At 36.0% G+C, this 57,671-nt stretch carries 43 protein-coding genes, 1 pseudogene and 2 CRISPR repeat arrays (1 of these 46 running past the window's edge); of the genes and pseudogenes, 18 read left to right on the top strand and 26 right to left on the bottom strand.

The features are described 5' to 3' along the window. The 4 genes from J3U57_RS00220 to zipA all read right to left on the bottom strand — a co-directional run. A protein-coding gene (locus tag J3U57_RS00220; protein ID WP_065634899.1) for a 2-hydroxymuconate tautomerase crosses the window boundary here: on the bottom strand, positions 1-21 show its beginning. Its footprint begins 168 nt before the window's first position; 21 of the gene's 189 nt are visible here — the first part of the coding sequence; the start codon lies at positions 19-21; its stop codon lies off the left edge, out of view. Between the two features lie 9 nt (positions 22-30). After that, entirely contained in the window at positions 31-546 is a 516-nt protein-coding gene (luxS, locus tag J3U57_RS00215; protein ID WP_267343498.1) for an S-ribosylhomocysteine lyase, read from the bottom strand. 72 nt (positions 547-618) lie between these two features. Next, positions 619-2,697 carry an NAD-dependent DNA ligase LigA gene (ligA, locus tag J3U57_RS00210; RefSeq protein WP_267343497.1) on the bottom strand — a complete coding sequence of 693 codons (2,079 nt, stop codon included), beginning with the start codon at positions 2,695-2,697 and terminating at the stop codon, positions 619-621. A 188-nt stretch (positions 2,698-2,885) separates the two neighbouring features. Continuing rightward, the gene (zipA, locus tag J3U57_RS00205; protein WP_416379638.1) at positions 2,886-3,809 is read right to left on the bottom strand and encodes a cell division protein ZipA; all 924 of its coding nucleotides are present in this window, start codon (positions 3,807-3,809) and stop codon (positions 2,886-2,888) included. A gap of 418 nt (positions 3,810-4,227) precedes the next feature. On the opposite strand from zipA, the gene J3U57_RS00200 reads away from it, so the two are divergent. Both J3U57_RS00200 and J3U57_RS00195 read left to right on the top strand, forming a co-directional pair. Beyond that, positions 4,228-5,424: an efflux RND transporter periplasmic adaptor subunit gene (locus tag J3U57_RS00200; protein ID WP_267343495.1), complete on the top strand. Its 1,197-nt coding sequence runs from the start codon at positions 4,228-4,230 to the stop codon at positions 5,422-5,424. A gap of 19 nt (positions 5,425-5,443) precedes the next feature. Further along, on the top strand, positions 5,444-8,662 hold the full coding sequence (locus J3U57_RS00195) for an efflux RND transporter permease subunit (protein ID WP_267333425.1): 3,219 nt from the start codon (positions 5,444-5,446) through the stop codon (positions 8,660-8,662). 477 nt (positions 8,663-9,139) lie between these two features. On the opposite strand, the gene ruvC is transcribed toward J3U57_RS00195, so the two are convergent. Together ruvC and J3U57_RS00185 are read right to left on the bottom strand one after the other, a co-directional pair. Next, positions 9,140-9,628, bottom strand: coding sequence for a crossover junction endodeoxyribonuclease RuvC (gene ruvC / locus J3U57_RS00190; RefSeq protein ID WP_267343494.1), 489 nt, complete (start codon positions 9,626-9,628; stop codon positions 9,140-9,142). Continuing rightward, the gene (locus tag J3U57_RS00185; RefSeq protein WP_267333427.1) at positions 9,628-10,371 is read right to left on the bottom strand and encodes a YebC/PmpR family DNA-binding transcriptional regulator; all 744 of its coding nucleotides are present in this window, start codon (positions 10,369-10,371) and stop codon (positions 9,628-9,630) included. Before J3U57_RS00185 ends, ruvC begins: the two co-directional genes overlap by 1 nt. Positions 10,372-10,712: 341 nt before the next feature. Between J3U57_RS00185 and rbsD the strand changes: the two genes are divergently transcribed. From rbsD to rbsR, 6 genes are read left to right on the top strand one after another with little or no spacing between them, the layout of a single operon-like run. Beyond that, on the top strand, positions 10,713-11,132 hold the full coding sequence (gene rbsD / locus J3U57_RS00180; RefSeq protein WP_267333428.1) for a D-ribose pyranase: 420 nt from the start codon (positions 10,713-10,715) through the stop codon (positions 11,130-11,132). A gap of 32 nt (positions 11,133-11,164) precedes the next feature. Beyond that, a complete protein-coding gene (gene rbsA, locus J3U57_RS00175) occupies positions 11,165-12,679 on the top strand; it encodes a ribose ABC transporter ATP-binding protein RbsA (RefSeq protein WP_267343493.1) in 1,515 nt (504 codons plus the stop codon). Next, on the top strand, positions 12,666-13,616 hold the full coding sequence (gene rbsC, locus J3U57_RS00170) for a ribose ABC transporter permease (protein WP_267333430.1): 951 nt from the start codon (positions 12,666-12,668) through the stop codon (positions 13,614-13,616). The genes rbsA and rbsC overlap by 14 nt, the downstream gene beginning before the upstream one ends. A 36-nt stretch (positions 13,617-13,652) precedes the next feature. Then, positions 13,653-14,540 (top strand): ribose ABC transporter substrate-binding protein RbsB, encoded by an 888-nt coding sequence (gene rbsB / locus J3U57_RS00165; RefSeq protein WP_267333431.1) that lies wholly within the window; start codon positions 13,653-13,655, stop codon positions 14,538-14,540. 55 nt (positions 14,541-14,595) lie between these two features. Further along, positions 14,596-15,537, top strand: a complete 942-nt coding sequence (gene rbsK / locus J3U57_RS00160; RefSeq protein WP_267333432.1) for a ribokinase — start codon at positions 14,596-14,598, stop codon at positions 15,535-15,537. A 3-nt stretch (positions 15,538-15,540) separates the two neighbouring features. Further along, complete coding sequence (gene rbsR / locus J3U57_RS00155; protein ID WP_416379630.1) at positions 15,541-16,533, top strand: ribose operon transcriptional repressor RbsR; 993 nt, start codon at positions 15,541-15,543, stop codon at positions 16,531-16,533. Between the two features lie 125 nt (positions 16,534-16,658). On the opposite strand, the gene fis is transcribed toward rbsR, so the two are convergent. Genes fis through J3U57_RS00130 form a run of 5 tightly spaced genes read right to left on the bottom strand, consistent with a single transcriptional unit; the run spans position 16,659 to position 20,543 of the window. Further along, positions 16,659-16,955 (bottom strand): DNA-binding transcriptional regulator Fis, encoded by a 297-nt coding sequence (gene fis, locus J3U57_RS00150; RefSeq protein WP_034883623.1) that lies wholly within the window; start codon positions 16,953-16,955, stop codon positions 16,659-16,661. A 7-nt stretch (positions 16,956-16,962) separates the two neighbouring features. Continuing rightward, a complete protein-coding gene (gene dusB, locus J3U57_RS00145) occupies positions 16,963-17,970 on the bottom strand; it encodes a tRNA dihydrouridine synthase DusB (protein ID WP_267333434.1) in 1,008 nt (335 codons plus the stop codon). 35 nt (positions 17,971-18,005) lie between these two features. Then, complete coding sequence (gene prmA, locus J3U57_RS00140) at positions 18,006-18,872, bottom strand: 50S ribosomal protein L11 methyltransferase (protein WP_267333435.1); 867 nt, start codon at positions 18,870-18,872, stop codon at positions 18,006-18,008. Continuing rightward, on the bottom strand, positions 18,847-20,298 hold the full coding sequence (gene panF, locus J3U57_RS00135; protein ID WP_267343491.1) for a sodium/pantothenate symporter: 1,452 nt from the start codon (positions 20,296-20,298) through the stop codon (positions 18,847-18,849). Before panF ends, prmA begins: the two co-directional genes overlap by 26 nt. Before the next feature lie 8 nt (positions 20,299-20,306). Further along, positions 20,307-20,543 carry a YhdT family protein gene (locus tag J3U57_RS00130; RefSeq protein WP_065634883.1) on the bottom strand — a complete coding sequence of 79 codons (237 nt, stop codon included), beginning with the start codon at positions 20,541-20,543 and terminating at the stop codon, positions 20,307-20,309. Positions 20,544-20,721: 178 nt separating this feature from the next. Between J3U57_RS00130 and ilvC the strand changes: the two genes are divergently transcribed. Together ilvC and J3U57_RS00120 are read left to right on the top strand one after the other, a co-directional pair. Further along, positions 20,722-22,200: a ketol-acid reductoisomerase gene (gene ilvC / locus J3U57_RS00125; RefSeq protein WP_267343490.1), complete on the top strand. Its 1,479-nt coding sequence runs from the start codon at positions 20,722-20,724 to the stop codon at positions 22,198-22,200. A 1,121-nt stretch (positions 22,201-23,321) separates the two neighbouring features. Further along, a CRISPR array of direct repeats spans positions 23,322-23,590; the repeat unit is 29 nt; unit sequence AGTTCACTGCCGTGTAGGTAGTTTAGAAA. 385 nt (positions 23,591-23,975) lie between these two features. Continuing rightward, on the top strand, positions 23,976-24,548 hold the full coding sequence (locus tag J3U57_RS00120; RefSeq protein WP_267333439.1) for a cell division protein ZapC: 573 nt from the start codon (positions 23,976-23,978) through the stop codon (positions 24,546-24,548). Here the strand turns inward: J3U57_RS00120 and J3U57_RS00115 are convergent. Together J3U57_RS00115 and greB are read right to left on the bottom strand one after the other, a co-directional pair. Beyond that, on the bottom strand, positions 24,538-25,638 hold the full coding sequence (locus tag J3U57_RS00115) for a YcbX family protein (protein ID WP_267343718.1): 1,101 nt from the start codon (positions 25,636-25,638) through the stop codon (positions 24,538-24,540). The two genes, J3U57_RS00120 and J3U57_RS00115, sit on opposite strands and share 11 nt — an antisense overlap. Before the next feature lie 154 nt (positions 25,639-25,792). Beyond that, positions 25,793-26,278, bottom strand: a complete 486-nt coding sequence (greB, locus tag J3U57_RS00110; protein WP_267333441.1) for a transcription elongation factor GreB — start codon at positions 26,276-26,278, stop codon at positions 25,793-25,795. Positions 26,279-26,320: 42 nt separating this feature from the next. On the opposite strand from greB, the pseudogene J3U57_RS00105 reads away from it, so the two are divergent. From J3U57_RS00105 to J3U57_RS00095, 3 genes and pseudogenes are all read left to right on the top strand, one after another. After that, a pseudogene (locus tag J3U57_RS00105) lies at positions 26,321-28,486 on the top strand (Tex family protein); the annotation flags it as partial. Between the two features lie 676 nt (positions 28,487-29,162). After that, positions 29,163-30,608 carry a hypothetical protein gene (locus J3U57_RS00100; RefSeq protein ID WP_267343489.1) on the top strand — a complete coding sequence of 482 codons (1,446 nt, stop codon included), beginning with the start codon at positions 29,163-29,165 and terminating at the stop codon, positions 30,606-30,608. A 62-nt stretch (positions 30,609-30,670) separates the two neighbouring features. Beyond that, positions 30,671-31,162 (top strand): hypothetical protein, encoded by a 492-nt coding sequence (locus J3U57_RS00095; protein WP_267333444.1) that lies wholly within the window; start codon positions 30,671-30,673, stop codon positions 31,160-31,162. Between the two features lie 317 nt (positions 31,163-31,479). Here the strand turns inward: J3U57_RS00095 and J3U57_RS00090 are convergent, their stop codons facing one another. The 10 genes from J3U57_RS00090 to J3U57_RS00045 all read right to left on the bottom strand — a co-directional run bounded on the left by J3U57_RS00090 (position 31,480) and on the right by J3U57_RS00045 (position 44,628). Further along, the gene (locus tag J3U57_RS00090) at positions 31,480-32,346 is read right to left on the bottom strand and encodes a YjjW family glycine radical enzyme activase (protein ID WP_267343488.1); all 867 of its coding nucleotides are present in this window, start codon (positions 32,344-32,346) and stop codon (positions 31,480-31,482) included. Next, the gene (locus J3U57_RS00085) at positions 32,321-33,868 is read right to left on the bottom strand and encodes a YjjI family glycine radical enzyme (protein ID WP_416379629.1); all 1,548 of its coding nucleotides are present in this window, start codon (positions 33,866-33,868) and stop codon (positions 32,321-32,323) included. The genes J3U57_RS00090 and J3U57_RS00085 overlap by 26 nt, the downstream gene beginning before the upstream one ends. Before the next feature lie 144 nt (positions 33,869-34,012). Next, positions 34,013-35,698 carry a bifunctional UDP-sugar hydrolase/5'-nucleotidase UshA gene (ushA, locus tag J3U57_RS00080; RefSeq protein WP_267343486.1) on the bottom strand — a complete coding sequence of 562 codons (1,686 nt, stop codon included), beginning with the start codon at positions 35,696-35,698 and terminating at the stop codon, positions 34,013-34,015. 29 nt (positions 35,699-35,727) lie between these two features. Beyond that, the gene (locus J3U57_RS00075; RefSeq protein WP_267343485.1) at positions 35,728-37,029 is read right to left on the bottom strand and encodes a pyrimidine-nucleoside phosphorylase; all 1,302 of its coding nucleotides are present in this window, start codon (positions 37,027-37,029) and stop codon (positions 35,728-35,730) included. A 163-nt stretch (positions 37,030-37,192) separates the two neighbouring features. After that, positions 37,193-37,588: a cytidine deaminase gene (locus J3U57_RS00070; RefSeq protein ID WP_267343484.1), complete on the bottom strand. Its 396-nt coding sequence runs from the start codon at positions 37,586-37,588 to the stop codon at positions 37,193-37,195. A 4-nt stretch (positions 37,589-37,592) separates the two neighbouring features. Further along, the gene (locus J3U57_RS00065; protein WP_267343483.1) at positions 37,593-39,593 is read right to left on the bottom strand and encodes a bifunctional 2',3'-cyclic-nucleotide 2'-phosphodiesterase/3'-nucleotidase; all 2,001 of its coding nucleotides are present in this window, start codon (positions 39,591-39,593) and stop codon (positions 37,593-37,595) included. A 33-nt stretch (positions 39,594-39,626) separates the two neighbouring features. Next, entirely contained in the window at positions 39,627-40,790 is a 1,164-nt protein-coding gene (add, locus tag J3U57_RS00060) for an adenosine deaminase (RefSeq protein WP_267343482.1), read from the bottom strand. 359 nt (positions 40,791-41,149) lie between these two features. After that, positions 41,150-42,403, bottom strand: coding sequence for a nucleoside permease (locus J3U57_RS00055; protein ID WP_267333451.1), 1,254 nt, complete (start codon positions 42,401-42,403; stop codon positions 41,150-41,152). Between the two features lie 224 nt (positions 42,404-42,627). Continuing rightward, positions 42,628-43,344 (bottom strand): purine-nucleoside phosphorylase, encoded by a 717-nt coding sequence (gene deoD / locus J3U57_RS00050; protein WP_267343481.1) that lies wholly within the window; start codon positions 43,342-43,344, stop codon positions 42,628-42,630. Between the two features lie 54 nt (positions 43,345-43,398). After that, positions 43,399-44,628 carry a phosphopentomutase gene (locus tag J3U57_RS00045; protein WP_267333453.1) on the bottom strand — a complete coding sequence of 410 codons (1,230 nt, stop codon included), beginning with the start codon at positions 44,626-44,628 and terminating at the stop codon, positions 43,399-43,401. Between the two features lie 596 nt (positions 44,629-45,224). On the opposite strand from J3U57_RS00045, the gene murB reads away from it, so the two are divergent. From murB to birA, 3 genes are read left to right on the top strand one after another with little or no spacing between them, the layout of a single operon-like run. Beyond that, positions 45,225-46,235 carry a UDP-N-acetylmuramate dehydrogenase gene (gene murB, locus J3U57_RS00040; RefSeq protein WP_267333454.1) on the top strand — a complete coding sequence of 337 codons (1,011 nt, stop codon included), beginning with the start codon at positions 45,225-45,227 and terminating at the stop codon, positions 46,233-46,235. 10 nt (positions 46,236-46,245) lie between these two features. Next, entirely contained in the window at positions 46,246-47,370 is a 1,125-nt protein-coding gene (locus tag J3U57_RS00035) for an MFS transporter (protein WP_267343480.1), read from the top strand. After that, entirely contained in the window at positions 47,363-48,319 is a 957-nt protein-coding gene (gene birA / locus J3U57_RS00030; protein WP_267343479.1) for a bifunctional biotin--[acetyl-CoA-carboxylase] ligase/biotin operon repressor BirA, read from the top strand. Before J3U57_RS00035 ends, birA begins: the two co-directional genes overlap by 8 nt. Positions 48,320-48,391: 72 nt before the next feature. On the opposite strand, the gene J3U57_RS00025 is transcribed toward birA, so the two are convergent. Next, a complete protein-coding gene (locus J3U57_RS00025; RefSeq protein ID WP_267343478.1) occupies positions 48,392-50,710 on the bottom strand; it encodes a zinc/cadmium/mercury/lead-transporting ATPase in 2,319 nt (772 codons plus the stop codon). Between the two features lie 256 nt (positions 50,711-50,966). Here J3U57_RS00025 and J3U57_RS00020 point away from each other — a divergent pair, with 256 nt between their 5' ends. Next, on the top strand, positions 50,967-52,160 hold the full coding sequence (locus J3U57_RS00020) for an MFS transporter (RefSeq protein WP_267343477.1): 1,194 nt from the start codon (positions 50,967-50,969) through the stop codon (positions 52,158-52,160). 63 nt (positions 52,161-52,223) lie between these two features. Here J3U57_RS00020 and surE read toward each other — a convergent pair whose 3' ends face one another. Together surE and J3U57_RS00010 are read right to left on the bottom strand one after the other, a co-directional pair. Next, positions 52,224-53,009 (bottom strand): 5'/3'-nucleotidase SurE, encoded by a 786-nt coding sequence (gene surE / locus J3U57_RS00015; protein WP_267333459.1) that lies wholly within the window; start codon positions 53,007-53,009, stop codon positions 52,224-52,226. A 22-nt stretch (positions 53,010-53,031) separates the two neighbouring features. Beyond that, complete coding sequence (locus tag J3U57_RS00010; RefSeq protein WP_267343476.1) at positions 53,032-53,889, bottom strand: neutral zinc metallopeptidase; 858 nt, start codon at positions 53,887-53,889, stop codon at positions 53,032-53,034. Positions 53,890-54,738: 849 nt separating this feature from the next. Here J3U57_RS00010 and proP point away from each other — a divergent pair. Continuing rightward, entirely contained in the window at positions 54,739-56,244 is a 1,506-nt protein-coding gene (gene proP / locus J3U57_RS00005; RefSeq protein ID WP_267343475.1) for a glycine betaine/L-proline transporter ProP, read from the top strand. A gap of 499 nt (positions 56,245-56,743) precedes the next feature. Further along, positions 56,744-57,011: a CRISPR direct-repeat array (repeat unit 28 nt; unit sequence GATTAACGCCGTATAGGTGGTTTAGAAA). Positions 57,012-57,671 lie beyond the last annotated feature (660 nt).

Below are 57,671 nucleotides of genomic sequence, written 5' to 3'. Positions count from 1 at the left end.
GTCAATAACAACATTTGGCATATTATTTCCTTATTGATTGATTGTTACGAGTTGTTCTTCAGTTAATGCAATATCATGATTATTGCAAATTCCAATTCCTGACTGAATAATTTTATGTGCAATTGCTTTTGCTTCATCTAGTGAGTGCATTTTGTAAGTCCCACACTGATATTCATTCAATTCGGGAATCTGTTTTTGTGATTCAACATTTAATACATCTTGCATAGATTGTAGCCATGCATCTACCACTCGTGATTCTTCTGGTTTACCTATCAGGCTCATGTAAAATCCGGTTCGACATCCCATTGGCGAGATATCAATAATTTCGACTTTATCACTATTAAGATGATCGCGCATAAATCCTGCAAATAGATGTTCTAATGTATGAATGCCTTTTTCTGGCAATAACTCTTTATTGGGAACAGTAAAACGAAGATCAAATACACTAATATCATCACCTTTAGGGGTTTTCATTGTTTTAGCAATACGGACAAAAGGTGCGTTCATTTTAGTATGATCGACTTTAAAACTATCTAATAATGGCATGACATTCTCCTTAGTTTTCGCTATTTCACTATTTTCAATAAATAGTGAAATAGATGCCAGTATATTTGTTATTTATTCATTAAGTAAATGGATAAACTCTTGCTCATCAATGATTGTTATACCCAGCTGTTGGGCTTTGTCTAATTTTGAACCGGCAGATTCACCAGCAACAACCATATCGGTATTTTTAGAGACGCTACCCGCCACTTTAGCGCCTAATTGTTTTAATCTATCTTTTGCTTCATCACGGGTTAAACTCGATAATGTACCTGTTAGCACCACAGTTTTACCTAAAAACGGTGAATTGATGTTACTAATTGGAGATTGTGGGGAAACCGCAGGCCAATGAATACCGATTTCATCGCTCGTTAATTGCGTTATTACATCACGATTATGCGGTTCTTGAAAGAAATCAATAATACTTTCGGCAATCACTGCACCAATATCATTGACGGTTTGTAATTGTTCGAGTGAAGCACTTTCAATCGCTTTTAAATCACCTAATTGATTAACTAAATTTTCAGCTGTTACTTCACCCACATTAGGAATACCCAATGCAAAAATAAAACGGTTTAATGTCGTATTTTTAGATGTGGCTAATGCATTTAATAAGTTATTAGCCAATTTTTCGCCTACTTTATCTAAAGAGCATAACATTGGCAGTGTTAATTTATAGAGATCAACAGGTGTTTTAACATAATCTTTATCGACAAGCTGTTCAATGAGTCGATCGCCCATACCATCAACGTTCATCGCTCGACGTGAAACAAAATGTTTAAGCGCTTCTTTTCGTTGAGCTGGACAAATTAATCCACCCGCACAGCGTGATATCGCTTGTCCTTCATCTCGAACAATTAACGAGCCACAAATTGGGCAATGGGTTGGAAAGGTAATTGCTTTACTATCAGCTGGTCTACGATCAAGTATTACCGAGACAATTTTGGGAATAACATCTCCGGCTCTACGTACTGTAACATAATCGCCTTCACGAATGTCTAATCTGATTATTTCATCGTTGTTGTGAAGGGTAGCATTACTGACAATAACGCCGGCAACCGAGACTGGTTCAAGCCTTGCAACTGGCGTTATCGCACCAGTTCTTCCAACTTGGAAGTCAACTTTTTTTAATTGCGTCACTTCTTCTTGCGCCGGAAACTTAAATGCTGTTGCCCAACGCGGTGCTCTAGCTACAAAGCCAAGCTCATTTTGTAATGAAATACTATTAACCTTAATCACAACGCCATCGATGTCAAACCCAAGTGACATTCTTTCTTGACCAACTTGATTAAAATAATTTAGCGCGGCTTGTGCACCTTGGCGAATTTCAACTTTATTACTAACCGGTAATCCCCATGCTTTAAACTGCATCAAACGTTGATAATGGGTATCGGGTAAACTCGCGCCTTCAACAATACCAACTCCATAACAAAAAAAGGTTAAAGGTCTTTTAGCGGTAATTTTAGGATCTAATTGTCGCAGTGATCCAGCTGCGGCATTACGAGGATTTGCAAATAGTTTTTCATTATGTTTTTGCGAATCTGCATTGAGTTTTTCAAATCCTTTATGTGTCATAAACACTTCACCTCGAACTTCTAAACGTTCAGGGATATTGTCACCAATTAACACTAAAGGAATCGTTTTAATTGTTTTAACATTAGCTGTGATATCTTCGCCTGTAGTACCATCACCGCGTGTTGCCGCTTGTACAAATTTACCCTTTTCATAGAGTAAACTTACTGCTAATCCATCAAGTTTTAATTCACAGCAATATTCAACAGACTGATTTTCTGGTAAATTCAATCGATCTTTAATTCGTTTATTGAAGGCAAGAAAACTCGATTCATCAAATACATTATCTAATGATAACATTGGTATTTGATGCTTAATTGTTGAGAATTGTGCTAACGGACTACCGCCTACTCGCTGGGTAGGCGAGTCAGGCGTAATCAGTGAAGGATATTGCTGTTCCAATGACTGAAGTTGTTTGAATAATTTATCATACTCCACATCAGGGATTTCAGGAGTATCAAGAACATAGTAGCAGTATTCGTGATGTCTAATTAAAGCACGTAATGATACTATTTGTTGTTTGATGTCTTCATTCGGTATAGTTTGGTGTGCAGTATTTTCGGGTTTATTTGATAATGGCATAGTGTTCGACTCTTAAATTAATACATGAGCGTTAAAAGATTATCACATTCCTAGTACTCTGATTTTGTCAGACAAGATAATTATTATTTCCAAACAGCCAATTTTATAAGCTGTTCGAAGTTTTAATTACCACCATCAAATTACATTGACGGTGGTAGTGAAGAATGATTACTGAAAAGACGTTGGGGTTAAATTTCGTTACACGCTTTTTTGATGCGTTCTTTGTAACTATCAATTTTTTGTGGTGTCAGCATATGATGTTCATCATCTAACACAACACCATTAACATCATCAGCAATACGTTGGGCAGTTTGTAACATCAGTTTAAAGTTTTGTTGATTGTTACCTTGAGTCGGTGCAACCATAAAAATTGAAACGCCCGGCGTTGTAAATTCGTGCATGGTTTCAGGATCGAGATAGCCTGGATTAACCATATTTGCCAAACTAAAAAGTATTGGGCCATTACCGGCAGGGTCAACATGCCGATGGAAAATTCGCATATCACCAAATTGAAACCCTGATTGCATAATACTGCCTAATAATACATCGCCTTGTAATAACTTACCGTTGATGCCTTTAATGTTTAAGATAATAATTTCGGTTTTATCTTCATCATTTTTATTGATGTTAAGTTTTTCTGGTTTTGTTTTTTGGGTAGCCGGTTGAATTTTATCGCCACGTTTAGCATCAGCTTTTTCTATCGATACATTAGCTTCAGTTTTTAAGGGTTCATCGTCAAATAGATCATGGTTCATGCTTATGTTTGGCTCTTTTGGAGCTGGATCTTGTGTTGTTGGTTCTTGATGATGATTGTTAACAAATAGATCCTCTTGCTTAGGCATGGTTTCTTGAACGAGTTCATCCGGTGTGTTTTTATCTACACTTTCACTATTTTTTTTGTTTTTAGGTGTGATTAATATCACATCATCTTCTTCTATATCATCGATATAGCTATTTTCATACTGTTGAGCATTTTGCTGGTTTTTCTTCCTTTTATCAGAATTAAATAAAGAAGAGCGTTCCTTTTTATTGATCCAAAATCCATGAATCAATAATGCAATAATGACCAAGGACGCAACAACAATTAGAACAATACGTAAATTATCCATAATAACCATCTCAGAATTAAATTAAATATAGACTCAAATTATTCAAAACTATTTTTGAATAAAAATGATTACGGAGTATAACACCTGTAAATTTTTTAGTTATTCTTAGTAAATACAAATTAATATCACTTGAAAAGCTAGGTTTACCGTTTTACTTATTAGTATAACATTTTATCTAAACTATTTTATAGCACAAAAAATCAATTAACACATAGTACTTTATTTCTTTAAAAAAGCATAATAACCAATATCATTTTTTTACTATCATCACTTAGTTTGGCATTTTTTAGAACTCTGTGCTATTAAGCTGTAAAGATACTTACAATTTATGCATATTTTTTGTAAAATCCCCGGTTACTTTTGAATTACATTCAATGTTATTAAAAAAAATAATTATTAAGTTTACTGAGGTCATTTTGATATGAGATTTAACAAACTATTATTAACCGTACCAGTAGCATTAAGCAGTCTACTTTTATTAACTAGTTGTGATAATAGCAAATCACAGGGCGGTAATAATCAAATACCAAAAGTAACCGTTTTTAAAGTTGAACCTTTGGACTTCACCTTAAAAATCAGTTTACCTGGTCGCGTGGTTGCGTCTCAAATTGCTGAAATTAGACCTCAGGTTGGCGGTATTGTGCTAAAACGCGAATTTGAAGAAAGTTCGAATGTCAAAGCAGGCCAATCACTTTATCAAATCGATCCAGCAATTTATCAGGCTAATTATGATAGTGCCGTTGCTAGTGTTGCCAGTGCCAAAGCGAATGCCAATATTGCGCAACTGACTTTAAAACGTTATGCAGGATTATTGACAACCAAATCGATCAGCCAACAAGATTATGATAAGGCTGCCGCTGATGCAAAACAGGCGGAAGCAAGTGTATTAGTTGCTCAAGCAGCAGAACATACAGCCAAAGTTAATTTAGATTATACGAAAGTGTATTCGCCTATTGATGGTTACATTGGTAAATCAAGTGTAACCGAAGGCGCGTTAGTGTCAGCTGGACAAGCAAACCCGCTAGCATTAGTTCAACAGCTTGATCCGATTTATGTTGATATGACCGAAGCTGCAACCCGATATAATAAATATCTTCAAGAAGAAAACGTTATTTATGAACCAGCAAAAGGGGATAATGTAGAATTATACTTTAATGATGGGTCTAAATATGCGTTACCTGGCAATATCAAGTTTTCTGATATGACTGTTAATGAAACGACTGGAACGGTTACATTGCGATCTCAATTTGCCAATACTGAAGGCAAAATTTTACCTGGTATGTTTGTTAAACCGCAATTGACTCTTGGCTATATTAAAAATGCTGTACTTGTTCCACAACAAGGTATTACCAGTAATGTTAAAGGTGAATATACCGCTAAAATTCTAAAACCCGATAATTCAATTGAGTATCGTCAAGGTATCCAAATTTACACGGGTGTAAGTGGTTATTGGGTGGTAACTAAAGGCATTAATGTTGGAGAACAAGTTATTACAACAGGCTTACTTAACTTAACCGCTGTTGAAATGGGACAACCAATGAAAGGACAAATCGTGGGTGAGCCAGCTACTTTATCACAAGATCAGTTAGACAATATCATCAAAAACAGTATGAAATAAAACAGGGGTAGATTTAATTATGGCTAAGTTTTTTATTGATAGACCTGTTTTTGCATGGGTTATTGCTATCATGATGATGTTAGGCGGTGCTTTATGTATAAAGTTGCTAGCTGTCGAACAATATCCGGATATTGCCCCGCCTGCTGTTACCGTAACGGCAACTTATCCAGGTGCTGATGCGCAAACAATTGAAAATACAGTAACGCAGTTGATTGAACAAAATTTAACAGGTTTAGATAATTTGATTTATATGAAATCAACCAGTAGTGCACAAGGTGTGGTTCAAACTACATTAACCTTTGCACCTGGAACAAATCCTGATTTTGCGCAAGTACAAGTATTAAACAAAGTAGAAAGTATTAAATCACGCTTACCTGATAGTGTGCAAAAAAATGGGGTGTCGGTTGCTAAAAATAACACTAACTTTTTAAAGGTTATTGGTTTTTATTCGACAAACCCACAGAAAACACAAGCAGATATTGCTGACTTTGTTTATTCTACCGTACAAGATCCTATTCGTCGTGTTCAAGGGGTAGGAGATACACAGCTATTTGGTTCTGAATATGCTATGCGTATTTGGCTAGATCCAAATAAATTAAATTATTTTAATTTATCAATTGAAGAAGTTACTGCCGCAATTCAAGCACAAAATGCTCAGGTTACCGCAGGTCAATTAGGTGCTTTACCTTCGACTGAAGGCCAAGAACTTAACGCTACAATTACAGCACAATCTCGTTTAAAAACGCCTGAGCAATTTCAGAATATCTTGGTTCGCGTAAATACCGATGGTTCAAATGTCTTATTAAAAGATATTGCCAATGTTGAAATCGGTGCGGCCGATTATAATTTTATTTCTCGTTACAATGGTAATGCATCAGCAGGTCTGGGGATCTATTTAGCAACGGGTGCTAACCAATTAAATACTTCAGAACAAGTTGATAAAAAAATTCAGGAATTATCTAAAATTTTTCCCGAAGATATTAAATTTGCTTATCCTTACGATACAACACCATTTGTTAAATTGTCGATTAGTAATGTGGTTCATACATTAATTGAAGCAATTATCTTAGTTGTTATCGTAATGTATGTGTTTTTGCAAAACCTTCGTTCAACTCTAATTCCGACAATCACCGTACCGGTTGTATTATTGGGTACCTTTGCGGTGTTATATATATGTGGCTTTACTATCAATACTTTATCAATGTTCGCGATGGTATTGGCAATCGGTCTATTGGTCGACGATGCTATTGTGGTTATTGAAAATGTTGAGCGTATTATGCATGACGAAGGGTTGTCGCCTTATCAAGCAACAGTCAAGTCGATGGAACAAATAACCTCAGCATTAGTGGGGATTGCCGTAGTACTTTCGGCAGTATTTGTGCCAATGGCATTCTATGGTGGTGCTGCGGGTGGTATTTATCGTCAGTTCTCCATCACTATTGTTACGGCGATGTCACTCTCGGTTTTAATGGCGATCGTATTAACACCTGCTCTTTGTGCTCAAATTTTAAAAGCACCAGCCAAAGACGGTGTTGTAGTCAAACAAACAATCGCGGCAAAATTAGCCACTATTCCTCCATTTACTTGGTTAAGTGAATTCACTCAACGCTTTTTTGGTTGGTTTAACAACTTTTATAATAAAAGTTTACATCTATACGAAAAAGGCGTAATTAAATTTATTCGTTACCCTTTAATCAGCTTTGTTTGTTACATTCTGATTGTTATTGGCCTTATTTTTGGTTTCCAGCGCTTACCAACAGGGTTCTTGCCTAACGAAGACCAAGGTGTGCTTATTGTTATGGTAGAATTGCCACCCGGTGCGACATTAGAGCAAACCATGGCAGTATTAGATAAAACGACTAAATTTTATACGACAAAAAAAGCAGACTCTGTTAAAGAGGTATTTACCGTTGCCGGCTTTAGTATGATCGGTCGTGGTCAAAATATGGGGCTTGGTTTTATTCGATTAAAAGATTGGGACGAACGTAAACGTTCCGATCAAAAAGTCGATGCACTTGTTGCAAGTGGTTATGGATTTGCATCTACCGTTACTGATGGTCGAGTTATTATTACAAATTTACCAGCGGTACCTTCACTCGGTATGGCAAATGGTTTCTCTTATATGCTTAAAGATTCAGCTGGTCTAGGACATGAAGCATTAATGGCAACATTCTTCAAAGTGTTAGGTGCTGCTAGCCACAACCCTAGTTTGCAACAAGTTCGACCTGGTAGTATGTTAGATGTACCACAATACAAAATTAATGTTGATTTTGAAACAGCTCAAGCTTTAGGGGTATCAGTCAGTAGTGTAAATACCGTATTATCAACGGCTCTAGGTTCGGCTTATATTGATGACTTTGTCTACAATAACCGAGTTAAAAAAGTGTATTTGCAATCTGATGCACCATATCGAATGCTACCTGATGACTTTAGTTATTGGCATGTGAAAAATCAAAAAGGTGAAATGGTACCTTACGATGCTTTTGCCACCACTTCAAAAAGTTATGGTTCGCCATCGCTTGTTCGATACGATGGAGTTGCAGCAATGGGGATCAGTGGTTCTGCGGCGCCAGGTTTAAGTTCTGGTCAAGCAATGGCTATTATGGAGCAAATATCTAACGAGATATTACCTAATGGTTATACTTTTGACTGGACAGATATTTCTTATCAAGAACGCCAAACTGGTTCACAAACAACTACACTTTATATTATCTCAATAATTGTTGTGTTCTTATCATTGGCTGCACTATATGAAAGCTGGACAGTGCCAATATCCATCCTATTTGTTATACCGCTTGGTATATTAGGTACAGTTTATGCAACTATGTTTAGGGGGCTTGATAACGATATTTACTTTATCGTTGGTTTATTAACCACAATGGGCTTATCGGCTAAGAATGCTATTTTGATCGTAGAATTTGCCAAAGATGCACTTGAAAAAGAAGGTAAATCATTAATTGATGCAACACTTGAAGCATGTCGATTACGTTTACGTCCGATTTTAATGACATCATTTGCGTTCATTTTAGGTGTTTTACCACTAGCGCTCAATAGTGGTGCCGGTTCTGCAAGCCAAAATGCAGTAGGTACAGGGGTAATTGGTGGTATGTTAACCGCAACATTTTTAGCCATATTTTATGTGCCGTTATTCTTCTTGTTTGTGACAAAATTGTTTACAAAACATAAGAATAAACCTGTTTTATTAACTGAACACAATATGAGCAATGATAACAAATAGCTGTAATTAAATTGCCTATACCTAACTGTTGCTAGGTATAGGTTGAATAAAAAGATTTAAAAAGTTATTTGGTTTTTTACAACTATCTATTTTAAGTGAACAAAAATGCGCTACTTTAGTTAGCGCATTTTTTATATTTACCATATTGCATTTATTTGGCTTAATAAAAAGTTTGCTAACACATTAAATTTGCTAATTTCGCAATAGCATTTTTAGTAGATATACAAAAAATATAACCATAGGTCGAATCAACAATTTCAACAGTTATTAGATTATTTTTATAACCATTTTTTATATTCGCATGGTATGTATATTTTATTTGATAACGAAGCTTGCTTAAAAACTAATGAGTTAAGTTAATAATAATTAGAAGTAGAATTTTTAGAGAGGAAAAAGGGCAATCTTAATTTAGATGATTAAAACATTGATCATGTTTTTGGGGAATAAGTATTTGTTAAGCAGGATTGTGTAATCATTTTATTTACAGGTTTTTATCAGCTGTTGCCCAATGTGAGCATGCGTGATTGCAATAGCTAACGCATCGGCAGCATCAGCTTGCGGGCTGGCAGGTAACTTTAATAATAACTTCACCATATGTTGAACTTGTTTTTTGTCGGCTGCACCAGTCCCAACGACACTTTGTTTAACTAAACGCGCAGCGTATTCAAAAACGGGTAAATCATTATTAACAGCCGCAACAATAGCGGCACCTCTTGCTTGGCCTAATTTTAAAGCAGAATCGGCGTTACGAGCCATAAAAACCTGTTCTATTGCAAACATATCAGGTTGAAATTGCAGTATGATTTCACTCACGCCAGCATAAATACGTTTTAGACGAGTAGGTAAATCTTCAACTGCTGTTCGAATACAACCGCTACCAAGATAGGTTAATTGGCGTCCCGTTTGTTGGATTACGCCGTAACCCGTCAAACGAGAACCAGGATCGATGCCAAGAATGATGGCCATTAGAGTGTTGCTGCAACCTCGTCAGAAACTTCACCATTATGATAAACTTCTTGCACATCGTCGCAATCTTCAAGCATATCGATAAGGCGTAATAATTTAGGTGCAGATTCAATATCAAGATCAACTTTTGTCGCTGGAATCATTGAAACTTCAGCGGATTCGGCAACTAAGCCAGCCGCATCAAGTGCATCTTTAACTTCACCAAATGATTCAGGTGTTGTAAATACATCAATTGCACCATCATCATAAGTCACCACATCATCAGCACCCGCTTCAAGTGCGGCATCCATGACTTGATCTTCATCAGTTCCAGTCGGGTATGAAATTACGCCTTTTTTGGTAAATAAGTAAGAAACTGAACCATCAGTACCTAGGTTGCCGCCAGTTTTAGTAAAAGCGTGGCGAACTTCTGATACAGTACGGTTACGATTATCACTTAAGCATTCTACCATTACCGCAGTACCAGCAGGCCCATAACCTTCATAGATGATAGTTTCCATATTAGTATCATCTTCACCACCAACACCACGGGCAATTGCTCTGTTCATGGTATCACGTGTCATATTATTCGATAATGCTTTGTCCATAGCAGCACGTAGACGTGGGTTAGACGCTGGATCGCCACCACCAAGTTTTGCTGCTGTTACGAGTTCACGAATAATTTTGGTAAAGATTTTTCCGCGTTTCGCATCTTGCGCTGCTTTACGGTGTTTGGTATTGGCCCATTTACTATGACCTGCCATAAAATTCTCCAGATTAATAATTTAAAAATCGCACTATTCTAGCAAACTTTTATCAAAAATTCATTACCTATATATTGATAAGTTTTGTCCTGTGTTGGATTTATTATTGTAAGAGTGAAAAAGCTATTCGATGCAGTGCAAAACCCATTATTGTTAAAGTGGCCATATTCCCCCCTTTTTTATAACTATTTAAAAAACTATATTAAAAGCTGAATCATTTCACATTGATCAAGATCACAACTTTGCATTTTAGCTATTGCCAGCAGCATTTATTAAGTAGATGATGCATTATCGAAACGTTTCGATAGTCGTCATAATTAAACTAATACAGGGATTTAACTATGCGTAAAGGTCAATTATTTAATTCTGAAATTGTTAAAATTTTAGCTAGAATGGGGCATACCGATCAAATTGCAATAGGTGATGCAGGCTTGCCAATTGCTAATGAAACCCCACGCATTGATTTAGCATTGACTTATGGTGTGCCAACGTTTATGCAAGTTTTTCAAACCGTTTCACATGATATGCAAATCGAAAGGGTGATATTAGCGGAAGAAATCCTTGCTCATAATCCCCACATCCATCAACAAATCATCGAACAAATAAAAGAAATAGAGCAGGTTCAACATAACTGTATCGACATTTTATATGTCAGTCATGCGCAGTTAAAACAACAAACTCATCATTGTAAAGCTGTTATTCGAACAGGTGAATGTACACCTTTTGCCAATATCATTTTACAGTCAGGCGTGATTTTTTAACTTCGTTTGTAAAACAAACAAAAGAGTAATTTATGAATGAAAATCTTTTACAGCTTATCAACATCCATAAATCCTTCCCAGGCGTAAAAGCACTTGCTGGCGTTAATTTAAATGTGCGTGCAGGTCAAGTCATGGCATTGATTGGAGAAAATGGTGCGGGTAAATCTACTTTAATGAAAGTGTTGACGGGTATATACCAAAAAGATGAAGGCGAAATTATTTATTTAGGTAGCAAAGTAAACTTTCATGGACCAAAATCCTCACAAGAAGCGGGCATAGGAATTGTTCACCAAGAATTGAATTTAATACCACAACTGAGTATCGCCGAAAATATATTTTTAGGTCGTGAATTCACTAATAAATTGGGTTGCATAGATTGGCATAAAACGTATAGCGAAGCTGACAAGTTATTAGCCGAACTTCATCTTGATTATGATAGTCGACGGTTAATTAGTGATCTATCCATTGGTGAACAGCAAATGGTAGAGATTGCTAAAGTGCTAAGTTTTAATTCTAAAGTCATTATTATGGATGAACCAACCGATGCTTTAACCGATACCGAAACAACTTCTCTTTTTACCGTAATCAAAAAACTTAAGCAACAAAATTGTGGTGTTGTTTATATCTCACATCGTTTACAAGAAATTTTTGAAATTTGTGATGAAGTAACTGTTTTACGTGATGGTCAATTTGTTGGTGAAAAAAAAATAGATGAATTAAATGAAGATACACTCATTGAGATGATGGTCGGTCGTAAGCTTGAAGAGCAATATCCCAGAATCAATGTCGCTAAAGGTAATGTTACTTTAGAAGTAAAAAACTTGATTGGTCCAGGCGTTAATGATGTCAGCTTTGCTCTTCACGAAGGTGAAATACTGGGAATTTCAGGTTTAATGGGGGCGGGACGAACAGAATTAATGAAAATGATTTATGGTGCTAATCCGGCCGAATCAGGAAAAATACTATTACAAGGAAAATCGGTAAAAATTGCTTCCCCGCGTGATGGTTTGAATCAGGGAATTGTCTATATTTCGGAAGATCGCAAAAAAGATGGCCTGATTTTAGGCATGTCAGTTAAAGATAATATGTCACTGAACGCACTCAATTATTTTACCAATAAGTTCAGAAAGCTACAGTTAGCCGAAGAACAACAAGCCGTTGAGGATTTTGTCGGCTTGTTTAATATAAAAACCCCTTCTATCAATCAGATCATTGGTTTTTTATCGGGCGGTAATCAACAGAAAGTTGCTATAGCCAAAGGATTAATGACTAAACCGATGATATTAATTTTAGATGAACCCACTCGTGGCGTTGATGTTGGCGCTAAAAAAGAGATTTATCAACTTATTAATCAGTTTAAGCAACAGGGGTTAAGTGTCATTTTAGTCTCATCTGATATGCCAGAAGTACTCGGCATGAGTGATCGTATTTTAGTTATCTATGAAGGAAAAGTGACTGGGGATTTTGCAATTAACCAGGCAACACAAGAAAAACTTATGGCAGCAGCCGTTGGCAAAGCAGAGGAGAGCGCTGATGTTGCAAAATAAAAAACTTAAAAATTTATTAATTGAACAAAAATCCTTAATTACTTTATTGGTTTTAATCATTATTGTTTCTTGTTTAAGCGATAACTTTTTTACCTTAAACAACTTTTTTAACATCTTACAACAAACTTCAATCAATGCCATTATTGCAGTGGGCATGACCTTGGTCATTTTAACTTCGGGTATTGATCTGAGTGTGGGGTCAATCTTTGCATTATCTGGCGCCATTACTGCTTCGTTGATTGGGGCGGATATATCGCCATTTATTGCGATTTTTGCTTCCTTAGTTTTAGGGTGGATATTGGGAACCTTTTCAGGATTTATTATCGCCAAAGGTAAATTACAAGCATTTATTGCAACCTTAGTTATGATGCTTATTTTACGTGGTGTAACGCAAGTTTATACTAAAGGTAGCCCAATTTCGACAGGTACCAATGATAATTCGGAATTATTTGAATGGTTTGCATTTGGGCGTGTACTGGGGATTCCTGTACCAATTTTTATCATGGCAGTTGTTTTTATCGTAGCTTGGTACTTACTTAAATACACACGTCTGGGTCGTTACATTTATGCATTAGGTGGGAATGAAGCGGCAACCCGTCTATCAGGTATTAATGTTGATCGCGTTAAAATCCTTGTTTATGCAATTAGTGGTTTACTTTGTGCATTAGCTAGCACTATTGAGGTTGCTCGATTGTCTTCAGCACAACCTACAGCAGGGACAGGTTATGAAATGGATGCAATCGCAGCAGTGGTACTTGGCGGTACTAGTATGTCAGGTGGACGAGGAAAAATTTTAGGTACTTTGGTGGGGGCTTTAATTTTAGGGTTTTTAAATAATGGATTAAATATGCTAGGCGTTGATGCCTACTACCAAATGATCGTAAAAGGAGTGGTTATTTTATTAGCCGTATTAGTTGATAAAAAAACCAATAAATAAGGGTATTAAATCGAGATTTTATTTTGGGAGAAAGTTATGAAATTTAGAAAAATGATGGCAGCTGTGATTGCTTCTGCACTAAGTGTTTGTATTGCTTTTCAAGCCTCAGCGAAAGAGCGCATCGCTTTAGTTGTTTCAACGTTGAATAATCCTTTTTTTGTTACCTTAAAAGATGGTGCCGTAAATAAAGCGAAAGAATTGGGTTACGACTTAGTAGTCTTAGATTCACAAAATAACCCTGCTAAAGAGCTAGCTAACGTTGAAGACACCATTGTTAAAGGCGCTAAAATCATTTTGATTAACCCTACTGATTCTGAAGCGGTTGGTAACGCCGTACTGGCGGCTAATAAAGCCGGTATTGCGGTTATTACACTTGATCGTGCTTCAGTCAAAGGCGATGTAGTGAGTCATGTTGCCTCTGACAATGTTGCTGGTGGCAAAATGGCCGGTGACTTTATTTTTGAAAAATTGGGGGCTAATGCCAAAGTGATACAATTGCAAGGTATTGTTGGGACATCTGCTTCTCGTGAACGAGGTGAGGGTTTTGTCAAATCTGTGCAAGCAAATCAATTGGCTATTTTAACAGCACAACCGGCAGACTTTGATCGCGCTAAAGGGATGAACGTAATGCAAAATCTTTTAACTGCTTATCCGGCTGTGCAAGCCGTATTTGCAGAAAATGACGAAATGGCATTAGGTGCTGTGCGCGCCATACAAACTGCAGGTCGTAATGATATTATCGTAGTTGGTTTTGATGGTACTGATGATGGTGTTAAATCAGTACAACGCGGAAAAATGGCCGCAACTGTCGCTCAGCAACCCGACAAAATCGGCTCAATAGGTATTGAAATTGCTGATAAAGTAATAAAAGGTGAAAAGGTTGATGCAAAAATTCCTGTAGAATTAAAACTGATAACTCAATAAAATTATCAAGGACGCATGAGTGCGTCCAATTTCTAGTTGATTAGGAACAAAATATATGAATAGTAAAAAATTAATTGTACTTGGTAGTGTCAATATCGATCATATCTTAAATGTCAATGAGTTTCCCAAACCAGGTGAAACATTAACAGGTACACATTATAAGATCGCGTATGGCGGCAAAGGAGCCAATCAAGCCGTAGCCGCTGGACGCCTCGGTGCGAATGTGCAATTTATTGCGGCTGTTGGTAACGATGATTTAGGCAAAAACTTTAAAAAGCAGCTACAAAGCGATCATATTGATACCCGTTCTGTTGCCGTAATCGACCAAGAAAATACTGGTGTTGCGCTTATTTTGGTCAATCAAGAAGGTGAAAACCAAATTGCAATATATGCTGGAGCGAATGCTGCTGTCACACCAGAGTATTTAGATCAATTTGCTGACGATATCACAAAAGCTGATGCAATTTTAATGCAACTTGAAACGCCATTAGCAACCGTTGAGCAAGCTGCCAAGTTGGCTAAACAAAATAATACACAAGTCATTTTAAATCCTGCGCCCGCACAAAAATTATCTGATGAATTACTCGCCCATGTTGATATCATTACGCCAAATGAAACAGAAGCAGAGTTTTTAACTGGTATAAAAATTATTACCGAGCAAGATGCACAGCAAGCAGCACAATTATTACATGATAAAGGGATCCATACTGTGATTATCACTTTGGGAAGTAAAGGCGCTTGGGTGAGTCATGCACAAAACGGCGTAATAGTACCAGGGTTTCGTGTTAACGCTGTTGATACAATTGGTGCTGGTGATACCTTTAATGGAATGTTGGTTACCGCGTTGCTAGAGGGCAAAGATCTAAAACAAGCGGTTTATTATGCACATGCAGCTGGGGCACTATCTGTGACTAAAGCCGGTGCACAAACATCCGTACCAACACGAAAAGACGTCGATAATTTTATTCAATCACAACATTTATCAATGAGAAATTAACACTTGGCTACCATGAAAGATATCGCAAATTATGCGAAAGTATCTACTTCAACCGTTTCTCATGTTATTAATAACGATCGCTATGTAAGTCCAGCTATTCGCAGTAAGGTTGAGTCTGCAATAAAACAGCTAAACTACACGCCATCAGCAATTGCACGTAGTTTAAAAAGTAATAAAACCTTTACTATTGGCATGTTAGTCACCACAAGTAATAACCCTTTTTACGCTGAGGTAGTGCAAGGTGTCGAGCGTAGCTGTTATGAACTCGGTTATAATTTAATTTTATGTAATACTGAGGGCGATCAGCAACGAATGCTCAACAATATTGAACATTTGTTACAAAAACGTGTTGATGGTCTATTAGCTATGTGCACGGAAACGTACTCTTTTCCGGAACAAATTTTTGACCGTTATCCTAAGTTACCTATGGTCATGATGGACTGGACACCTTTTAAAGGCGTGTGTGATACGATTCAAGATAATTCATTTTATGGCGCAACATTAGCGACCCAGTATCTGATTGAACAGAATTATCAACGTATTGCTTGTATTACTGGACCATTGAACAATACTCAGGCGCAATCGCGCCTTCAAGGGTATCGTCAAACGATGCAGGACGCGCAATTAACCATTTTGCCAGATTACGAAGCGCAGGGCGATTTTCGATTCGCTTCCGGCATTGTGGCAATGCAGCATTTATTACAGTTGCCAATTCCGCCACAAGCGGTTTTTTGCTCTAATGATGCTATGGCTATTGGTGCTTATCAGGCTCTATATCGTAATGGTTTAAAGGTGGGAGAAGATATTGCTATTATGGGTTATGATGATATAGAAATTGCACAATATATTGCCCCACCGTTGACAACAATCCATCAACCCAAAGAAGAGTTAGGACAATTAGCAGTTGAAACTTTATTAAATCGATTACATCATCCTAATGATAAACTGCATACTTTAACGTTAACACCAACGTTAGTTAAGCGTTTATCTGCCTAATTTTTATTTAAGCGAGTTGTTCTAAAAACGTTAAGTTCAATTGAATCATGATTGATACATGATAGTAAAAAAGCGCCTAATTCGGCGCTTTTGGATTGTAAAACAAGATATCAATAAAGAGTTGATTAACTCATTCCATATTGTTTTAATTTTTTGCGTAAAGTACCACGATTAATACCAAGCATATTGGCAGCTCTGGTTTGATTGCCACGGGTGTATTGCATAACCATATCAAGGAATGGGTGTTCAACTTCAGCTAACACTAATTCATATAAATCAGTAGGATCTTCACCATTTAGTTGTGATAAATAGTTTTTTAAAGCCTGCTTTACTGAATCTCGCAATGGTTTTTGTGTTATTTGGTCTTGTGAGTTTACAGTTGTAAATTTAAGTGCTGCAGCTGTAACGCGTTGTTCTGACATAGTATTTTTAACTCTTTTGGTTGTTTCTAATTTGACTAAAAAATGCTTTTAGTGTTTTAACTTGCTCACTTGTATTGCTAAGTACACTAAATAAGCGCCTAAATTGATCGCTATCAGCATAATAGTTGGTATACCAATTTACATGCTTTCTGGCAATCCGTAATCCTTTGTATTCTCCATAAAATTGATAAAGGTCATCAAGGTGTGTTAACACGATTTGCTCCACTTCATCAATTGTTTTTCTTTTTTTTAACTGTCCATGTGTTAAATAGAATGCAATTTCTTCAAATATCCAAGGTTGCCCTTGTGCCGCTCGGCCGATCATTATAGCATCAGCTTGCGTATATTGAAAAACATCTTTTGCTTGTTCCGGTGTACAAATATCGCCATTAGCAATGACAGGAATTGTCACATTTTGTTTTACTGCTCTAATCGACTCATATTCAGCTTCACCTTTGAATAAGCAAGCACGTGTTCTTCCGTGTATGGTTATTGCCTTAATACCACAATCCTGTGCAATTTGTGCGATTTCAATGCAATTTCTATGATTTTTATCCCATCCAGTCCGCGTTTTCAAAGTTACCGGTACATCAACAGCACCAACAACTTTTTGCAAAATCTTTCTAATTAGCTCCGGATGCTGCATTAAAGCCGATCCCGCTAATTTTTTATTCACTTTTTTTGCTGGACACCCCATATTAATATCGATTAACTCAGCGCCATGTTTGACATTAAATTCGGCTGCTTTTGCCATTTCGTCGGGATCTGACCCCACGATTTGAACAGCTCGCACACCAATATCATCTGTTGACACCATACGTAATGCCGATTTATCTGTATGCCAAACATCTGAATTTGCTAAGAACATTTCTGATACTGTCATTCCAGCGCCATATTGATAGCATAGATGACGAAATGGTTTATCGCTAATTCCAGCCATTGGTGCAGCAATTAAATTGTTTTTTAATTTGACCTCACCAATGCTAAGCAAATTGAGGCCGGCTATATTACGCATTTTTTCTCGAAGTTAAAAGGGGTAATGTCAAATTTTTACTTTTTTTTGCCAGTTATACGGCACCATTCATCTTGCTCAATAACTGGATCTAACTCAAAATGTGCTTGATAAGCTAAGCAAACACTTTGTGCCTGCGATGCCAAAATACCGGATAATCCCAATAGCCCACTTGGTTTAACCAGCTTATTTATGTTTGGTTCGAGTTCTTTTAATGGTCCGGCTAAAATATTGGCAACAATAACATCTGCCTGTAAATTATTGGGTATATCGTTGGCAAGATAAAGCTGTAAATTATTGCTAACATTATTACGCTCAGCATTGTCACGACTAGCTTCGATAGCTTGTGGATCGATATCGATACCAATAACCTGTTTTGCGCCTAATTTTAATGCGGCAATGGCCAAAATACCAGAACCACAACCGTAATCAATCACTATTTTATTGTTGAGATCTAGACCGTCTAACCAAGTTAAGCATAATGCTGTAGTTGGGTGGGTTCCGGTTCCAAATGCTAGACCGGGATCTAACATCACATTAACCGCATTAGGATCGGGCACGTCTCGCCAACTTGGGCAGATCCAAAGTCTTTTTCCAAACTGCATAGGATGAAAGTTATCCATCCATTCTCGTTCCCAATCTTTGTCTTCTAATTGTTCAATTTTATAAGAATATTGGTCTAAATTTAGTATCGATTTTAACTCATTAATCTCTGTTTGAGCATCATAAAGCCCGATTACATCGGTGTTTCCCCAAAGTTTAGTTTCACCAGGTAAAGGTTCAAAAACAGGATTGTCATAAGTATCTTGAAAAGTGACTGATACAGCTCCCGATTCTTCTAGTTGTTCGCTGATTTGTTCAGCTAATTCATTAGTCGTATTAATTCTGAGTTGAATCCAAGGCATAATTTTTTCCTTTGTTGCCAAACATATTGGCTAAAATAAAAACCACTAATCCAATAATTAAAGAAGGCACAATTGGGTGGAATGACAATAACTTAATATCATAACTGGCTAATAGTGTATAACTTATTGCACCAGCCAGCATTGAGCAGAGTGCTCCTGTCGCATTGGCTTTTTTCCAATATAATCCGAGTACTAAAGGCCATAAAAACACTGCTTCAAGCCCACCAAAAGCAAGTAAATTTAGCCAAATTATCATATTAGGTGGATTCCAAGCTGCAAAAATAAGTAAACCACCAAAAATAAAGGTAATGGTAACTGAAATACGCGTTAATAATTTATCACTTAAATTGCTATTGCTTTTAATACTTAAAAAAAGATCTTTAATCAGAACGGATGATACTTGCAATAACTGCGCATTGATTGTTGACATGATCGCAGCTAATGGTGCAGCTAAAAAGATCCCCGCAGCAAAAGGCGGTAATACATTAATAATTAATGTTGGTACAATTTGATCTGGTATTGTTAAATCATCAATGATTGCTCGGCCCAAGCTACCAGATAAGTGCATCGTTAACATGATGATTGTAACAACAATTGTACCAATAATAATTCCCTGATGCACTGCTTTACTATCTTTATACGCCATGCAACGCACCGCGGTATGAGGTAACCCCACCACGCCAAAACAGACTAACACCCAAAATGAAGCCATAAACGGAAAATCCATAAAATGGTTTGGGCCTTGTGGTGTAAGCAGTGCTGGATCAATTTCTTGTAGTCGATGAATAATCGTTGTCATGCCGCCGCCTGCATAAATAATCGCGCCAAGCAATAAAACGGCACCAATGATCATAACTAAACCTTGGAATGCATCATTTAATATACTCGCTCTAAAACCACCAAAAGCCGTATAAATAACGGTACCAATACCAAATATTAGTAATCCGCTATGGTAGGGAATACCTACTGATGATTCAAGCAGACGAGCGCCGCCAACAAATTGGACAGTCATAGCACCAATAAAAGCCACTATTAACGCGATACTTGCAAACCAAACGATGGTTTTACTTTTGTAATGTGCATAAAGCATATCGCTTAAGGTAATAGCATTATATTGACGTGCTAAAATAGCAAATTTTTTACCTAATATTCCTAATGATAACAATACGGTAGGAACTTGAATCATGGATAACAACACCCAACCTAAACCATATTTATAAGCAGCGCCAGGTCCACCAATAAACGAACTTGCGCTAATATAAGTTGCTGCAAGTGTCATGGCGAGTAAAAAGCCACCCATCGTTCGATTACCAATAAAATAATCGGTAAATTGATTGACCTTTTTTCGCTTTATATAAGCATAAAGCGATAATGCAAATACAAAAATCAGGTAGATAACCAGTGGTAAAATAATATCGAAATGCATGGTTTGAATCACTTAGTCTGTTCTAAAGAGATATCTTTGAATTGAGATTTTACAACAATAATACATAACAAAATAAAAGCTAAAGGTGTCATTATGCAAGATAGTTCAAACCACAATGGTAAACCCCAAAAGCCTATTTTGTTGCCCACGCAATAAGCGCAAATAATCCAAGCAATGAGGTAAATAGCCGTTAACAGCAATGATAACTTAGCTTCTTTTTTAGCTTGCTTAAAGCGAGTATCCATATTATACAAATTGCCGATAAATAAAAGGTGGCTTAGAGTAAAAGAAACCGTAAAACTTAGCAAGTATATTGCAATTTATGCAATATAATATTTTAAATATATCAATTTTAGCAATAAAAAATTTACTATATAGTGTAGGGCATATCAATTATGAATTACTCAACTCATGGAGAGAACAATGTCAAATTACTTCAATACTCTAAATTTACGTGAAAAGTTACATCAACTTGGTCAATGTCGCTTTATGGCGCGTGACGAGTTTGCATCTGAAGCCAATTTTTTGAAAGGTAAAAAAATTGTTATAGTTGGTTGTGGTGCGCAAGGTCTTAACCAAGGCCTTAATATGCGCGATTCTGGTTTAGATATTGCCTACGCTCTACGTAAAGAGGCGATTGCTGAAAAACGCGCATCTTGGAAAAAAGCGACTGAAAATGGTTTTAAAGTCGGCACCTACGAAGACTTAATTCCGACAGCTGATCTTGTTATTAATTTAACGCCAGACAAACAACATTCAGCTGTTGTCAAAGCTGTGCAACCACTGATGAAACAAGGCGCTGCACTGGGTTATTCTCATGGGTTTAACATTGTTGAAGTGGGCGAAAAGATTCGTTCGGATATTACTGTTGTTATGGTTGCCCCTAAATGCCCAGGTACCGAAGTACGTGAAGAGTATAAACGTGGCTTTGGCGTGCCAACGCTTATCGCTGTTCATCCAGAAAACGATCCAAAAGGTGAAGGTTTAGCCATTGCTAAAGCGTGGGCTGCTGCAACTGGTGGTCATCGTGCTGGTGTTTTACAATCTTCATTTGTAGCCGAAGTAAAATCAGACTTAATGGGTGAACAAACAATTCTTTGTGGTATGTTACAAACGGGATCACTACTTTGCTTTGATAAACTTGTTGCTGATGGCGTTGATCCTGCTTATGCCTGTAAATTATTGCAATTCGGTTGGGAAACCATTACAGAAGCGTTAAAACAAGGTGGCATAACGTTAATGATGGATCGTTTATCTAACCCAGCTAAATTACGCGCTAATGCTCTAGCAAAAGAGTTGAAAGTTATCATGACTGATCTTTATCGTAAACATATGGATGATATTATTTCAGGCGAATTCTCATCAACGATGATGAAAGATTGGGCAAATGATGATGCTAACTTATTAAAATGGCGTAAAGAAACCGGCGAAACAGCATTTGAAAAAGCTGCCGAATATCAAGGTAAGATCGACGAACAAGCTTACTTTGATCAAGGTGTTGTCATGATTGCAATGGTCAAAGCAGGCGTTGAACTTGCATTTGAAACCATGCTCGAATCAGGTATTTTAGCTGAATCAGCTTATTATGAGTCATTGCACGAATTACCACTTATAGCTAATACTATTGCGCGTAAACGCCTGTATGAAATGAATGTGGTTATTTCAGATACAGCAGAATATGGTAACTACTTATTTGCTAATGCCGCAATACCTTTATTAAAAGAAAAATTTATGCCAATGTTACAATCGGGCGATCTTGGCAAAGCTATTCCAGAAGGTAGTGTTGACAATGCACAATTACGTGATGTAAACGAAGAAATTCGTAATCATCCAATTGAAATTATTGGTCGTAAATTACGTAGCTATATGACTGACATGAAGCGTATAAATGTAGCAAGTTAATTAGCTATCCCAACTAATAAAAGGTGTCTAATGACACCTTTTATTATTTTGAAGCAAGTATCCTCTATTGTTTGAATAAACGTTGACGTTATATCGACTAATATTAATCGTGTATATCAAAATCCTATTACAGGATTGATGATAACAGTAATAAGTAATACGAATTTTTACTTACAACTAACTTCAACTTTAACAAACGCTAGTTAATATGCGGTAACCTTTAATTGGATGATAGCGACTTAACTTACTTGGTTATATGGCATTTTTTTGTATTTTTTGGCAGCAAATAACGCTATGATATAGCCCATTTATTACTGAAATTTGAGTCTTAATACTCTTTTTATTTAAAAAACTTTTAAGTTTTAGCAAGACGCTTTAGTGAGTTAGAAAGCTATTTAAAAATTTGTCAAAACTAGTCAAATAAAAAAGCATTATGATTATCATCAACAACCCGCCATGTAGCTAAACAATGCATTGATCGCGTTACCCATAACTGCTCATCGTTGTGAATTCAAACTATTTTTACTCAACTGAGCTATATTTATCTACACTATATATGTTAGTGAACTCGATGGCAAAGGCTCGGCGCTATTTACAGGCTTTATAAACTACCTATACGGCAGTGAACTTGGTTAGCAAATCCCAATCGTCGAATCTTTCTAAACTACCTATACACGTTAATCTACAACTAAGCTCCTCCGCTTCTTTTTTGCCCCCTACAGAGTAGTGAATAAAAATACTGACTAATAGTAAAAATTACTTGGTTTTAATGAATTGTCCTATCTTGAGTGTGAATAAATTCAATGTTAAAAAGTGAAAATTATTTATTACGTTAGTCACAAGTTATCGGCAATATATTGATATTATTAATTTTATTTTCTTACTGTAACCTGATTAATTGATTAATTTGCTGCTAAGGGTTATAAGGTTATAAATAAATTTTAGCTTTATTACAGCTGAATAAATAAACCAAAAAATTACCCTTGTTTTAACCCTTTTTTTTAGCTTATTTTAAAAACTAATAAAATCAATAGATTAAAAATAGCTACAAAAAAAGGGTTTTTAAAAGTAAAAATATCATTTACCTTTATCTGAACAACGATTATAGTAGGTCGAACTCTAGTTCACTGCCGTGTAGGTAGTTTAGAAATGTGTCTGAGAGCCTCGATATGTGCGTATAAAGTTCACTGCCGTGTAGGTAGTTTAGAAAGCCTAATCTACGAAGTTCACGCCACACAGTCAGTTCACTGCCGTGTAGGTAGTTTAGAAATTGATATTTGCTGTCGTGATTTGTTCAATCCAGTTCACTGCCGTGTAGGTAGTTTAGAAAAGTTATGGATGCCATCGGCGGAATAATCAGTAGTTCACTGCCGTGTAGGCAGAGTTAAAAATTTTACAGAAATTTAGTTGTGATTAATATCTGGTTTACAATTATTTTATACCTTGGATAAACCGAGGTAATCTTCTTCCTATTAATTATCTCATCACAATTTAAAATTATCTAAATCCATAATAACCCTATCTCGTATTGATGTTCTGTAAAGAAGTTTAATTAAAGCTGTATTTTATAATATAAAAAAAGATGGATCGAATGGGATCAATGATCCTTAAAAAGGATCGAAGTTAGATCGTTTTGATCTTTACCTATTACTGATAAATTTTTTAAAAATTAAGCAATTAAAAAGTTTTTATTTTAATTTATTATTTATTTTTTATCTAAGTTATGTTATCTTTTTGTGCAAATTTAGTTCAACTTTAAAAAGGGTAATATATCAATGAAATTAGCTTTTCGACCAACTGATAGTTGGCGTTGGTATTTTGATAGTGATTATGATAGCTTAATGCTAGAAGTATCGCCTGAAATGCTATTTCGTTCATGCTATCCTAGCAAAATGTTGATTCCCGATGTGTTTGGCGAGTTTCCTTTTTCTGTCAGTGATGCAACTGCTTATTATCAATTTTTTGATAGCTGTCAATTATTGAATCTTAACGATTCGCAAAAAATTGAATTGTCGATAAATGCGATTGTTGCTGCCAATTTTTTAAAGCCACAAATGCCAAAAAGTTGGTATTTTTCGCAGCAAATAACGGCATATCGACCTAAAATGGCCGATATTGTTGTAGTAAATATGCAAGAAGGTGGTCAATCAGTGTTTTTGATGGTCGTTGAAGCCGGCGAAAACGCATCGCTGTGTATTATTGCTCAACCTACTTTTGGTGCTATGAATAAAACTTTCTATTTTTCAGAAGCGATTAAAGTCATGAACGATAGATTAATGCCAATTTCAACTTGTTCAATTGAGGATAGTCTTAGCAAACATCCACTTGAGTTAGAAGCTATTTCTTAACTAATTCAATTTCAATATTACTTTTGGGTATACAACTACAAGCTAAAATTCGATTTCCTCTTTTAATAGCAGCTTTAGTCATCGCGGTTACTTCACCACTTTTCAACAGTATCTGACAACGTCCACAAACTCCGGCACGACAAGAATAGGGCACAGCTATTTGATGCTGTTCTAATTGTTCTAAAATAGTTTGCTGATTATTGCCTTGAATTATTTGTTCATTAAGTGCGATTGTGCAAGGTTGTTGATTTTGCTTAATTTCAGCTGGGAATGATTTAATATAATTTTTAGCCGGTTGTCGCTCCAGTACTTCTATAGGATCACTTAAACAGACGGTACCATGATTACGAGCAATCATATTCATACCAAAATCAATTTTACCCTCACTATCAGATCTGAAATAGCGTAACGTTTTCAATGGCTCATTATCGGTTGATAACTTACTGGTTTCAACATTCATGGTTGTTACAACACATCGTGTACAGGGTTTGACAATATCAAATATAACTGGGCCAATTTTAATTGTTTTCCAACCATCTTCAGCAAAAGGTAACGCATCTTTAATAATAATATTGCCGCGAAATTGGCGAATATCGAGTTTTTCCGGGCATTGTTGTTGTAAATAATTAAAAGAGGATTGATTAAGTAATAAATAGGGGTATCCATCAGCAAAGCTTACCGCTACATCACAATAGCGTTTTGTACGTCGTGATAAATGGTTACCTACCCAACGTACTTGTACATCTTTTTGCAAGAATTGACTGATAAATTGATTGACACTAATTGGCGCAATATGCGAAGTAAAATGATTTCCCCATACTTGAGTGGGTTCAACATCTTGGGAAAAATCATCTAAATTAATCGTTATCGCTTGCTTAGAGGGTAATAGTAGATGGATCTTATTATCTACCAGTGTGGTTTCGATTTTTAATAACTGTGGATATTGTCTTGCTGTAATAAAAGTCCCATCAGGTTCACTTATCATTAAAACACGATCGTATTGAAAGCCGCCTTCGGTGGTGGTGGCTTTTTTTAGTGGAATACCTTTCATGGACTTACAGGGATAAATATATAACTGATCAACTAACATCATAATGATTGTAATTAAGAAGCAATTAATAAATTATAGCTTTATTTGCCTGCAAGTTTAAGAAAATTATTCGTCAAACAATATTTAATAACATCTCATTGAACATAACAAATTGTTCGATTTTTTAGAGTGTTATTTTAGTCAATTAAATAGGTTAAAGGGTTAATTCTTGATAGCTAATCGCCACGATATAGAGGTAATTTGTACCATTAGGGGTCATAACTGATATTTCATCATCGACCTTATGACCAATTAATGCGCGGGCAACAGGGCTGTTTATTGAGATCCAATTTTTTTTCGGATCGAATTCATCGGTTCCAACAATTCGATAAACATGTATGCGACCAGATTCATCTTCTAGCTTAACCCAAGCCCCAAAAAATACTTTACCTTCCTGCTTAGGATCGGGATCAACAATTGTCAGCGTTTCTAAACGTTTAGTCAAAAAGCGCACGCGTCTATCGATTTCGCGTAATCTTCGCTTGCCATAAATATATTCTGCATTTTCACTGCGATCGCCAAGCGCTGCGGCATCCGAAACAGCTTGTGTTACTTGAGGTCTTTCTATTTTCCATAAATATTTCAGTTCACGATCGAGTGCCAAATAGCCTTCTCTTGTTATATAATTAGCTTTTTGCATAATAAAATTCTATTCCGTTAATCGACGATATACAGAGATACCATGATAAATAATCAAATTAGCCATATTATAGCCGGTGAACTGACGGTAAAACCAGAACAAGTTTTAGCGGCTATTCAATTATTAGATGAAGGAAGTACCGTCCCTTTTATTGCCCGCTATCGTAAAGAAGTAACGGGCGGATTAGACGATACCCAACTACGCACGCTAGACAGTCGTTTAAGTTATTTGCGAGAACTTGAAGATCGTAAACAAACAATATTAAAATCAATCGAAGAACAAGGTAAATTAACCACAGAATTGAGTGACAAAATCACACAAACGCTTAGCAAAACTGAGCTTGAGGATCTTTATTTACCTTATAAACCTAAGCGTCGTACACGTGGGCAAATCGCTATTGAAGCAGGGCTTGAGCCGCTTGCTGATGATTTATGGCAAAACCCACACCTTAATCCAGAATCCGAAGCTGAAAAATATATCAACAATGATAAAGGTATTGCTGATAGCAAATCAGCGCTGGATGGTGCACGCTATATTTTAATGGAACGATTTGCTGAAGATGCTGGGCTTCTTGCCAAAGTCCGTCATTACTTATGGAATAATGCTCATTTGGTGTCGCAAGTTGTAGCGGGTAAGGAAGAAGACGGCGCTAAATTTCGTGATTATTTTGCGCAAAGTGAACTTATTTCTAAAGTGCCTTCTCATCGCGCGTTAGCGATGTTCCGTGGCCGCAATGAAGGTTTTTTACAACTGTCATTAAATGCAGATCCCCAATTTGAAGAGCCGCCAAAAGAAAGTTATTGTGAACAGATTATTACCGAGCATTTGGGTGTTCATTTTAATGAGCAACCTGCTGATAAATGGCGAAAAGCAGTAATTAATTGGACATGGCGCATTAAAATTTTAATGCATATGGAAACTGAACTGATGACTACCTTACGTGAGCGAGCTGAAGAAGAAGCAATTAATGTTTTTGCCGCTAACTTACATGATATGCTCATGGCTGCGCCTGCTGGTATGAAAGTCACGATGGGGATGGATCCCGGCTTACGTACCGGCGTTAAAATCGCGGTGGTTGATGCTACTGGTAAACTTGTTGCGACCGAAACAATCTATCCGCATACAGGACAGGCAGATAAAGCTGCCATGATGATTGCAGCCCTTTGCATTAAGTATCAAGTCGAATTAGTGGCGATTGGTAATGGCACGGCATCGCGTGAAACCGAGCGTTTTTATCTTGATGTGCAAAAAAAATATCCAGAAGTGAAAGCACAAAAAGTGATTGTTAGCGAAGCGGGGGCATCGGTATATTCTGCCTCGGAACTGGCCGCGCAAGAGTTTCCGGATCTTGATGTATCATTACGCGGCGCGGTTTCGATTGCGCGCCGGTTACAAGATCCATTAGCTGAACTGGTGAAAATCGATCCTAAATCAATTGGTGTCGGACAATATCAGCATGATGTAAGTCAAACACAATTAGCTAAAAAGCTTGATGCAGTGGTCGAAGATGGGGTAAATGCGGTTGGGGTTAATTTAAATACGGCTTCTGTAATGTTACTCGCGCGCATTGCTGGGCTTAACAAAGTCATTGCCCAAAATATTGTTGATTGGCGTAATGACAATGGTCAATTTTCTGACCGTAAACAATTACTCAAAGTTGCAAGATTAGGACCAAAAGCTTTTGAACAGTGTGCAGGTTTTTTACGGATCATGGACGGTAAAAATCCACTCGATGCATCAGCTGTGCATCCTGAAGCTTATCCGGTAGTTGAACGGATTTTAGAAAAAAATCATAAATCCTTAAAAGAGATTTTGGGTGATAGCAGTTATCTTAAATCATTAAAAGCGGTTGATTATGTCGATGATCATTTTGGTGTGCCAACAGTCACAGATATTATTAAAGAGCTTGATAAACCGGGTCGCGATCCAAGACCAGAATTTAAAACAGCACAATTTGCCGATAATATCGAGACAATAGATGATCTTAAAGTGGGTATGATAATGGAGGGTGCTGTTACTAACGTGACTAATTTTGGTGCATTTGTTGATATTGGTGTTCATCAAGATGGTTTAGTGCATATTTCAGCTCTCTCAGATAAATTTGTAGAAGATCCGCGATCGGTTGTCAAAGCTGGCGATATTGTAAAAGTTAAAGTGGTTGAAGTCGACATACCACGTAAACGCATTGCATTAACCATGCGTTTAGATGATGCGGTGACCACTAAAGCCGAAGCAAATAAAAGCCAGCATCGTAGCAATCAAACGCTAAAAAATCACAATGCACCTTCAAGCACCAATAGTGCAATGGGCAATGCATTTGCTGCTGCTTTTAAAAAAGGAAAATAATGACTTTTCTATCTGCTTTAACTTATTCTAGCGTATTAAAAGGATGATGATTTATCATCCTTTTATTCAATCTATTTGATATTTTTTACATTTTTATCGTTTGTAGAAATAACTTTGAAATCTACTTTTTTTAGAATATAATTGTACAAATTATATTCTATTTTGGGTGAATAAGTTTAATCGGTTTAAATTTTTTGCGCCAAATAGAAGGTTAATTTTATACTCTAGTATAACCAACATATTCTTTTCTTTAGTTAGCTTTTCTTTTGTATTTTTTTAATGTCATTATTTTAGTTTTAAATGAAACATAAGATTGGATTTTTAAAAAAATAGTAACTATTTTTGCATCTAGCAGTAATTTCAAAACAACATCTATTTATACTTAGATGCATAGCGTTAAACATTAACAAAAAGCAATAATCGATAACTGTTAAAACTTCACAATTTTTTATCAAATGATGATTAATTTGTTCGTTCAAACTTCAACTCAATAATCTTGCTCAACACTTTGGATAAGTTAATGAATAGAGGCTAAGAAATGAATAACATTATATATTATACAAAAAAAGTGTGTTTTGTTCGATTTAACATAAAAATTCTAGTTTTATTTATATTATTATTTTTTAATCATACAACAATAGCGAGTAACGGTGTTGTAACAGTGAACTCTATTCATGGTAATCAACCAGATATTCTTGCAAGCGCTGAAACTAAAGTGTTAAACGGAATTCAAATCAAATTTAAATTAGATGATCTCGATCCAGTCGTTATTTCGCCAGGTAGCGCAAATAAGATTTCTGTTGCTTACAATACTTCACCTAGCCTTTATTCATTTGGTGTCGATATTTCGAGTTTAAATGACAGTGATATTCATGATGTGGATGGTGATAAATTGTCGAGTACCGATAGTTTCATTATTCAATCGATTAATGCTCAATGGCTTGACCAAAACAATAACATTATTGCTTCTGATTCCACTGCACCCCTTGGTCGTGATGTGTGCACTTCATCGACGACTAATGCAAATTTATCGGTGAAGGTAACCATTACATTTATTGCTAAAACCCAATACGGTATGCCTGACACCTCAAAACCAAGAGAAGTGTCTAAAACATTTGAAATCAGTGCTGATGATGGTATCTGTTATATCAGACCGGGCGTACTGGCATTGATTACAAACAATGGTTGGAATGAAGGGGATAACTATGCTCCTTATGGCGCTGATACAATAAGTGTTGATCCTCCTTATAACAGTGATCAATTTGCCTTTCATCAAGGCTTCAAGGCAACAGCAACAGATTCAAATGGAAATCATTTTCCAACTTATGGTTTTCCAGAGGCTCGTTTCAGAATTGTACCCGTCAATCCAATATCGGATTATAGTTATACCTTGGTCAAAAATCCTAATAATTCCTTAGTGAATACTGCTCGTGCTTCAAACGCTGATTCTAAAAGTGAATTTAAATTTACCAATAATGTGCCTAATCAAGGTGATGAATTTGTAATTTTAGTCACAAATAACCGCACTTCAGCACAATTTTATTATACTTTTTCAATTAATCATTGGTTATATTTCTTAAATAATCCCCCTGGTAATTGGGCAAACTCAAATAAATTATGTCAACAAAATAATGATAGATTGCCAACACGAGCTGAGATCTCCAATTCTCCTTTATCATACATACCCACAACTAACGATAACTATTATATAAAAGGTAATGGGTATAAAAGAGCAATCGGTGAAGGGTTAACACCAGAATGGGGTAAAGTCTACTTTTATGCACCTTTAGATATTATTGGTCGAGATATGATGTCTGGATTGCTAAATTTGAAAAATTTAATCTATTATGAATTCTATTTCACAAATGAACAATCATCAGTAAAAGATGTAATGGGTAATAACAAATATTATAGTGTAGGGATAGTCGAGGGTAATGTTATTGTTGAACCTGATGTGGCCTATACTGCATGTGTTAAATATTAATCTGATGAAATTTATAATTTATCAAATCAGAAAGTTTATATTAGACATGAGAAGGTATTTTTATGATAAAAAAGAGATCGATAATGTATTTTATTAATAAAAATATATTCAAGTTTGATTCCAATACTACCCAAAAAAAACAAATGTTTTTTACATTACTTTTTACGATATTCGTATTTCATCTTTTTTTTAATACGCAAGATGTTAAAGCATTATCTTCAGCCGAGGTTAATGCGATTAAGAAAAGCATCACTTATTCCCAACAAGTGATGAATATAGGTTGTTTTTATTCGGATATACTCTATTTGCCTTTATCCGAAACTCAAAAAACAACATTCAAACAAGTAGACAGTGATGAAGGTGATATCGTTAAAAATACTCACTTCGATAATGAATACTATATTTGTTGTTATTTATCTGAGCCAATCACATTTTTTACCAAATCAGAAACAATAACAGAACAAGGACAGAGGTATCAAACAAGGATGTTTGAACTCAATCATTTTGATCTCAACCGTATGTGCCGTTTACACACCACTGTAAACCTTCATTAAATACCATATTTGAGTTATATAAGAACAGTTTGATTATTGCTCAATTCATGGTTACTTAACATTGAATTTATTGTAATAAGGCGGGTAAAAGATCCTGTAATCCAGTTGCGAATTTACCTTACCAATGCTGACGAATAATAACTTTATCTGAACAATTTGAGCTCTGCCAATATTCTGCCATTCTCCCGATGTATAACGTAAAGCTTGTGGTATCGATTGAGTATTTTGTCGATCTTTTGGGCCGTGAAGAATGACTGAAACAGATTGGGGACGTTTTAATTTTAGGAATTTTATCGTTATGTTACTCCTTATCAATCTTACAAATAGACGCTTGGGAGCGTAATGTTATGTAAGCCATTATTTTTTAATTGCATGGCAAAAAGTTCGACTTGATCTTGCGTGGCGGGTTTCCAAGTTTTGGCTATGCCGTGTACCCCATGATTATGAAAGGCATTTATTCTAATTTTGATATTGGGATCGATATCTATTAAAAATTGTGCAAGATGTGTGGCATTGTGTTGTAAGTCAGTATGCTCAGGAATGATTAAAAATCTCACTTCGTAGAGTTTGTTGATTTTCGCCAGGTAGGCGATAGTTTGCTTTACTCGATAATTATCTCGACCGGTTAGTTTTTTATGTATTTGGCTATCCCAAGCTTTCAGATCAATCATTGCACCATCAAGTACAGGTTGTACTTTTTGCCAGCCAGATTGTGACAAATAACCATTACTGTCTATAAAACAGGTTAAGTGCTTTAAATCTTGGTCTTGTTTAATAGCACTAAAAAGTTCTGTAATGAAGGGGAGTTGTATCGTGGCTTCACCACCACTAAAGGTAATTCCTGTCAAAAAAGGTAGGTATTTTCGAATTATTTGCAAAATATCTTCAACACTGTAACGGTAAGTCATGGGCGTTGAACTATGGCTACAGGTATTTATGCAGGTATCACATTGCTGGCAAGTCGACGCTTGCCAAATGACGTTGTGATTATCAAAAGTTAATGCTTGATGTGGGCAGGCATCGACGCAACTACCACAATTACTACACAACGATATGGTGTAAGGATTGTGGCAATTTAAGCATCTAAAATTACAGCCTTGCAAAAAGATGACCAAGCGATTGCCTGGTCCATCAACACAAGAAAAAGGTAACAGTTTATTAACGATTGCCCATGACTTGTTCATGACTAATTACCCGAGGTGTACGGCATAGATAGCTATTGTTTTCAGTATCTTCGGCCGCTTCACTACCTAAAAATGTGGTATTAATCCGTGAGCCTTCTTGTTTATACTTTTTGATATCCGATAATCTCACCATATAACCGGTTACTCGAACTAAATCATTACCACTTATATTCGCGGTAAATTCTCTAAAACCAAATTTGAATGCCGCTTTACAAATTTGTACTAAGGCTAATGGATTAGTTTTAATGGTCTCATCAATCGTTAAAATATCGCTGATACCAGACGCATAATATTTATGGTGTTTAAACAGTGCCATAATGTGGGTAACCGGATCCGGTTCATGCCCATAAGGGATACGTAATCCCGGTGTTGCTCCTCTATCAGTACTAATGCCTGACTGTGCATGTAACATGGCTTTACCCTGCCATGCATGCTTAATTTCATGACTATCAACAAAGTCAGCGAGTTGTTTAGAAATAGTAGCAGCCAGCTCATTGGCATCTTCATCGACACCGTAGCGACCGGTTAAGTGAGATTTCTCTTGTAAAATATTTACCGCTTCAGCCATGGCATAGACCCCAAACATAGGCGCAAAACGATTGGCATCAATCAACCCTTCTTTTACCAAAAAGCTATTTTGAAAGAAGTTGGATTTTTCATATAAAAATGCAGAGCGGGCTTTGATTAAATTCAGCTGTAATTGACAGTAGAAAGGTAGGGTATTTTGCAAAAAGTCGACAATATTTTTACTGCGTAGTGCCACTTCCTTTAAATTAATTCTTGAAAGGGTACTGCCACCTCCGGCAACGGGTAACGAATTATAACAGCTTACCACCCCATAGCCTTCTTCATCAAAATCGTTTTTTATCATCATATTATTTGCAATATGTGGTTTGGCTGTTTGGCAAATATTTTCAATGGCGGTATTTAGTAAAGATTCTGGCGTGATACTTTCGTCATAAATAAACGTTAAATTAGGGGCAACTTGTTTAAGTTCGCGATCGACGCGTAAAATTGTTCGACTAATAACATTGTCGGTCGGCCCAATGTTGGCATGCATAAACGCATCAGGTAAATTGCGATCAAGCATAATCCAAAAACGTTTTAATCGCGGGTAAAGATCGGCTTGTGTTAAATTACCAACATAAGGAAGCAGCACTTGGTCTAAACAACCTAAATAAACGGGCATGCCGGTGACAGATGGAACATGATGATAAGCAATTGTCAGCATATTTAATGCATCATCAAAACTTTTTGCCGGCTCAAGTTCTAGATAGTCTGATCCTTGCTTAAGAAATTTTGCATAATCAGGTAATACATATCGCGGCTTGTAAGGGGCATGACCTTCATACATATCACAAATTACACGTTCATCTAAAGCTTGCTTAGTCTCACTATCCAAGTCAACATAAGGTAAATTATTTTCGGCAGCTAAAGCGAGTAAGTTAGATTTTTGTTTTGGCGACAAATTGGGATCTGTCACTATGTTATAACAATTTTGTTGAAATTCAGTCATGTCCATTATTACCTCGATACTTACAGTAAGTAGAGCAAACTTAGGTTAATATTAAATTTTGTTGCTAACTAGTTAAAAATATTAATATTTTTATGCTTAATGATTTTTTACTAAACTTAACAACAAAATTTTCATCGTATCAATTCTTGTTTATTTATCCGTAATGAATGGTTTAGGCTCATAATCGGATGCATTAATAGGCGAATGTGCCTCAAAATATTGTTTTACTGCATCGGCATCTCGATATCCAGTATCAACATAAGTTGGTAAGGTATTGGTTATCGGATAGCCATCCCCACCCGCAGCTAAAAAGTCAAGTGTGGTAATTCGATAAGTTTTTTGTAAATCAATGGGTTCATCTTTAATTTTTACATTATCGATACTGTCCCCAGTACGCGTTAAACTAATATTTTTTAAATGAGTAAAGCCACCTGAACCCGGTTTTTTACTTAATGCGACTTTCAAATAATCAAGTAATTGTTTGCCGGTTAATTCAAAATAAACAACGCTATTGCCAAATGGTTCAACTTTTAAAATATCGCGATAAGTAATATCGCCTTCAATGAGTGAGTCACGAATCATACCACCAGACATGATGCCGATATCAGCATTGGTTTTTTCAATAAATGCACTTAATAAGAGTTGTCCCATATTACTTTGTTGATATCTCACTACACTACGGTCACCTTCTAATCGGCCGGTGAGCTCACCTGTTTTAATCAATAATTGTTGTTTACCTTGTTCTTGATAAGGTTGTAAGGTTTCTAATAATTTTTTATCTTGTGGTATCTCTTTAGTGTAATATTCAAGTCGTTTAGTATCATTACCATTATCCACTTCTTTTTTAAGATTGATTGGAATCAGTTGGTAATTTTGTAAGGTTATTTTGCCATTTAAAAAGATAAAATCCGCACGACCAACGTATTTGCCCCATTCATGAGCTTGAACAATCCAAGTACCATTTTGTTGATCTGGTGCACAAGGCGTGCCGGGTACATACTCAGTAATACGTTTATTAGGGCTTGCCATGCAAACAGGGTTTTGAGAGTGCCCACCGACAATCATATTCAATTCACCGGTTGGTAAACCTCTGGCTAATTCAACATCGCCGGGCGCCATTGAACCATGTTCACCATTTTCGTAATGCCCCATGTGTGTGACGGCTATTATCATATCGGGGCGTTCAGTTTGCTTTATTTGAGAAATAACTTTTTGCGCTTCGGGTAATGTTTTACGAAATTCGATACCATCGGTATTCTTAGGTGAAGCAAGCGTGATAGTATCGTCAGTTGTTAAGCCAAAAACGGCTATTTTAATGCCGTTCAAATCAAACATTTTATAGGCATCAAAGACTCGGTTATCAGTATCTTTAAAATAAGTATTGGCAGATAGAAAAGGGAAGTGCGCTAGTTTTTGCTGTTCACGAATAATCGTTAGCGGGTGATCAAATTCATGATTACCAACAGCCATTGCATCGTAACCAATCTCGTTCATACCAATAAAATCGGGCTTAGCTTGTAGTACATCAGATTCAGGAACACCTGTATTAATATCACCACCAGATAGTAGCAGTAATTTACCCCCTTTATCTGCTACTTCTTTACGAATTTCATCCACCACCGTTTTTTGGGCTGCAAGTCCATATTCGCCAATATCATTTTGCCAAAATCGGCCATGATGATCGTTGGTATGTAAAATAGTAAATTGATAAGTTTTATTTTTTTCCCAGTTAGGTCCAATTGGCTGTTTAGTTGCCACAACAGCAATTGCATTAACCGAAAATAAGCCTAAAACAATCAGCAGTGATAGTTTTTTATTTAATTTTAAATACTTCATGGTGTCTCCTAAATCCTAATGCAAAACGCCTATTCAGTTATTACTTTGAAAATAAGCTGAGGTTGCTTAGCACTATCACTAATAGTGATATTGTCATAAAGCTTTTGCTTAATGGCATCTAACTTGTCTGTATTAGCATGAATAGTGAGTAGCGCTTCACCTTCGGTGACTTTATCACCTACTTTTTTATGTAATACAATGCCTACAGCTGGATCGATAATATCCTCTTTAGTTGCACGACCTGCGCCTAATTGCATAGCAATAATCCCAATTTGATCTGCAATAATTCTTGAAACATAACCCGATTTTAATGCTGGTAGGGCGATTTGATAAGGCGCGCTAGCGAGTTTTTCTGGGTGATCAACAACCGAGCTATCGCCGCCTTGTGCTTCAATCAAATCTTTGAATTTTTGGATAGCTTTGCCATTTTTGATGACCTCTTGCAGTTTTTCTCGTGCTTCTTCTAATGTTTTAGCTTTATTAGCAAGCACAACCATTTGGCTACCAAGCGTTAAGACCAGTTCGGTTAAATCAGCTGGACCATGACCTTTTAAGGTATCAATGGCTTCTTTGACTTCAAGGGCATTACCAATAGCAAAACCTAGCGGCTGTGACATATCCGAGATAATCGCCATGGTTCTACGCCCAATCTGATTACCAATATTCACCATTTCGTGTGCTAGTTTTTCAGAGTCTTCCATGGTTTTCATTAATGCACCATCACCGGTTTTGACATCAAGCACAATGGCATCGGCGCCGGCGGCTAGTTTTTTACTCATAATGGAACTAGCAATCAACGGAATAGAACCGACTGTTCCTGTTACATCGCGTAGTGAATACAATTTTTTATCTGCTGGTGTTAGGTTGCCTGATTGCCCAATTACCGCAACGCCTTTTTTATTAACTTGATCAATGAATTCTTGCTTACCTAATTCAATTTTAAATCCTGGAATGGATTCGAATTTGTCATTGGTTCCACCTGTGTGACCAAGACCACGTCCTGACATTTTGGCAACAGGGATATCTAATGCCGCAACTAAAGGTGCTAAAACTAAAGTTGTCGTGTCACCCACACCGCCAGTTGAGTGTTTATCGACTTTTATACCTTTAATCGAGGATAGATCAACCGTATCACCTGAGTGCATCATTGCGCTAGTTAAATCGGCACACTCTTTTGATGTCATTCCTTGAAAATAGATCGCCATTAATAGTGCACTAACTTGATAGTCAGGAATGGTGCCATTAGTATAGTTGGTGATAAAAAATTGGATTTCTTCGGTTGTAAGGGGATGACCGTCACGCTTTTTTTCAATAATATCTACAAATCTCATTAAATTTCTCTCTTAATATCAATAAATTAAGTTAGTATGTTTAAATTTATATAAAGTGAGTCACTTTATATTTGTCGAATAGTGTCGACATAATTAACATAACTTTAATAATAGCTAGGTTATTAAAATTATTTTATTATCAATCTTATTCACTAAATAAGATTTAATCTAAATCACTCGGTGAAAAAGACCAAGGTAATAATTCACCTACTGTGGTTTCTTGAATTTTTCCCTGCATATTAGTTAATATAACGGGCATATCTTTAGCACAAAATTCGCTAATCACTTGGCGGCAAGCACCACAAGGTGAAATAGGGTCATCTGTATCACCAATAACCACTAATTTTTTAAATTTTCGTTTACCTTCCGACACGGCCTTAAAAATGGCGGTGCGTTCTGCGCAGTTAGCTAATCCATAAGAGGCGTTTTCAACATTACAACCTAAAATCGCTTCGTCATCTTCGGTGATAAGTACTGCACCCACCTGAAATTTAGAATAAGGAACATAGGCTTTTGAACGGGCAGTTTTAGCAAGTTCAATCAATTTTTCAATTTTCATGGTGTTAGTCCTTTTTAGTTTCAATTGTACTAGTTATTTGGGATTGATTTTTTGCCGGTGATTGTAGGTCTAGTTGATATACACCAAAGCCTAAATTGTCTTTATCGATAAATTTTATTGGATAAAGCGAATTGTGTTCAATATACGCTTTTGCTTCGTTACTTGGTGAAGACTCAAAGCGGATATCTAATTTGGTTTGACTCGATATTGGCGCTATTTGCCAATTATTATCGGCGTTAACATTTACCACGCCTTTTTCTTTTGTGGTATTTGTAATATATGCAGATAGAATGACTCTTAAATCATCAGGCGAATTGAATTTAACATTTTTACCGCCCGTGCCAGGAAAATTACCGGTATAAGCTCGATAATTATTAGTTGCTATCAAAAATGGCTGTTTAACATCGATTGGTTTTTGCTGATAAGTGAGATTTTTAATACGTTCAGCATTGGCGTTGATTAATTGGCAATTGCCATCGTAACGTGCGGGTTGTGTTACATCTATTTGATAATCCACACCATCAATGGTATCAAAATTATAAGTTCTAAAGTGCTCCCAATTGATTAAGTATTGCGGTTTATCAGACTGTATGTCAATTTGATTATAGACTCCTGCTGAACATTCCAGCCACTCTTTGACATCTTGACCTGTAATTTTTACCGCAGATAAGATATTTGGATACAAGTAAATATCGGCTGCGTTTCTAAACGTGAGATCACCTTGTTTTACATCCACATAAGCTGAAGGATCATTTTTTCGACCACCGGCTTTAAAGGGTGCAATTGCTGATAAAATAGGTAATCCATCTAGATCAGGATCGCCTTGAACAAACTGTTTTACGTAAGCTATTTGTGCATCACTAATGATTTGTAAAGCGGGGGTATCTTCCACCAATGCTAAATAACTATTGATATCGGTTGATACTTTACCAATTGGTTTGCTGACAAATTCACGGGTAGCTTGGTGATCTTGTTTCAATACGTTAGCAATATTTTGGTCGGCCTCAACCAGTGCTTTTTTATTTTTGATGTCATAAATTGGTCTAGCTTCGGATTTTCCTGAAGTGACTTGCCAATGATCCTTATTGCCATCGAGTACTAAATCAACAATGCCTAAATGGCTACCCCATTGGCCCGGCATGACCGCAGGAACATGATTGATATTGCCTGTTTTAATATCGGTATTAGGTAAGGATTTAAAATCGTCACTCGGGAAAACACCATGCGAATGACCAAACATAATAGCATTGATACCATCGACTTGACTTAAATAATAAACAGAATTTTCGGCTAAGGCTTTATACGGGTCTGCTGATACACCAGAATGTGCAATAGCTATAATCACCTGTGCACCTTGCTGTTTCATCTCTGGCACAAAGTGTTTAGCCGTTTCGGTAATATCTTTTACAACCACTTTACCTTCTAAATTTAGTTTGTCCCATTGCATGATTTGCGGTGGGACAAAGCCGATATAACCAATTTTGATTGTATGTTTATGCCCATCAGTATCCATTACTGGGGTATCAACAATAATGTAGGGTTTGAAAAAAGGCTTATTGGTTTTTGCATCATATACATTAGCATTAACATAAGGAAATTTAGCACCCGATAAGCTTTTTTGTAAAAAGTCTAAACCAAAATTAAACTCGTGATTGCCGATATTACCAACTGTGTAATTAAGTGTGTTTAATGCTTTATATACTGGATGGATTTCACCGTGTTTGAGCCCTTTATTTTTAGCATAATCGGCCATTGGGCTACCTTGAATAAGGTCACCATTGTCAACCAAAACGCTATTTTTGACTTCTTGTCTTGCTTGATGAATTAAGTTAGCGGTTTTTACTAACCCAAAAGTATCAATATATTGATCTTTAAAGTAATCATAATTCATCATATTACCGTGAAGATCACTTGTTTCGATAATTCTTAAATCAACTGTTGCTGCTTGTAGTGAGCCAGAAATTAATAGAGTTAAAAGGGGTAATGTGATTTTGTATTGTTTCATGTAGATCTCCTATTGCTCTGGCTTTGTTATCCATTAACTTGTTTTCAATAATAATTTTTGGTACTGAGTAAATCTTGCAACAATTGCAGGATGATAGTTTGTACCCGCAATGGCCTGTTTCAGGTCCTGTTTATCGGCTAGTGTAAAGCATGACAAAACATAATCGGTTAATTGTGTTTTGATTGAATCTTCAATAAAAGCGGCATCAATACCACACAGGGTAATATCGAGTAATTCTAATCTTGAAAAATGAAACATTGATTGGGCAAGTTGATATTCCTTCTCAATATCTGTACCAAAAATGCCGGCATCATCGGTATTAAGGGTTATACGAACGCCATTTTCGTACAGTTGTCGTATTGGGTGATTGTGAAGGTCACCTTGTAATTCATTGACTAAAATACGATTACTGGTTAGTGCTATTTCTAACGTGACGTTTTGAGTCACTAATTGATGAATTAAATTTTGATCTTCAATGGCGCGAATACCGTGCCCAATGCGGCTAGCTCCATGTTTAAGTGCATTAATGATACTTTCAGCCGATTCAATTTCGCCAGCGTGATAAGATTTTTTTAAGTTTAATTTTGATGCGAGCTGATGAGCTTTTTCAAAATCATCAAAATGCCCTGACTTTTCATTACCAGCAATATTAAATCCGGTGATAAATGGATGAGGATTCCTTTCGATAAAACGCAACGTATCGTAAACTAGTCTAGCGCCAAGATGTCTTACACCAATAACATGGTATCTTACCGTGATATTAAATTGTTTTTGTACATCAATAATGGCGTTATCCATTTGTTGTAATGTTTGATGAAATTTATCTTGATCCCAAATGATTTCACCCTCACTTTCTGTTGCGCAGATATGATAAGGCGAAAGAAAGAGTTCGCAATAAATTAATCCCTGTTTGGCGTTTCGATACAAAAAATCATAGGTAATCAGGTAATAATCTTCGGGCGTTTTTACAAAATTGGAAACAGTATCATAAGTTTGAATAAACTGAACAAAATCAGTTTCGTCATAGCGGTATCGTCCGTAAGGGTAAGCATCTTTATCATATTCGCCAGATGAATAACATAATGATGGGGAAAATGGCATATGATTTTTATCGGCTAACGTTTTAGCCATTAAAGGCGTTATGCTACCTTCTACGTGTTCATGTAATATTACTTTTGGAACTATTAGCTTATTCATCGAGTCTTTATCTTGTTAACTAAGCGTATTGAGCGCTGGAATCATGATTAATCAGTTTTTTAAAACATTTTCGTGAATCTTAAGTTATCTACATTGTTTGCTTTATTCTACCTTGATAAGGATCAACATTTCCATACATTTTATGTGACTTCTTAGTAATTTTGTGAGGTGGCTAACCATTTATGAGTCATAAACAGGCAACGAATTGATTTGTTGCCTTAATATAGTGTAAATAGAATTTTCACAATCAAGTTATCATTAAGCTGTTTTTTAATTGAATAAAGGTAATATTTAGTATTTCTACTAGGTATTACCATTAATCATTAACAAAATGATAACTTAATTGTTGGTATAGTAATTTAACTTACTGTTTTAGCTGTGGTTAATTTACTTGTATCGTTTTTAAATATCAGTAAAAAGATAATAGCAAGAATTAATGAGTAACCAGCAAAAATAAGCCAAATGGTACGCCAATCAATAATGCCAGCAGTCGTGTAATGATCAACAACAATGCCGCTGATAGTTGAACCTAAATAAGCACCAAGACCATTAGTCATAATCATAAATAGACCTTGTGCACTATTACGAATCGCTGGTGAAACTGATTTTTCAACATACATTGATCCTGAAATATTATAAAAATCAAATGCACAACCATAAACAATCATTGATAATAGCAATAGTACAAAACCAACTGGAGAAGGATCACCATAGGCAAATAAGCCAAAGCGTAATACCCATGCCAACATACTAATTAACATGACATATTTAATACCTAAACGTTTCATAAAAAATGGGACAAATAGGATAAATACAACTTCTGAAATTTGCGAAATGGAAAGTAATACTGATGGGTATTGCACCACTAAGCTATCGGAATATTGTGGAATCTCGGCAAATGAACGTAAGAAAGGGTTACCAAACGTATTGGTGATTTGTAAAATACCACCGAGTAATACAGCAAATATGAAAAATATTGCCATTCTTGGTTGTTTAAATAGTACAAATGCATCTAATCCTAACGAACTGACCAAGGATTTTTCTTGACTGTCATTTTTAGTTGTTGCGCTGACAGGTAAGCTTAGTGAATACAGGCTAAGTAAGATAGAACTTGCTGCTGCTATATAAAGTTGCATGTTGCTCAGTTCTAATTTTAAAAAACTCACTAACCACATTGCCACAATAAAACCAATGGTGCCGAAGATTCGGATACTAGGAAATTGGCTGATAACATCAAGGTTTTTTGATTCTAAACAAGAGTACGAAATTGAGTTTGAGATTGCTATTGTAGGCATAAACGCTAGGCAATGAATTAGCATGACTGCCACCATCATAAATGGAGATGTGATTGATGCGGCAATAAATAGTGTAATTGCGCCAATTAAATGACAAAGCATAAATAGGCGATTAGCCGGTATCCATCTGTCTGCTACTACACCAAGTAAGCCCGGCATAAATAGAGAAGCGATCCCCATTGTGCCGTAGACTGAACCTACAGTTGTGCCACTAAATTTTAGTGTCTCCATCATATAAGAACCCAGAGTAATAAGCCAACTACCCCAGATGAAGAATTGTAAGAAAAATATGACTTTAAGTTGTACCTTGATATTCATTTCGATTCCTTATTAAGCGAGATCTTTTATACCCTATTGTTAAAACTAATGAACAAATTTTAACTATTACGTCTGATAAGTATTCAACTTTCAGACAATTAACTTATGCAGTTTGGTAACTTAAAACAGGTTAGTAATGAAATGTTACTGAGTTATTTCAATGCCAACACTGTTTATTACATAAATTATTGATCAAAAAAAATGGCAGAAATTCTGCCATTAATTTAATTTGAATTCAGTAATACCGACTCTAAAGCAACAGTGATCATCTCTTTAAAGCCGAGCTGTCGTTGTTCTGCCGACATAGCTTCACCTTTACGAATATGATCTGATACAGTACAAATAGCTAAGGCTTTGGCGCCATATTCAGCTGCGACACCGTAAATACCTGCCGCTTCCATTTCAACACCTAAAATGTTGTATTTTTCCATTACATTAAACATTTCAGCATCAACGCTGTAAAATAAATCTGCTGAAAATAAGTTGCCAATTTTAACATTGACACCTAATTTTTTTGCTGCATTAACCGCATGACAAGTCAGATCGAAATCAGCAATGGCTGCAAAATCATTGTCTTTAAAACGTTGACGATTTACTTTTGAATCAGTACACGCTCCCATCCCTACAATGACATCACCAACATTCACATTAGGGCTAATTGCACCGCATGAACCGATTCGGATAATATTTTTTACACCATAAAACTTAATGAGTTCTGTTGCGTAAATTGAACATGATGGAATACCCATTCCATGCCCCATAACCGAAACTTTTTTACCTTTATAGTCGCCGGTAAAGCCTAGCATAGATCTGACATTCGTCACTTCTTTTGCATTTTCTAAAAATGTTTCTGCAATGAATTTTGCTCTAAGCGGATCGCCTGGCATTAAAACTGTTTCGGCAAAAGCATTATCATCAGCATTTATATGTGGGGTAGACATCAAAATCTCCTGAATATCTTTTTCTAAAAAATTGTCCTACTTTAAATAAAATGGTTACTTTTTAATAAATGATTGACCATAATCCATTGGTGATAAATCAAAATAGTCCGCAACACTTTGCCCGATGTCTGCAAAGGTTTTACGATGACCTAATGAACCAACTGGAACACTATCACCATACACTAAAACAGGTATGTGCTCACGAGTATGATCTGTTCCTGCCCAAGTTGGATCGCAACCATGGTCGGCACTAATAATAAGTAGGTCTCCCGGTTGAATTAAAGCTAGCATTTCAGGTAGTCGACTATCAAAATATTCAAGTGCTGCGGCGTAACCAGCAATATCCCGGCGATGACCGTATGACGAGTCAAAGTCAACAAAGTTTGTAAACACGATAGTGTTATCTTTGGCTTGTTTGATCTCTTCTAACGATGCATTAAATAATGCTTCAATGCCTGTTGCTTTAACTTTTTTAGTGATACCAACCTCTGCATAAATATCGGCAATTTTACCGATTGATACTACAGTACCCTGTTTTTCATCAACCAGTTTTTTGATCATTGTTGGTGATGGTGGTTCAACGGCTAAGTCATGGCGGTTACCTGTGCGAACAAATTCACCCGCTTTTTTACCAATAAATGGGCGAGCTATAACACGCCCAATGTTGTAATCACCTTTATTAAGTTCATCACGTGCGATTTCACATATTTCATAAAGTCTATCTAAACCAAAGGTCTCTTCATGACAAGCTATTTGAAAGACTGAATCAGCTGAGGTATAAAAAATTGGTTTTCCGCTAGCCATGTGCTTTTCACCTAGTTCATCAAGAATGACCGTACCTGATGAGTGACAATTACCCAAATAACCTGGGAGTTTAGCACGTGCGACAATTTTATCTAACAATTCTTGGGGGAAACTATTTGTGGTGTTAGTAAAATAGCCCCAATCAAATAATACAGGCACACCGGCAATTTCCCAATGTCCTGACGGGGTATCTTTACCGGAAGAAATTTCGCTAGCATAACCATAAGCACCAATAATGTTACCTTCAGTCTTCATGCCTTTTGGATAACTTCCCGATGATTCGTATGCAGCTTCAATTAACCCTAGTTTAGCTAAGTTTGGTAATTTTAGTGGACCTTTGCGACCGTGATCTGCTTTACCTAATGCACAAGCTTCGGCAATATGACCTAGTGTATTAGCACCTTCATCCCCATATTTTTTTGCATCCTCTGCACCGCCGATTCCGAAGGAATCAAGGATCATAATAAAAACTCTTTTCATAATTTCCTCTGACTTCTAATAAACTTAACTTCACTACAATATAAGGAATAACAGCCCCTAAAACCGTGATCATGTGCTCATTTATTAAGTATATAAATATGATTTAAATCATTATAGCTATGTTTCAATCGTTCAAGCTAGAATTTTACTACGATTTATAAAAAGATCGCTAGCTCGTTATGATACATGATAAATGAAAACAAAAAAGATCAAACCATCAGTTTAGTCGATTATTTATTCAAAATTGGTCAGTTATTCTTATTTTTTTAGTCGACAGGTAACTTAGCACAACGCGTTTTAATTACACTATAACCTATTGAATGTATTTTACTTTAATTCGCTTATTTATCAGCGTTTGAATAATTAATAAAACATCATTTATCGTTGTGGTAAAATAATCATTTTTATGCAAAATATAATGCATTACACAATGCTTTGCCGATATTTAAATGCTGAGCTTATTTCGAATAAAAAGCGTATATAGACTAAAAATCTTAAAGTTAATTAATCAAATAATAAAAACGCTCTTAATTCAATTATGATGCAGGTTAATTTTAATTAGCACATCTCTATAAAGAGATTAAAGGTAGTGAGTGATGAAACAAAAAATTCCAAATACCTTTGGGCTGACGGTTTATGCTCGAAGTGTCGTTACCGTTTCAACCGTTGAGCAATTACAACAAGTTTGGGATCAAAATCAAGAAAATCAGCCCATTATGATCATCGGTGAAGGGAGTAATACACTGTTTACCGCTGATTATGACGGTATTGTGGTTGTCAATCGTATTAAAGGCATCACGATTACTGAAACACAAGAGTCTTGGCTTTTAAACGTTGGCGCTGGTGAAATCTGGCATGATTTGGTGTCAACGACGGTAGAAAAACAGTTAGCAGGATTAGAAAATCTTGCTTTAATTCCTGGGTGTGTTGGATCGGCGCCAATCCAAAATATTGGTGCTTATGGCATTGAGTTTCAAAAAGTGGCTGATTATGTGCAGTTACTTGAACTTGCGACAGGTAAAATTATTACTGTTACTGATGGTCAATATGGATATCGTGAAAGTATTTTTAAGCGCCGTTATAGCAATGGCTATGCTGTTATATATGTAGGCATTAGATTATCAAAACAGTGGCAACCAGTATTAACGTATGGTGAATTAAAAAACTTTGATCCCCAAACGGTCACCTCTAAAATAATTTTTGATAAAGTTTGTGAGATTCGACGCAGTAAATTACCCGATCCTAAAATTTTAGGTAATGGTGGAAGCTTTTTTAAAAATCCCGTTGTCGATAAAATTGTTGCCGATAAATTACTTGAAATTTACCCAGCAATGCCTATATATCCACAAGTTGACAATCAAGTCAAATTAGCCGCTGGATGGTTAATCGATCAATGTGGTCTTAAAGGTTTTCAAATTGGTGGAGCAGCAGTACATCAACAACAGGCATTAGTATTGGTCAATAAAAATAATGCAACAGCGCAAGATGTTGTGGCGTTGGCGCGTTATGTCAAAAATGCAGTATTGGAAAAATTTTCAGTGACTTTATCACCTGAAATTCGTTTTATTGGCCGTACTGGTGAAATTAATGTAGATAAATTTTTATAATTAATTATTCATGAAACACTCTTATTCTTTTCCTATTTTATTAACAAGTTTGTTATTTGTGACTATTTCGTTATCGGCGTTAAATACACAAGTGCCGCTGTGGTTAGTCGGGCACCAGTTTTCACTTGGTCAAATCGGCTTAGTGGGCTCAAGTTATTTTACTGGCAACTTAATTGGGACGATTATGGCGAATTGGTTTATTAACCGATTTAACGCTAGGTATACCTATACCTATAGTTGTATTATTTTTGCCATTGCAACCATAGGTTTGAGTTTTTCAATAGATTTTTATAGCTGGGCAATTTGGCGATTTTTAATTGGTATTGCTTGTGCTGTAACTTGGGTGGTTATTGAAAGTTGTATACTTGTCACAGGCACCGTTAGGACACGGGGTAAAATGCTAGCGGTTTATTTAACAACCTACTATTTAGGCACCGTTTTAGGGCAAGCACTATTACAGTATTTTCCACAAAATGTGCTGTATTTTGGCATTGTAGTAGCAGTCTTGATGGGACTAGCGAGTTTATTTATATTACTGACCCACTATAAACTGCCTAAACGAAAAAACAGTAGTTTTAATATTGTACCTATGATTGTAAATAAACCCTCTCGACTCGGGTTAGTGGGGTGCGTTATTGCCGGTATGTTAATTGGTTCTTTATATTCACTGATGCCAGCTTATTATTCCCATTTAGGTTACAGTGATAATGAAGTTGCCAATTGGATGATTCTTCTTATTTTATCTGGCGTTGTTGCACAAATGCCGGCTAACTGGTGTGCTGATAAATATGGTCGTCGTCTTGTTTTACTGGTTGAATCGTTTCTAATGATAATAGCTTGCCTAATGTTGGTATTTAATTTATTTGATATTGTTGCCATTATTTTATTAGGTGCAACAATTTATACCATTTACCCGATTTCAATGGCATGGGCTTGCTCGTGTGTAAGAAAGCAAGACATTGTTGCTATGAATCAAGCTATGCTATTGACCAATACGTTAGGTAGTCTTGTTGCACCTGCTGTAATAGCATTTATTATGGATAAAACAAGTAATAGTTATCTATTTGTGAGTTTTACAGTAGTTTCAATCTATTTTTTTATTTTATTATTAATCAAGCGAGGCACTAATGCGTAATAACCAAAATCCGCTTAAATTGATCGAAATATTAGCTGATGGTGAGTTTCATTCGGGAGAAGAATTAGCTTCGTATTTTGGTATCACCCGAGCAGGGATTAACAAATATATTAAAATTCTGCGCGAATGGGGAATTGAGCTATTTTCTGTTCAAGGAAAAGGTTATTGCTTGGCTGCGCCTATCGAACTTTTGAAAAAAGAGAAAATCGATAAGTATTATGGAGCAGATAGTGCTGTTGAAGTTTTACCTATCATTGATTCAACTAATCAATACCTCCTTGATCGTATTACAACGTTAAAATCAGGTGATGGTTGTGCCGCTGAATTTCAAACTCAAGCAAGAGGGCGGCGGGGACGTAAATGGTTTGCGCCTTTTGGAACAAATCTCTATTTTTCAATGTATTGGAGATTGGAGCAAGGTATTGCTGCTGCTATGGGATTAAGTTTAGTTGTTGGGATTGTTATTGCCGATACATTAAGATCAATATCTGGGCAAGATGTGAAAGTAAAGTGGCCAAACGATCTTTACCTTAATGATCAAAAATTAGCAGGTATTTTAGTTGAACTTGCTAGCAAAACCGGCGATAGTGCGCATGTGGTTATTGGCGTGGGTGTTAATTTAAATATGACTAATCCCGATGCTAATATTGTTAATCAAAAATGGGCTAATTTAGGTAATTTTGATCGTAATTTATTGGTTGCTCAAATTGCGAAAACGTTAAAAACTAAATTGATTCAGTTTGAGCAGCAAGGGTTAGCGCCGTTTATAAAAGATTGGGATCGGCTCGACAATTTTGCTAACCGTCCAGTAAAATTATTGATCGGTGACAATATTATACGCGGTATTGCTAAAGGAATTACTGATCAAGGGGCATTAAAACTTGAACAAGATGGTAAAATCATGACTTACATCGGCGGCGAAATATCGCTAAGAAGTGATGAAATGTAACACAAAATTAAAACCTATTGCATCTAAGCAAATAGGTTTTAATTAATGTGATAAAGAATTGAATCCTAATCCTTATTTTTTAAATCTTAACACTCGTAATGCATTAGCGGTCACAATTGCCGTCGTACCTGAATCAGCTAATACCGCTAACCAAAGCCCAGTATAACCCAGTAAACTTGTTATCAAAAAAATCAGTTTTATACCCAATGCAATGGTAATATTTTGTTTAATATTTTTGTTAGCAAAACGCGTTAAGCGAATTAATTTAGGTAAACTTAATAAACTATTTTTGGTTAATGCTGCATCTGCCGTTTCAAGTGCAACATCACTGCCACTGCCCATTGCAATGCCAACTGTTGCCGCTTTCATTGCTGGTGAATCATTGATCCCGTCGCCAACCATGGCAATTGCAGAATCTTGACCAATTTTTTCAATTTCAGTTAATTTGTCGGCAGGTAATAATTCCGCAAGGTAATCCATATTCAGTTGTCCTGCAATGGCTTTAGCTGCTCGTTGATTATCACCAGTGAGCATTAAAGTTTTTAACTCCAATTGTTGTAATTCATTAATTGCAGAAATGGCATCATTACGTAACACATCTTGTAAAGCAATAATACCTAATAATTTATCACTTGTGACTACAGCAACTACCGTTTTTCCGGCGTTTTCTAATTGATTAATGATCTGCTTATTTTGATCAGTGATAGCATTTGATACTGTCGTTATTTTATTGGGCGAAACAATATAAATCAGTTCTTGACCAATTTGACCTTGAATACCAACACCGGCGATCGCTTTACGGTTATCTGCTTCTTTGAATTGAATTTGCAGCTGTTGAGTATATTCAACAATGGCTTTCGCCAGTGGGTGATGCGAACCACTTTCGATGGCTGCGGCGATAGCAAGTAAATCGTTGGTAGATTTGTCACCATCAATAATATCTGTAACTTGCGGTTTGCCTTGGGTTAAGGTTCCGGTTTTATCAAAAGCAATCGTTTTAATTGATCCAATATGTTCAAGTGCTGCACCGCCTTTGATTAAAACGCCTTGTTTAGCCGCACAAGAAAGGGCCGAGGTAATAACGGCAGGGGTTGATATCACTAAGGCACAAGGACAACCAATAAGCAATAGTGTAAGTCCACGGTAGATCCAAGTATACCAGTCGGCGCCCATCATCAATGGTGGAATGAATATGACTAAAAATGCGAATAAGGCGATAGATGGCGTATAGTAACGGCTAAATTTGTCAATAAAGCGTTCGATTGATGCTTTGCGATCTTCAGCATCTTCTATTAATTGTAAAATACGATCAACGGCATTTTGTCCTGTTTCAGAAATAACTTTTAGTTGTACGGTATTATCGACGACCAATGATCCTGCTAAAATTTTATCGCCGCAAAGATAATTGACGGGTATTGATTCTCCGGTTAGTGCACTTTCATCAATATTGGCTTGTTCGCTAATCAAAATAACATCAGCCGGTAGTCTTCCACCCGATGATATTTCAATAATATCATTCGGTTTTAGGGTATGACTTGCGACTGTTTTTCGTTTTCCATCAATAATAATGATTGTCTCTTCTGGCATAAGTTGAACTAGCGATGAAATGCCTTTTTTAGCTTTATTGCTTGCAACGCCTTCAAGCATTTCACCAATCATGAACAGAAATATGACCATGGTTGCTTCTTCAGCTGCGCCGATAAAAAGTGCGCCAATGGCCGAAATACTCATTAACGACTCAATCGCAAATGGTGTTCCACTACGTGTTAAAACGATGGCTTCTTTTAGAATCGGTAGTAAACCAATAATGGCCGTTATAATAAATGCATATTGTCCGACTTGATGATTTACTAACAGTAAAATATAGCTGACAACAATTAAAGTCCCTAATAGTGCTAATGGGATTAACTCTTTTTTATTCAAAATACTTGAATGTTGATGTTGAACTGATTGTTCTGGTGAGGATTCAAAAATGGGTGTATAGCCTAATTCAGTCACTTTATCTTCGATAAGTTTTACAATCTGTTCATTTTTTTGAGGTACAAATACAATAAGTTTTTCTGTGGAAAAGATAATTTTTGTTTGACTAACATTGGGTAACGTTTTAACACCATTTTCGATTTTTTGAGCACAATGTGCGCAGTCCATTCCTTGAATTGTCCAAGTTAACTTAATGTGTTCGCCTTGCCGCTCGGGATCGTCTGTCGGTTCATCATATTCATTGGCTTGAGTTTTGCAGCTATTTTGATTTTCGCAGCAGTCAATAGCTTGATGATTTTCATGTGAATGATGAGAATCATGATCATGGTTGTGCGCAATATTTTGACAATCATCATGGCAATCATTTTGATGAATAGGGTGACTATTTTCAGATTTGTTATTATATAACATAACGTTACCTCATTTTATTGATGATTCTGATTGTACTCTCAATTGAATAAAAATAAATCATTTTTTATTTAATCAGACCGATCTTAATCAGGTTTTTCATAAAATTATATTGAAAATGTGGTGTTACCAGCTAACTTGAATATTAGAAAAAACGCTAAGAATCTATTTTAGGTAGCTAGATTAAAGTTTGATTTTTTATACATTAGCAACAGTTTTGAGTATATAATCATGCTCATTTCAATGATTGAGAGCATATATGACTAATTTTTACTCGCTTCGTCGACGTTCAAGTGTGATTTTTGCGGCTTTTTTATTCAATACCTTTATTATTGGTATTGCAGGAGCCTTACAGTCACCAACGTTAAGTCTATTTTTATCAAAAGAAGTTAATGTTGAACCTAGTTTAGTTGGGCTTTTTTTCTCGATCAACGCATTTGGATGTATTATTGGTAGCTTTTTATTAGCTAAATATTCAGATAAAAAAGGTGATAGACGTAATATTGTCATATTTTGTTGTTTAATGGGTGTTGCCAATAGTTTAATTTTCGCTTTTTCACGTCACTATTATGTTCTCATTACATTGGGTGTTTTTTTCGCCGCGTTAGCGTCCGCAGCCATGCCACAAATTTTTGCTTTAGCACGGGAATATGCGGTTAAGACAGGGCGCAATGTTGTGGCATTTAATTCATTGATTCGCGCCCAGCTCTCTTTAGCGTGGGTGATTGGTCCGCCGTTGTCTTTTACTTTAGCCACTAGTTTTGGTTTTACCTCGATGTATTTATGTGCAGTAGGCATGTTTATGGTTGCGATCTTATTTGTTGCAATCTTTTTACCTTCTGTTGAAAAAAATCCTATTTCACATTCAGATAATACTATTGATTTAGCGGCTGCTAACCAACCAATATATAAAAATCGAAATGTGGTTTTCTTACTGCTTTCAACGATATTTATGTGGACCGCCAATATGATGTATATTATTGATATGCCATTGTATGTCAGTTCTGTATTACACTTATATGAATCTTTACCCGGTCATTTAATGGGCTTGGCGGCAGGCATCGAAATTCCAGTTATGTTGATAGCGGGATTTTTGGTCCCTACCATTGGTAAACGAAATTTATTTTTTATCGCTATAATTTGTGGTTTGCTATTTTATATTGGGATGATTTTGTGTACCAGCCAATTTGCGTTATTTGTTTTGCAGTTGTTTAACGCCCTTTTTATTGGCATTGTGGCTAATATTGGTATTATCTATTTTCAAGATTTATTGCCGACTAGAATGGGCGTTGCATCAACTTTATTTAATAACGGCATTATTTGCAGTATCATTTTAGCCGGCGTGATTCAAGGTTTCATTTCTGAATCTTATGGGCACGAAATAATTTATTGGATTGCATTCGCGATGGTTTTTATTTCGTTAGTGTTTTGTGCATTGGTAAAAAAGGACTAATAAAGTCATTAATAATAGCTTATTAAAATGAGCGTCTTCCTAAGATTAGGAAGACATAGCTATTTATTCATCGGTATTGATTTGTTGTTTTAATTTTTCATAAATTGCATAGTGAGTTCTTTCATAGCCCATAGGTGTAATGGTTATGTAATTGTTGTTAGCTGCATCAAGCTCTTTGTCTTTTCCTAATATTTGTTGATTACGTTTCGCTCTAAACCAATAATAATCATGTCCTTCAGGATCTTTAGTTGGCGTTAGGACTAATTGGCTGGCATCACTTTCTCCTTGTTTGGTTACTCTCATTCCTTTAGTTTCTTTGGCCGAGCAACATGGAAAGTTAATATTAAAGCAGATGTTGTCAGGTACATTTAATGTATAGAGTTTTTTTATAACCTCTTGAGCATGATGAGTTGCACAATCCCAATTGGTTGGCTGCATGTCTTCTGTGTTCACTTGACTAAAAGCCATGGCTGGTATACCAAGTGTCATTGCCATTATTGCCGCACCTACGGTTCCAGACAAAATGGTTTCAAACCCCACATTAGAACCACTATTTATTCCAGATAAAACCAGATCAGGTAAGTTATCGACCATTAAATGTTTGATTGCAAATAACATACAATCAGCGGGGGTGCCATAAACAGCATATCTTTTTTCATCTCGCTGGGTTACGCGAAAAGGGGTTTTTAAACTAACTGAACACGAAACCCCACTCTGATCGATAATTGGTGCAACGACCCATACTTCATGTGCAATTTTTTGGGCAACATTTTCTAATATTTTAATGCCGGGAGCATCGATGCCGTCATCATTAACTAATAAGACGCGGTTTACTAATTTATCAAACATATCACTTCCTTTTGCTATTTACTTATTGATCAAAGGTATTACATTGATTAATAGATCCACTGTCGAATCCTCTTTTAAACCAAGTATAACGTTGTTTGGATGTGCCGTGGGTAAAACTATCAGGCATAACATAACCATTACTTTGCCGTTGTAAGCGATCATCGCCTATGGCTTGTGTTGTGTTTAAGGCTTGTTCGATATCACCCACTTCAAGAATATTTTGTTTTTGCATAGCATTACCCCATAAACCGGCATAACAATCTGCTTGTAATTCTAATTTTACCGATAACTGGTTGCTATTAATATCTGGTTGAGTTTGTTTGAGCTGCTCAATGTTATTAAACGTACCTAATAAATTTTGTACATGATGACCTATTTCGTGAGCAATGACATAACCTTGGGCAAAGTCACCGCCGCCACCAAGTCGCTGCTTCATTTCTTGATAAAAGGAGGTGTCTAAATAGACGGTTTTATCTATGCTACAGTAAAAAGGTCCCATAAAGGTTTGCCCAGTACCACATGAAGTTTGTGTTGAGCCGGTATAAAGAACCAATTTGGGGGGAATATAGGTTTTACCTAAAGCCTTAAACTGTTGGCTCCAGTAATCCTCGGTACTGGCTAAAATAACCGAGGTAAATTTTGCTGCATCGGGATCTTGGTCATTATATTGAGAAATTGTTTGCTCAGTATTACTTGAATCAATCAAATTACTATTAAGTAAACTCGTTAGATCCACACCATAATAGCCAGCAATTAATACCACTAAAAATAAAATAACTTTCCCTTTGCCTTTAATTGGGATCCTTGTTCCCAATTCACTTCCTGATTGTGAGCGGCGATCTTCAATATTATCACTCTCTCTTTGGTCTCTCCAGCGCATAGGGGTACCTCATCAGTTATAGTTAGATTATTGTAATGGATAACTTACCGGGATGCTAGGTTCAGTGATGATTATCATCTTAAATTGATAACATCCAACGTTGCTTATTTATAACCTAATGATTATTATGATGTTTAATCGCTAGTTAATATTTTTCCCATCTTTTTCGTTGTGAGCATATTAGATCATGGTAACTCAATTCATCACTCAACTCTCTCAGCAAGCTTTTATTTAGATTACTGACAACACTCATCAGTTTTATTAAAAGATGGTAGAGCGATGAGTGAATTATTTACCATTTTATTATTTCATTCTGTGATTTATCGCAACGGGTTAGCATTAAAAATATTTAGAATAATTAGTTGGTTAATTAGCTTAGCACAACATCATTACGCCATAATAGTGATTTATGTAGCAGTTTTAGTATTATCATTTCACCATTGAACATGGCACACTTTTTATTTTATGGCAGTGATCGAGATCATTTGGCTGAGTGATTGTTAATTCTCTGCAGGATAAATAATTAGCGTGTAAGATGAATATACTGCTTAAAAATCGAATTTGATTTATGGTGGATTTTGCAAAAATTAATGATGTTGTTATAATTAGTCTGCAATTTCCACTAGATAGATGGATGTTGTTGTCAGTGAATTAGCTTTAGCGTAATCAATAAAATATTCGTTTTATAATTATTATCAAGTACCTTCTTTTGTCTTTACAAGATTTTGTTCTACATTTAAGTCAATACATATTTTGAAATTGAGTTTAATTGGTCATTAAATCGATATTAATCACTTTGCTTAATTGCATTTTTAATATCATTTTATTAGTATTCAATAGGTGTATTTTATGAAGCAAATATCAAAATCGACAAGTAAGCCTCTAAATATTAACGATATTACTATCATCGATGATAGTAAGTTAAAAAAAGCCATAATTGCAGCAGCACTCGGTAATGCGATGGAATGGTTTGATTTTGGCGTTTATGGCTTTTTGGCTTATGTTTTAGGTCAAGTATTTTTTCCGGATGCATCACCGAGTATTCAAGTTGTTGCTGCTTTGGCAACTTTTTCGGTGCCGTTTTTAGTTCGTCCATTAGGCGGATTAGTATTTGGTGTTTTAGGTGATAAATTGGGTCGACAAAAAATCCTTTCTGTTACCATTATTATCATGTCTTTAAGTACCTTTTGTATTGGATTAATTCCTTCTTATGCCTCTATCGGCATAGCTGCGCCCATTTTATTATTAGTGGCCAAATTAGCCCAAGGATTTTCTATCGGGGGAGAGTATTCAGGGGCTGCTATTTTTGTTGCTGAGTATTCACCGGACCGCAAACGTGGATTTATGGGTAGCTGGCTTGATTTTGGTTCGATTGCCGGCTTTTTAGTTGGGGCTGGGTTAGTTGTGCTTCTTTCTACATTACTTGGCGAAGCAAGATTTCATCAATGGGGATGGCGCATTCCATTCATCTTTGCTTTACCCTTAGGTATAATCGGTCTTTATTTACGGCATGCATTAGAAGAAACCCCAGCATTTCAACAGCATACAGATTCAACCAATAGTCAGCAAAATAGCGATAGTGATACCTCAACGACTCTGTCATTTAAACAAATTTTCAGCAAATATTGGAAAAGCTTATTGGTTTGTGTTGGCTTAGTTATTGTCACCAATGTCACTTATTACATGTTACTGACTTATATGCCGAGTTATTTATCACATAATCTGAATTATCCTACCGATCATGGTGTTTTAATTATTATTGCTATCATGATTGGCATGTTATTTGTGCAGCCTGTGATTGGTTTGATTAGTGATAAAATTGGTCGAAAACCCTTTATTGTTGGTGGTAGTCTAGGATTACTGGTTCTTTCTTACCCCGCTTTTGCGATGATCAATAGCGATGTTATTGGTCTTATCTTCTTAGGTTTATTAATATTAGCCGTACTGCTTAATTGTTTTACGGGTGTGATGGCATCAATTTTACCTGCTATTTTTCCAACGAGTATTCGCTACAGTGCCCTTGCTATTTCATTTAATATCTCGGTACTGATCGCTGGTGCGACACCAACTGCTGCCGCTTGGCTTGTTGAAGAGAGTGGTAATTTATATATGCCAGCTTACTATTTAATGGTGGTCGCATTAATAGGATTAATCACTGGTTTCAAAATGAATGAAACTGCTAACCAACCTTTAAGAGGTGCAACCCCAGCGGCATCTGACAAGTCTGAAGCAAACGAAATTCTAACAGAACATTTTGATTCAATTGAACAAAAAGTTGAAGATATTGATGAGCAAATTGAATCATTACAAGAACAACGACAAGATTTAGTCGATCAACATCCAAAACTTGATTAATATTATGGCGTTATCATAAAAAAGCCAATATTTGTTAATTAATTGATTTTTATAATGAACCGTAAACGTAGCTAATTCGGTAATGTTGATTATGCTGTTAGCCGTCTAATTAAGGGAATCCGATGATTCCCTTATCTAAACTTAGAGAGTGATAAAACTATTTTCACAGTAACATATGAGTAATATTTAATTTTGTTATATTAAGATCTCTCTCGGTTTTAACTATTATCCAGATGATTTGAGATCTTATCTGTTCTTTTTAAAAAGCTCATACACAAATTCAATAACTAACTTGAAATCACCGATAAAAATGAACCGATCCTTGGTATTTTTTGACTAAATTAACATGCAAAAAAATCGTTATGTTTAACCCTTTTTTTACCTTAAATTTAAATTAAATAAAATCAATGTATTAAAAGCAAGCTCAAAAAAAGGGTTTTTAGCAAGAAAAATGTAGTTTGTCTTTTATCAGACAGGCGTTATAGTATGTCTGGTTCTAGATTAACGCCGTATAGGTGGTTTAGAAATGTCGCCGTTTAGACGAAAAAGTAAAAGGTAAGATTAACGCCGTATAGGTGGTTTAGAAATGTATGGGATCCTGACAATGAAAAAATATAACGATTAACGCCGTATAGGTGGTTTAGAAAAAAATACCGCATTTCAAGCATTCCGGCACCGGGATTAACGCCGTATAGGTGGTTTAGAAATGTTGCATCGTCAATACCTGTATTGACCTCATGATTAACGCCGTATAGGTGGTTTATAAAATTTGTCATCGAACTCTAAACGCTAACGTCTGGATTAAGGCTGTATAAATGTCAGATAATTTAGTCTATCTTTCTTTATACTATGATCAGCAATTCATAGTATAAAGAGAGTTTCTTACGCAGAAATAGTGGGCAACATTGTACTTTTTCTGATACTTATCAATTTTGTTGCAAAAATAGTTATAACTTACGCGTCCACTTAAAAATAATCAATTAATTAGAATATATTACGCAACAGATTAAGGTAGCATATGACCTTTTCACTGGTGGATAATCATCGCGGTAACCATAAAATACTATGATAATTATGCAAAAGATTCATTGATTAAGTTAATGGTTAATACTAGTAGGTATTCGTCATTAAATTGTAGGCTTAAGATGCATTTATAACGTTGCTATTGATGATTATTAACAAAAATTAACATAAATACACATTACAATTTTTATATTCTATCTTACGATTGAACCGCATTATTGACATTATCACGCACAAAAAAGTTGCATTAGATATCTATATATAAAAGCTAATATATTGTATTTTCTTAAAAAGTTAATCAAATTAGCTACAAGGAGTAGTAAAAATATGTTAAAATATGGTCTTAATCGGGCATCGGGCATCGGGCATCGGGCATCGGGCATCGGGCATCGGGCATCGGGCAT

It is taken from the genome of Gilliamella sp. B3464 (genome assembly GCF_026536145.1).
In the GTDB taxonomy this organism is placed as follows: domain Bacteria; phylum Pseudomonadota; class Gammaproteobacteria; order Enterobacterales; family Orbaceae; genus Gilliamella.
This window is presented reverse-complemented; position numbering and strand designations above follow the sequence as displayed.

What these genes read in the sequence shown, in the direction of transcription:
- luxS (WP_267343498.1), bottom strand. Translation starts at nt 546, where the DNA reads ATGCCATTATTAGATAGTTTTAAAGTCGATCATACTAAAATGAACGCA.
- ligA (WP_267343497.1), bottom strand. Translation starts at nt 2,697, where the DNA reads ATGCCATTATCAAATAAACCCGAAAATACTGCACACCAAACTATACCG.
- J3U57_RS00200 (WP_267343495.1), top strand. Translation starts at nt 4,228, where the DNA reads ATGAGATTTAACAAACTATTATTAACCGTACCAGTAGCATTAAGCAGT.
- J3U57_RS00195 (WP_267333425.1), top strand. Translation starts at nt 5,444, where the DNA reads ATGGCTAAGTTTTTTATTGATAGACCTGTTTTTGCATGGGTTATTGCT.
- ruvC (WP_267343494.1), bottom strand. Translation starts at nt 9,628, where the DNA reads ATGGCCATCATTCTTGGCATCGATCCTGGTTCTCGTTTGACGGGTTAC.
- J3U57_RS00185 (WP_267333427.1), bottom strand. Translation starts at nt 10,371, where the DNA reads ATGGCAGGTCATAGTAAATGGGCCAATACCAAACACCGTAAAGCAGCG.
- rbsD (WP_267333428.1), top strand. Translation starts at nt 10,713, where the DNA reads ATGCGTAAAGGTCAATTATTTAATTCTGAAATTGTTAAAATTTTAGCT.
- rbsA (WP_267343493.1), top strand. Translation starts at nt 11,165, where the DNA reads ATGAATGAAAATCTTTTACAGCTTATCAACATCCATAAATCCTTCCCA.
- rbsC (WP_267333430.1), top strand. Translation starts at nt 12,666, where the DNA reads ATGTTGCAAAATAAAAAACTTAAAAATTTATTAATTGAACAAAAATCC.
- rbsB (WP_267333431.1), top strand. Translation starts at nt 13,653, where the DNA reads ATGAAATTTAGAAAAATGATGGCAGCTGTGATTGCTTCTGCACTAAGT.
- rbsK (WP_267333432.1), top strand. Translation starts at nt 14,596, where the DNA reads ATGAATAGTAAAAAATTAATTGTACTTGGTAGTGTCAATATCGATCAT.
- fis (WP_034883623.1), bottom strand. Translation starts at nt 16,955, where the DNA reads ATGTCAGAACAACGCGTTACAGCTGCAGCACTTAAATTTACAACTGTA.
- dusB (WP_267333434.1), bottom strand. Translation starts at nt 17,970, where the DNA reads ATGCGTAATATAGCCGGCCTCAATTTGCTTAGCATTGGTGAGGTCAAA.
- prmA (WP_267333435.1), bottom strand. Translation starts at nt 18,872, where the DNA reads ATGCCTTGGATTCAACTCAGAATTAATACGACTAATGAATTAGCTGAA.
- panF (WP_267343491.1), bottom strand. Translation starts at nt 20,298, where the DNA reads ATGCATTTCGATATTATTTTACCACTGGTTATCTACCTGATTTTTGTA.
- J3U57_RS00130 (WP_065634883.1), bottom strand. Translation starts at nt 20,543, where the DNA reads ATGGATACTCGCTTTAAGCAAGCTAAAAAAGAAGCTAAGTTATCATTG.
- ilvC (WP_267343490.1), top strand. Translation starts at nt 20,722, where the DNA reads ATGTCAAATTACTTCAATACTCTAAATTTACGTGAAAAGTTACATCAA.
- J3U57_RS00120 (WP_267333439.1), top strand. Translation starts at nt 23,976, where the DNA reads ATGAAATTAGCTTTTCGACCAACTGATAGTTGGCGTTGGTATTTTGAT.
- J3U57_RS00115 (WP_267343718.1), bottom strand. Translation starts at nt 25,638, where the DNA reads ATGTTAGTTGATCAGTTATATATTTATCCCTGTAAGTCCATGAAAGGT.
- greB (WP_267333441.1), bottom strand. Translation starts at nt 26,278, where the DNA reads ATGCAAAAAGCTAATTATATAACAAGAGAAGGCTATTTGGCACTCGAT.
- J3U57_RS00100 (WP_267343489.1), top strand. Translation starts at nt 29,163, where the DNA reads ATGAATAACATTATATATTATACAAAAAAAGTGTGTTTTGTTCGATTT.
- J3U57_RS00095 (WP_267333444.1), top strand. Translation starts at nt 30,671, where the DNA reads ATGATAAAAAAGAGATCGATAATGTATTTTATTAATAAAAATATATTC.
- J3U57_RS00090 (WP_267343488.1), bottom strand. Translation starts at nt 32,346, where the DNA reads ATGAACAAGTCATGGGCAATCGTTAATAAACTGTTACCTTTTTCTTGT.
- J3U57_RS00085 (WP_416379629.1), bottom strand. Translation starts at nt 33,868, where the DNA reads ATGGACATGACTGAATTTCAACAAAATTGTTATAACATAGTGACAGAT.
- ushA (WP_267343486.1), bottom strand. Translation starts at nt 35,698, where the DNA reads ATGAAGTATTTAAAATTAAATAAAAAACTATCACTGCTGATTGTTTTA.
- J3U57_RS00075 (WP_267343485.1), bottom strand. Translation starts at nt 37,029, where the DNA reads ATGAGATTTGTAGATATTATTGAAAAAAAGCGTGACGGTCATCCCCTT.
- J3U57_RS00070 (WP_267343484.1), bottom strand. Translation starts at nt 37,588, where the DNA reads ATGAAAATTGAAAAATTGATTGAACTTGCTAAAACTGCCCGTTCAAAA.
- J3U57_RS00065 (WP_267343483.1), bottom strand. Translation starts at nt 39,593, where the DNA reads ATGAAACAATACAAAATCACATTACCCCTTTTAACTCTATTAATTTCT.
- add (WP_267343482.1), bottom strand. Translation starts at nt 40,790, where the DNA reads ATGAATAAGCTAATAGTTCCAAAAGTAATATTACATGAACACGTAGAA.
- J3U57_RS00055 (WP_267333451.1), bottom strand. Translation starts at nt 42,403, where the DNA reads ATGAATATCAAGGTACAACTTAAAGTCATATTTTTCTTACAATTCTTC.
- deoD (WP_267343481.1), bottom strand. Translation starts at nt 43,344, where the DNA reads ATGTCTACCCCACATATAAATGCTGATGATAATGCTTTTGCCGAAACA.
- J3U57_RS00045 (WP_267333453.1), bottom strand. Translation starts at nt 44,628, where the DNA reads ATGAAAAGAGTTTTTATTATGATCCTTGATTCCTTCGGAATCGGCGGT.
- murB (WP_267333454.1), top strand. Translation starts at nt 45,225, where the DNA reads ATGAAACAAAAAATTCCAAATACCTTTGGGCTGACGGTTTATGCTCGA.
- J3U57_RS00035 (WP_267343480.1), top strand. Translation starts at nt 46,246, where the DNA reads ATGAAACACTCTTATTCTTTTCCTATTTTATTAACAAGTTTGTTATTT.
- birA (WP_267343479.1), top strand. Translation starts at nt 47,363, where the DNA reads ATGCGTAATAACCAAAATCCGCTTAAATTGATCGAAATATTAGCTGAT.
- J3U57_RS00025 (WP_267343478.1), bottom strand. Translation starts at nt 50,710, where the DNA reads ATGTTATATAATAACAAATCTGAAAATAGTCACCCTATTCATCAAAAT.
- J3U57_RS00020 (WP_267343477.1), top strand. Translation starts at nt 50,967, where the DNA reads ATGACTAATTTTTACTCGCTTCGTCGACGTTCAAGTGTGATTTTTGCG.
- surE (WP_267333459.1), bottom strand. Translation starts at nt 53,009, where the DNA reads ATGTTTGATAAATTAGTAAACCGCGTCTTATTAGTTAATGATGACGGC.
- J3U57_RS00010 (WP_267343476.1), bottom strand. Translation starts at nt 53,889, where the DNA reads ATGCGCTGGAGAGACCAAAGAGAGAGTGATAATATTGAAGATCGCCGC.
- proP (WP_267343475.1), top strand. Translation starts at nt 54,739, where the DNA reads ATGAAGCAAATATCAAAATCGACAAGTAAGCCTCTAAATATTAACGAT.